This window comes from Massilia luteola (assembly GCF_034420155.1).
Lineage (GTDB): Bacteria > Pseudomonadota > Gammaproteobacteria > Burkholderiales > Burkholderiaceae_D > Telluria > Telluria luteola.
Map to the genome: position 1 here is coordinate 230685 of NZ_JAXOFN010000003.1, position 57671 is coordinate 288355.

The following is a 57671-nucleotide window of genomic DNA, read 5'->3' on the forward strand; positions in this document are numbered from 1 at the left end:
CGCCGTCGCCGTCACGAAGTATGGCTTGTCCATGAACATGACGGCCTCGCCGAAGCTCTTGCCCGGCCCGAGGATCTCGATGACTTTTTCCTGGCCCTGCGGCGAGATGAACGCCAGCTTGACCTGGCCGTACAGGATCGAGTGAAAGCCCAGGCACGGGTCGCCGCGCTCGACGATCGTGCGTCCGCGCTCGACGTGGCGCTCGCGCGCGAAGGTGCCGACGGCGCGTAGTTCGTCCTCGCCGAGGTCGGAGAACAGCGGCAGGCGGCGCAGGAAGGTGCAGGGATCGATGGCGCGCACGGAGATCTCCAGGATGACGACGAACGATGGGATGACGCCATTGTCGCAAGCGCCGGTCGCGGATGGGATACGCCGGAATGACTAGGCGGCGTACGCCATCGTGCCGACTGGCGCGCGCCCCGCCGCTCCCTACAATGGAGCCTGCCCACCTACCCTACGGATTGCCCATGCAACTCACCGACTTCGCCGATTTCCTCGCCGCCGCGCGCGCCCAGCCCGACGCGCAGCGCCTGTTGTTCGTGTTCGCCGTGGCCGAACTGCCGCAGGCGCACACCCCGGGCCAGGCCCGCCGCTTCGAGGAAGGCCGCGGCGGCGCGCTGGCGCCCGTGATGTGCGTCGACAAAGGGGTCGACGAGCTGGATGGCTTCGCCGCGCTGGCGGAGGAGTCGCGCGCGACCGGCCAGCCGTGGGACATGGTGTTCGTCGCCGCGCTCGCCGCCGGACAGGGCGTGGCGCCGCAGCCGGCCGGCGTCGACCGCGGCCTCAGGATGATGGTCGACGCCGTGCACCGCGGCGCGATCGAGCGCTTCCTCGCCTTCGATCCCGCGGGCGGCGTCGTGCGGTTTGCTTGAACCGGTTCAAGGCCGCGCGCCGGGCAAACCGGTTAATCTCGTTGCAAAGGAGAGTGCAATGAGCAAGGACCGCTCCGTCTTCCCCCTCGTGTATTCCTGTTCCGGCTGTTCGAGCGCGGCGCAGATGGCGAACCACATCGCGCTCGACCTGGACCGGCGCGGCGCCGCCGAGATGTCGTGCATCGCCGGCGTGGGCGGCGACGTGCCGTCGCTCGTCAAGCTGGCGAAATCGGGGCGGCCGGTCCCGGTCATCGACGGCTGTCCGCTGGAATGCGCCCGCCACTGCCTCGCGCGCCACGGCGTGGCGCCCGACCTGCACTGGCAGCTGGGCGAGCACGGCGTGCGCAAGCGCTACCACATGCAGTTCGACGCGTTCGAGGCGGCCGGCCTCGCCGACGCGGTGACGGCGGAGGTGGAGCGGCTGGCGCGGGATCGCGCAATGCTTCAACCAGTTTAAGGCGCGCCCGGCGCCGCCCGGTGATAGTGGACGCCTCACTATCACCGAGGACGACATGAACGCCAAAGATTCCCTGTTCGCCACCATCCTGCCGCCCCAGGAGGTATCGGCCGACGTATTGCGCGAAAAATACGCCAGGGGCGACGAGACCACCGTCGCCGAGGTGCGCGCCCGCGTGGCGCGCGCGCTGGCCGCCCACGACACCGAGCCGCTCCGGCTCGAGATGGAACAGCGCTTCCTGTGGGCCCAGGACCACGGCTTCGTGCCCGCCGGCCGCATCAACTCGGCCGCCGGCCTGGGCATGAAGGCCACCCTGATGAACTGCTTCGTGCAGCCGGTCGGCGACGCCATCAGCGGCCGCGACGGCGCCGTGCCCGGCATCTACGGCGCCGTCGCCGAAGCCGCCGAAACGATGCGGCGCGGCGGCGGCGTCGGCTACGACTTCAGCGCAATCCGTCCCGCCGGCAGCGCCGTGAAGGGCACGCAGTCGCGCGCGTCCGGTCCGGTGTCGTACATGGCGGTGTTCGACGCCTCGTGCCGCACGGTCGAATCGGCCGGCGCGCGCCGCGGCGCCCAGATGGGCGTGCTGCGCATCGACCACCCTGACATCGACGCCTTCGTCGCCGCCAAGGACAACGGCGCATTCAGCAATTTCAACCTGTCGGTCGGCGTCACGGACGCGTTCATGCGCGCCGTCCTCGACGACGCCGAGGTCGACCTGACCCATGCGGCCGAACCCGGGCCGGTCGCCGCCGACGCGCGCCGGCGCCCGGACGGCCTGTGGGTGTACCGCACCGTGCGCGCACGCGACCTGTGGGACCGCGTGATCCGCTCGACGTACGACCACGCGGAACCCGGCGTGCTGTTCCTCGACCGCATCAACGGCGAGAACAACCTGTACTACGCCGAGACGCTCGCCGCCACCAATCCCTGCGGCGAACAGCCGTTGCCGCCGTACGGCTGCTGCGACCTCGGCTCGCTCGACCTCACCCGCTTCGTGCACGAGCCGTTCACGGCGCGCTCGCGTTTCGACTTCGGTCTGCTGCGCGAGGTGGCGGCCGTCGCCGTGCGCATGCTCGACCTGGCGCTGGACGCCACCGAATGGCCGCTGCCGCAGCAGGCCGAGGAGGCCCGCAACAAGCGCCGCATCGGCCTCGGGTTCATGGGCCTGGGCAGCGCCCTGGTGATGCTGGGCCTGCGCTACGACGCCGACGAAGGCCGCGACTTCGCGGCCGCGGTGGCGCGCGAACTGCGCAACGCGGCGTACGCGGCGTCGGTGGAGCTGGCGCGCGAAAAAGGCGTCTTCCCGCTGTTCGACGCCGGGCGCTACCTGGACGGCGCCTTCGCACACCGCCTGCCCGACGAGTTGCGCGAACGGATCGCGCGCCACGGCATCCGCAACTCGCACCTGTTGTCGATCGCGCCCACCGGCACCATCGCGCTCGCGTTCGCCGACAACGCGTCGAACGGCATCGAACCCGCATTCTCCTGGACGTACCAGCGCAAGAAGCGCATGCCGGACGACAGCACGCGCGTGTACGAGGTCGCGGACCATGCCTGGCGCCTGTACCGCCACCTGGGCCACGACGTGTCCGATCCCGCCGCGCTGCCGCCGCAATTCGTGTCGGCGCTCGAGATGGCCGCGCACGACCACCTGCACATGATGGCGGCCGTCCAGCCCTACGTGGACGGCGCCATCTCGAAGACCGTGAACGTCCCGGCCGACTATCCGTTCGACGCGTTCCGCGACCTGTACACGGACGCGTGGCGCGCCGGGCTGAAGGGCCTCGCCACGTACCGGCCCAACGACGTCACGGGCAGCGTGCTCAGTGTCGCGCCCGATCCGGCGCCGGCCGCCGGTGCGCCGGCCGCCGGAGCGCCGGCCGCCGTGCTGCCCGACCACGACGACCCGCTGCGCCGGCGCTTCGAGAGCCGCCCGCCGGGCGAGCTGGAATCCGTCACGTCGAAGGTCGAATACACGACCCAGGAGGGCAAGAAGACGGTCTACCTGACGATCAGCTTCATGCGCGTGGAGGGCAGCCTGGACGGCCGTGCGATCGCGATCGAGCGCCCGCTCGAATTCTTCATGCCCGCGAACCAGCGCAGCGACGGGCACCAGTGGATCACGTCGACCATGCGCCTGCTGTCGCTGGCCGCGCGCGCCGGCAGCTCCATCGCCAGGGCGCTGGCGGACATGCGCGCTGTCGTGTGGGAAAAAGGCCCGGTGCGCTGCGGCCACCTGACGCGCGCGGACGGCGTGCAGGTGCCCGTATTCCACGATTCCGAAGTGGCGGCCATCGCGTTCATGCTGCAGCGGATCCTCATCCGGCGCAGCTTCCTGGACGCGCACGGCAACCAGGTCGGCGCCGCGGCGCTCGACCGCGCGCTGGCCCGGCGCGGCGCCGCGCAGGCGCCAACGCCGGCCGCAGCGCAGGCAAGCGCGCCGGAGCCCGGCGGCACGGGCGCCAAATGCCCGGAATGCGGGGCGCGCGCGCTGCACAAGGTCGACGGCTGCACGCGCTGCACCGCATGCCACTACCTGGGCGGCTGCGCCTGACGTCGTGAAACCTGAAACCGGTTCAAGGACAGGGGATGCCGCAACGCCTAGTCTGGCGGCATATCAACCGCACAACGCGAAAGGAGCACCATGCAACACGACTTCCAGTTCTCGGCACCCCTCGCCTTCGCCGACATCGAACGCCTGACCAGCGCCCTGTGCGCCGTGCCGGGCGTGCGTGGCGTCGATCTCGAACCGGGCGGCCGCCGGCTGCAGGTGGAGTTCGACGCAGGCGCCACGTCGATGCACGCCATCACCGCCGCGCTGGCCGGCGCCGGCTACGCGGAGGCGCGCGGCGAACGTGGCGGCTGCTGCGGCGGGTGCTGCGGTGGCTGAGATCACCACCGCCACGCCGCGCGCCCGCGCCTGGCTGGCCGCCGCGATGACGGCGCCGATGGCCATGATGCCGGCCGCGCTGGCGTGGCAGGAATGGGCGGCCGGCGACCGGCTCGCCACATGGGCCGGCGCGGGCGTCGCGGCGCTGGCCATGGCCGGCACCGTGGCCGGCGTCGACGCGCTGCTGCGGCGCGGCGCCTAGTCCGAAAGAACTAGGCGCCGTCCCCCATCAGGCCGACAGCCAGCGCGGCGCGCGCGCCCTACAATCGGTACTGACCACTCAATGGAGAACCGCATGTTGCGCGACCGCTACGGCCGAACGATCGAATACCTGCGCCTGTCCGTGACCGACCGCTGCGACCTGCGCTGCACCTACTGCATGCCGACGGGCTTCAAGGGCTTCGAGGAACCGGACCACTGGCTCACCTTCGACGAGATCGAGCGCCTGCTGCGCGCGTTCGCCCGCCTGGGCACGCGCCGCATCCGCCTCACCGGCGGCGAGCCGCTGCTGCGCCGCCACGTGACGGACCTGGCCGCGCGCATCGCCGCCATTCCCGGCGTCGCCGACCTGTCGCTGTCGACCAACGCCACGCAGCTGCGGCGCCACGCGGCCGCGCTGCGGCGGGCCGGCGTGGCCCGCATCAACGTCAGCCTGGACACGCTGGACCGCGCCTGCATGCAATCCATCACGGGCCGCGACAGCCATGCGCAGATCCTGGACGGCATCATGGCCGGCAAGGATGCCGGCTTCGATCCCATCAAGATCAACATGGTCGCGATGCGCGGCGTGAACGACGGCGAGATCGAGCGCATGGCCGAATTCTGCATCGGGCACGGCTTCGTGCTGCGCCTGATCGAGGTGATGCCGATGGGGGCCACGGGCCGCAACACGGCCTACCTCGACCTGCAACCGGTGCAGGCGCGGCTGCGCGCGCGGTTCGACCTCGTGCCGCAGGCGGTGGAACTGGGCGGCGGCCCCGCGCGCTACCTCGTCACCCGCGACGGCCGCAGCAGCATCGGCTTCATCACGCCGCTGTCCCAGCATTTCTGCGCCACGTGCAACCGCGTGCGCCTGTCCGTCGACGGCACGCTGTACCTGTGCCTGGGCCAGGAAGAGAAATTCGAGTTCCGGCCGCTGCTCCGCGGCGGCGCCTCCGATGCCGAGCTGGAAGCGGCGATCCGGCAGGCGATCGAGCGCAAGCCGCACCGCCACGACTTCACGGCCCGGCCGGAAAAAATCGTGCGCTTCATGTCGCAGACCGGGGGATGACGTGGAGGACATCGAGCGCTTCATCCACGGCTTCGCGCGCTTCCACCGGCAGTTCACGAGCGAGCACGCAGTACGCGCCGGCCTGCGCGCCGGCGGGCCCGAACCCGGGCCCGCCACCGGCCGCCGCGACGCCGGCCGCCGCGCGGTGCGCAGCGGCGCGCACCCGGTCCAGCCCTCCTCCGCCGCCACATGACCACCGCACCCGGCGCGCCGGCCTACCCGGCGATTCCCGGCCACCTGCGGCTGTCGACCCGGATCGCCGGCGCGCTCGTCGGCTTCCTGCTGCTGGCACTGACCGCCATCGGCATCACGCTGTGGCTGTCGTGGCAGCTGGAAGGGTCGGCCGCCGCCATCAACGAGACGGGCAGCGTGCGCAAGCAGGAATACCGGCTCGCGCTGCTGCTCGGGCGCGACGTGTACGCGCCCGGCCAGGGCCATGCCGGCGAAGCGCGCGCGCAGGTCGCGTCCATCGACGCGACGCTGGCGCTGATCGCGCGCGGCGATCCGCAGCGCCCCCTCGGCCTGCCCCCGGCGGCGGCCATCCGCACGGGCTTCGACCAGGCCGCGCTGCGCTGGCGGCACGAGCTGCGGCCGCTCGCGCTGCAGGTGCTGCAGGCGCGCGGCGACGACCGGCTGGCGCCGCTGCGCCGCTTCCTCGGCGTCGTGGACGACTATGTCGGGCAGATCGACGCCGTCGTGAGCCTCATCGAGCGCGACAACGAGATGCGCACGTTCTGGCTGCGCTCGTCCCAGCTGGCGCTGGTGGCGCTGGCCATGGGCGGCACCGTCGCGCTGGTGTACCTGATGTTCAGCCTCATCGTCGATCCCGTCGAGCGCCTGCACGCCGGCATGCGCAGCATGGCGGACACGGATTTCGGCGTGCGCCTCTCCGTTCCCGGCGACGACGAATTCGGCCAGCTCGCGACGGGCTTCAACCACATGGCCGACCGGCTGGAGCAGGTCTACGGCAGCCTGGAAGACAAGGTGCGCGCCAAGACGGCCGCGCTGGAAGACCAGAACCGCGAACTGGCGCTGCTGTACGACAGCGCCGCCTTCCTGCAGGTGCGCCGCACGCTGGAACCCATGTGCCAGGGTTTCATCGACCGCATCATGCATTATTTCGGCGCCGACGGCGGCTCCGTGCGCCTGGTCGAAGCGGGCAACGACAAGGTCCACCTCGTCGTCCAGCGCGGCCTGTCCGACGCCATGGTACGCACCGAGCGCTGCATGCCCGTCGGCGACTGCGTGTGCGGCGCGGCCGCCCGCGACCGGCAACCCGTCGTGCGGCTGCTGCGCAAGGGGACCGAGGCCGCATCGTCGCGCTGCGCGCGCGACGGCTTCGCCACCGTCTCGGTCTTCCAGATCTTCGCCCAGGAGCAGCACCTGGGCGTGTTCAGCCTGCATTTCCGCACCGCGAAAACGTTCGACGAACGCGAGACCGCGCTGCTCGAAACCCTGGGCCGCCTGCTGGGCACCGGCATCGAAAACATGCGGCTGGCGGCGCGCGAGCGCGAGATGGCCATTTCGGAGGAACGCAACATGGTGGCGCGCGGGCTGCACGACAGCATCGCGCAAGGCCTGAACTTCCTCAACCTGCAAGTGCAGATGCTGGAAAAATCGCTGCACGAGGGCGCGCAGCAGGAAGCCGCCGAGATCGTCCCGCTGCTGCGCACCGGCGTGCAGGAAAGCTACGAGGACGTGCGCGAACTGTTGCAGAATTTCCGCAGCCGGCTCGAGGAAGAGGATCTCAACGGCGCCCTGCGCAACGCGGTGCGCAAGTTCCGCGACCAGACCGGCGTCGACGCGGCGTTCAGGGCCGACGGCAGCGGCGGTCCGCCGTTCGCGCGCGAGGAGCAGCTGCAGATCCTGTTCATCGTGCAGGAAGCCCTGTCGAACATCCGCAAGCACGCCCGCGCCGACAGCGTGCTCGTACGCGTGCGCGACGACCGAGACTTTTCCCTGTCGATCAGCGATAATGGCGTCGGGTTCGATTCCGCCGCCGCGCCCGCGGGCGACAAGCATGTCGGGTTGCACATCATGCGCGAACGGGCCCGGCACATCAATGCCGACCTGGCCGTCGATTCCGGGGCCGGCGCCGGCACCACCGTCCGCCTGCACGTCGCGAGCGCGCACCGGCGGGCCGCATGAACCGAATGGAGTTGCGCATGGAAGTCCCGTCCAAGCCGATCAGCGTGCTGCTGGTCGACGACCACACGTTGTTCCGCAGCGGCGTACGGTCGCTGTTGCAGCGCAACGCGCGCTTCACCGTCGTCGGCGAAGCGTCGGACGGCGTCGACGGCGTCAAGCGCGCGATGCAGCTCAGGCCCGACGTCATCCTGCTCGACCTGCACATGCCCGGCATGACCGGCGTGGAAACCCTGGAACTGATCCTGCAGGGGTGGCCGGAGGCGGCCGTCATCATGCTGACCGTGTCCGAGGAAGGCGAGGACCTCGCCAACGCCCTGCAGGCCGGCGCGCGCGGCTACCTGATCAAGAACATCGACGCCGACTACCTCCAGCGCGCCATCGAGCGCGCGGCCGCGGGCGAATCCGTGCTGGCCGAATCGATGGCGGCCAAGCTCGTGGCGCAGTTGCAGAAGCAGCGCGAACCCAAGGCGCCCGCGCCGCCGTCCGACCTGGACCGGCTGACGCCGCGCGAACGCGAGATCCTCGCCTGCCTGGCCCGCGGCGAAAGCAACAAGCTGATCGCCCGCGTGCTCGACCTCGCCGAGAGCACGGTCAAGATCCACGTGCAGAACATCCTCAAGAAGCTGGGCTTGTCCAGCCGCGTGCAGGCCGCGGTGTTCGCCGTCGAGCAGGGGCTCGGCAGCGGCAACGACCGGCAAGGTTGAGCGTTCGCCGCCGCGCGACAATGTCACCGTAACGCCAGCAAGGCCTCTCTCGCCTCCTCGTACGCGCGCTCCAGCGCCGCCAGCTGCTCCTGCGCGTCGTCGAACGTCTCCCCCTTGCCCATCAGCTCCAGGTTCGTGCACGGCAGCCGCATCCGGTTCGCGCCCACGAAATCGATGCTCGACAGGAGGTAGTGCGCCGTCGCCGCCAGCAGCGGGCCGTCGTGCTCGCGCAGCGCGTGCTCCAACTTGCGCAACAGCTGCGGCACCTCGTCGGTGAACGCCCGCACGACGTCGTGCAGCAGCGCCGCGTCGTCGTCGATGGCGCGCAGCTGGCCGATGCGGGTCTCGTCGAGCACCGCGGCGGCGCGCCGGTGCGATGCCACGTGGTCGCACGCGGCCGCGAGCGCGCGCTCCAGCACGTCCAGCTCGATCGGCTTGGGCACGTAGTCGTCCATGCCCGCGTCCAGGCAGCGTTCGCGGTCGCCCGGCATGGCGTTCGCCGTCATGGCGACGATCCACGGCGCGTTGGCGCCGCGGAAGCGCTGGCGCAGGCGGCGCGTCGCTTCCAGTCCGTCCATCTCGGGCATCTGCATGTCCATCAGGATGATCGGATAGTGCTGGCGCTCCAGCGCCGCGACCACTTCGAGACCGTTGGCGACGACGTCGGCCTGGTACCCCAGGTGGCGCAGCAGCTGGCGGATCACCTTCTGGTTGATGGTGTTGTCCTCGGCGACGAGGATGGCGCCCTCGGCGCGGGCCGCGCGCGGCGCCGGCGGTGCGGGACGCGCCGCGGCCTGGCGCTCGCCCAGTACCTGCTGCAGCGCCTCGAGCAGCGCCGCCGGCTTGATCGGCTTGCTCAGCCAGGCCGAGAATTCGCGGATCGCGCTCCCCTCCACCCCATGCGGGCGCCGGCCGACCGACGTCAATAACACGAGCGGCAGGGCCGCGCGGTCGCGGTGCTTGCGCAGCTCGGCCGCGAGGCGCGCGCCGTCCATGTCCGGCATCTGCATGTCCAGCACGGCCACGTCGAACGGATGGCCGTCGCGCACGAGGTCGAGCGCCTCGATGGCCGATGCGGCGGCCAGCGGCGTCATGCCCCACGACAGGGCCTGCTTCATGAGGATGCGGCGATTGGTGGCGTTGTCGTCGACGAACAGGATGCGCCGTCCGCGCACCGCGGCCGCGCGCTCGCGCAGTACGTTCTCGGCCAGCTCGTCGTCGAACGCGTCGGCCAGGATCGCGGCGCTGAACGTCGAGCCGACCCCCGGCTCGCTCTCCACCGTGAGGCCGCCGCCCATCATCTCGGCGAGGCGCCGGCTGATCGTCAACCCGAGGCCCGTGCCGCCGTACTTGCGCGTCGTGGACGTGTCGACCTGGGTGAACAGGTGGAAGATGTCGTCCAGGCGGTGCGGCGGGATGCCGATGCCCGTGTCGCGCACGGCGAAGACCAGGCGGCAGCCGCCCTCGGCGCGCGCCGTGGCCGACACCGTCACGACGACTTCGCCGTGGTGCGTGAACTTGATCGCGTTCGACAGCAGGTTCACGAGGATCTGGCGCAGCCGCGTCGCGTCCGCGAGGATCGTGGCCGGCACGCCCGGCCCGATCATGTAGGCGAGGTCGAGGCCCTTTTCGCCGGCGCTCGGCGCCAGCAGGTCGAGCGCCTCCTCGACGCAGCGCCGCACCTCGAACGCGTGGCGCTCCAGGTCGAGGCGCCCCACTTCCAGTTTCGAATAATCCAGCAGGTCGTTGATGATGGCCAGCAGGGCCTCGCTGCTGGAGCGGATCGTCTCGGTGTAGTCGCGCTGTTCGTCGTCGATCGCCGTGTGCAGCAGGAGGCTCGTCATGCCGATCACCGCGTTCAGCGGGGTGCGGATCTCGTGGCTCATATTGGCCAGGAACATGCTCTTGGCCTGCATCGCGGCTTCCGCGCGGTCGCGCGCCAGTTCCAGGTCGCGTTCGTACGCCTGGCGCTCGGAGACGTCCTGCAGGATCGCGGTCAGGACCACGCGGCCGCCCGCCGCCGACTTCGAGATCGTCGCCTCGGCCGGGAACTCGCTGCCGTCCTTGCGCACCGCGTAGATCGTGCCCCGCTCGCCCATGCGCCGGGCCGTGCGCGCGCCGTGCTGGAAACCGTTCACCCGCTCGGCATGGCCGGGACGGAAGCGCTCCGGTATCAGCATCGCCAGGTCGTGGCCGAGCGCCTCCGCCGCCGTCCAGCCGAACAGGCGCTCCGCACCCTGGTTGAACAGGATGATCCGCTGCCGCTCGTCCGTGCAGATGACGGCGTTTTCGGCGATGTCGATGATGTTGCTGAGCTGTTCCGGGTTGAGTGGGTGGGGCATGGTCTGATGTCGAGCGGCGGGACGAGCCGCCATCGTACACCGTCGCGCCCTCCGGCGGCCACATCCCTACTGCTTTGTGACTAGCCGCGCTAGGCCGTCCGGCGCCGCCGCCTAGCTCTCTTGCCGATTCGGAAACACCCCTCCGGCGAATGGCCGGACGCGGCCGCGCCACGTACGCTTGCTACATCTTGCGTGCCACATCGAGGAGAACAATATGCGCACCGACAGACGGCCCCTCGCGGTCCTCGTCAGCAGTACCTTCGCGTTCACGATCTGTTTCGCGATCTGGATGATGTTCGCCGTGCTGGGCATCCCCATCAAGGCCAGGCTGGGCCTGAACGAGACGGCATTCGGCCTGCTCGTCGCCACGCCCGTCCTCAGCGGCGCCCTCGTGCGCGTCCCGCTGGGCATCTGGACCGACCGTTTCGGCGGGCGCATCGTGTTCTTCACGCTGATGCTGGCGTGCGCACTGCCGATCTACCTCATCGGTTACGCGACCCGGTACTGGCACTTCCTCGTGCTCGGCCTGTTCGTCGGCCTGGCCGGCGGTTCGTTCTCGGTCGGCACGCCGTACGTCGCGCGCTGGTTCGGCAAGGAACGGCGCGGCTTCGCGATGGGCGTGTTCGGCGCCGGCAATTCCGGTTCCGCGCTGACCAAGTTCGTGGCGCCCGCCATCATCGCAGCCTTCGGCTGGCAAGCCTTGCCGAAGGTGTACGCGCTCGTGATGGTCGCCACCGCCCTGCTGTTCTGGCTCGGCACGTATTCGGATCCGGCGCACAAGTCGGCGTCCGGGGAAAGCTTCGTGGAGCAGATGCGCGTGCTGAAGGATCCGCGCGTGTGGCGCTACTGCCAGTACTACTCCGTCGTCTTCGGCGGCTACGTGGCGCTCGCCCTGTGGATGACGAAGTATTACGTGGGCGAATACGGTTTCGGCCTGAAACAGGCCGCCCTGCTGGCCGCCTGCTTCTCGCTGCCGGGCGGCGTGCTGCGCGCGCTGGGCGGCTGGATTGCCGACCGCTTCGGCGCCCACAAGGTCACCTGGGCGGTGATGTGGGTGTGCTGGGTGTGCTTCTTCGTCCTGTCGTACCCGCAGACGACCATGAACGTGAAGACCGTCGCGGGCGGCATGGACCTGCACATCGGCCTGGGCCCCGTCGCCTTCACCCTGCTGCTGTTCGTCGTCGGCGTCGCCATGGCGATCGGCAAGGCGTCCGTGTTCCGCTTCATCGCCGACGACTACAGCGACAACATCGGCGCCGTCTCGGGCGTCGTCGGCCTGGCCGGCGGCCTCGGTGGCTTCATCCTGCCGATCATGTTCGGCGCCATCGTCGACCTGACGGGCATCCGCTCCAGCTCTTTCATGCTCCTGTACGGCACCGTGTGCGTGTCGCTCGTATGGATGCACTTCTCGTTCAGGCCGGGCGCCAGGTCGCCCGCCGCCGCACCGGCCGCGCCATTGCGCCAGGCCGCCTGATTTCATTACACCATCACTGGAGAACATCGTGAGCCGTTACTTGATATCGACCTGGGAACCCGAGGTTCCCGCCTTCTGGAACAGCCGCGGCAAGCCCACGGCCAGCCGCAACCTCTGGATCTCGATCCCCGCGCTGATGCTGGCGTTCGCGATCTGGATGGTGTGGAGCGTCGTCGTCGTCAACCTGCCCAGCATCGGCTTCAAGTACAGCACCAACCAGCTGTTCTGGCTCGCCGCGGTGCCGGGCCTCTCCGGCGCCACGCTGCGCATCTTCTATTCGTTCATGGTGCCGATCTTCGGCGGACGCAAATGGACCGCCATCTCGACCGCGTCGCTGCTGGTCCCCGCCCTCGGCATCGGCTTCGCCGTGCAGGACCCGGCCACGAGCTACCCGACCATGCTCGTGCTGTCGCTGCTGTGCGGCTTCGGCGGCGGCAACTTCGCGTCGTCGATGGCCAACATCAGCTTCTTCTACCCGAAGGCGCAGAAGGGTTATGCGCTCGGCATGAACGCGGGCCTCGGCAACCTGGGCGTCTCGGTCGTGCAGTTCGTGGTGCCGCTGGTGATCACGTTCACATTGTTCGGCGGCGAGCCGCAGACCTGGTCGAAAGTCGTGAAAGGCGCGGTCCAGACCAGGCAGATGTGGCTGCAGAACGCCGGCTTCGTGTGGGTGCCGTTCATCCTCGCCAGCACGCTCATCGCCTGGTTCGGCATGAACGACCTCGCGTCGGCGAAGGCGTCGTTCGCCGAGCAGGCCGTGATCTTCAAGCGCAAGCACAACTGGCTGATGTGCTGGCTGTACGTGGGCACCTTCGGTTCCTTCATCGGCTATTCCGCCGGGTTCCCGCTGCTGACCAGCACCCTGTTCCCGCAAGTGAACCCGCTGCAGTACGCCTTCGTCGGCCCGCTCGTCAGCGCCCTCGCCCGCGTGGCCGGCGGCTTCGTGTCGGACAAGCTGGGCGGCGCCCGCGTCACCGTGTGGACGTTCGCCGCGATGATCGGCGCCGTGGTGGGCGTGCTGCACTTCCTGCCGCAGGGCGCCGATCCGGGCAGCTTCGCCGGCTTCTTCGGCATGTTCCTCGTGCTGTTCGCCTGCACCGGCGTGGGCAATGCGTCCACGTTCCGGATGATCCCCGTGATCTTCCTGACGCTGCACCAGCGCGCCGCCAAGGGCCAGTCGGAAGGCGCGCAAGCGCAGGCCGTCGCCAGCGCCAACAAGGAAGCGGCCGCCGTGCTGGGCTTCACCTCGGCCATCGCCGCGTACGGCGCCTTCTTCATCCCCAAGAGCTACGGCACGTCGATCGCCCTGACTGGCAGCGCCGACGCCGCGCTGTGGTGCTTCATCGGCTTCTACGTCACCTGCATCACCGTCACCTGGTGGTTCTACGCCCGCAAGGGCGCGGACATGCCGTGCTAGTTCGAAAGGAGTAGGCCGACTACGCACTAATCCGGCGCGGCACCGACTTCTTGCGAATATTCATGAGGCGGGCCGCTCCGTAGACTGGAACCACGAATCAAAAAGAGCGCACCGCCGGTGCGCCGATGGAGAAACCATGAGTCATTTTTTGGACCGCCTGAAATTTTTCGGCAAAACGGGCGAAACGTTCTCGAACGGCCACGGGGCCGTCGTCAACGAAGACCGCACCTGGGAAAAGGCCTACCGCCAGCGCTGGCAGCACGACAAGATCGTGCGCTCGACCCACGGCGTCAACTGCACGGGGTCGTGCAGCTGGAAGGTCTACGTCAAGAACGGCCTGATCACCTGGGAGACCCAGCAGACCGACTACCCGCGCACGCGCCCCGACCTGCCGAACCATGAACCCCGCGGCTGCCCGCGCGGCGCCAGCTACTCGTGGTACGTGTACTCCGCCCAGCGCGTCAAGCACCCGATGGTGCGCGGCCGCCTGATGCAGCTGTGGCGCGAGGCGCGCGCCACGCGCGACCCGGTCGCGGCCTGGGAACACATCGCCACCGACCCGCGGAAGGCCGCCAGCTACAAGTCGGTGCGCGGCCAGGGCGGCTTCGTGCGCGCCAAGTGGGACGAGGTCAACGAGATCATCGCCGCCGCCAACGCCTGGACCATCGGCAAATACGGCCCGGACCGCATCATCGGCTTCTCGCCGATCCCCGCCATGTCGATGGTCAGCTATGCCGCCGGCACCCGCTACCTGAGCCTCATCGGCGGCGTCGCCATGAGCTTCTACGACTGGTACTGCGACCTGCCGCCATCGAGCCCGCAAGTGTGGGGCGAACAGACCGACGTGCCGGAATCGGCCGACTGGTACAACTCGACGTACCTGATGGTGTGGGGCTCGAACGTGCCGATGACCCGCACGCCCGACGCCCACTTCTACACCGAGGTACGCTACAAGGGCACCAAGACCGTCGCCGTGTCGTCCGACTTCGGCGAGATGGCCAAGTTCGGCGACATCTGGCTCGCCCCCAAGCAGGGCACGGACGCCGCGCTCGCGATGGCCATGGGCCACGTGATCCTGACCGAATTCCACGCCACCGGCAAGTCCACCTACTTCCGCGACTACGCCAAGCAGTACACCGACTTCCCGATGCTCGTGCTGCTGAAGGAACGCGACGGCACGCTCGTGCCGGACTACTTCCTGCGCGCCTCGCACCTCGCCAACCACCTCGACGAGACCAACAACCCGGAATGGAAGACGCTCGTCATCGACGAGAGCACCGGCAGGATCGTCGCGCCGAGCGGCTCGATCGGCTTCCGCTGGGGCGAATCCGGCAAGTGGAACCTGGAACAGAAGGAAGGCGCCACCCGCAACCCGATCGATCCGACGCTGTCGCTGCTCGATGGCCACGACCGCATCGTCCCCGTCGGCTTCCCCTACTTCGGCGGCAAGGACGCGGACGACCTCCTGCTGCGCAACGTGCCCGTCAAGTCGATCACGCTGGCGGACGGCACGACGGCGCTGGTCACGACCGTGTACGACCTGTCGATGGCCAACTACGGCGTCGACCGCGGCATCTGCCCGAACGCAGCGCAGAGCTACGACGACGACGTCCCGTACACGCCGGCCTGGCAGGTGAAGCACACCGGCGTGAAGGCGGCCGACGTGGTCACCGTCGCGCGCGAATTCGCCGACAACGCCGACCGCACCCGCGGCAAGTCGATGGTCATCGTCGGCGCGGCGCTGAACCACTGGTACCACATGGACATGACGTACCGCGGCATCATCAACATCCTCATGATGTGCGGCTGCATCGGCCAGAGCGGCGGCGGCTGGGCGCATTACGTGGGGCAGGAAAAGCTGCGCCCGCAGACCGGCTGGACCCCGCTCGCGTTCGCGCTCGACTGGAACCGCCCGATGCGCCAGATGAACGGCACCTCGTTCTTCTACGCCCACACCAGCCAGTGGCGCCACGAAAAGCTGCGCACCTCGGAGATCCTGTGCCCGACGGCCGACGGCAAGCTGGAGGAGATGGCGCTGATCGACTTCAACGCCAAGGCCGAGCGCATGGGCTGGCTGCCGTCCGCGCCGCAGCTGGAGACGAATCCGCTGGACGTCGTGCGCGCCGCGGAAAGCGCCGGCCAGGACCCGGCCGCGTATGCCGTCGAGCAGATCAAGGCCGGCAAGCTGAATTTCTCGTGCGACGACCCGGACAACCCGGCGAACTTCCCGCGCAATATGTTCGTGTGGCGCTCGAACATCCTGGGCAGCTCGGGCAAGGGCCACGAATACTTCCTGAAATACCTGCTCGGCACCCAGAACGCGCTGATGAGCGACGAAGACGACTGCGTGAAGCCGCGCGACGTCAAGGTGCGCCCCGCGGCCGAGGGCAAGCTGGACCTGCTCGTCGTGCTGGACTTCCGCATGTCGACCACCTGCCTGTACGGCGACATCGTGCTGCCGACGGCGACCTGGTACGAGAAGGACGACCTGAACACGTCCGACATGCACCCGTTCATCCACCCGCTGTCGGAAGCCGTGCAGCCGCTGTGGGAAGCGAAGTCGGACTGGGAAATCTACAAGGGCATCGCCGCCAAGTTCTCGGAAATCGGCGGCGCCCACCTGGGCACGCGCAAGGACCTGATCCTCACCCCGCTGCTGCACGATACCCCGGGCGAACTGGGCCAGCCGTTCGATCCGAAGGACTGGCGCGCCGGCGAGTGCGAGCCCGTCCCCGGCAAGACGATGCCGTCGATGACGGTCGTGGAACGCAACTACCGCGACATCCACAAGAAGTACACCTCGATCGGTCCGCTGCTGGAAAAAGTGGGCAACGGCGGCAAGGGGATCGACTGGAAGACGGCGCATGAAGTGGACGTGCTGCGCGGCCTGAACCGCGTCGTGCTGGACGAAGGCGTGTCGCAGGGCCAGCCGCGCCTGGACACCGCGATCGACGCGGCCGAGATGATCCTCACGCTGGCGCCGGAAACGAACGGCCACGTGGCGGTCAAGGCGTGGGCGGCGCTGTCTAAGATGACGGGCCGCGACCACACGCACCTCGCCCTCCCGCGCGAGCACGACAGCATCCGCTTCCGCGACGTGCAGGCGCAGCCGAGGAAAATCATCTCGTCGCCCACGTGGTCGGGCCTGGAAAGCGAGGAGGTCAGCTACAACGCCGGCTACACGAACGTGCACGAACTGATCCCCTGGCGCACGCTGACGGGCCGCCAGCAGTTCTACCAGGACCACGTCTGGATGCGCGACTTCGGCGAGGGACTGTGCGTGTACAAGGCCGCGATCAACACCAAGACGACGGAGGCGATCATGAACCGCCGCCCGAACGGCAACAAGGAGCTGGCGCTGAACTGGATCACGCCGCACCAGAAATGGGGCATCCACTCGACCTATTCCGACAACCTGCGCATGCTGACCCTGTCGCGCGGCGGCCCGCACGTGTGGCTGTCCGAGACCGACGCGAAAGCCGCGGGCATCGTGGACAACGACTGGATCGAGGTGTTCAACGTGAACGGCACGCTGACGGCCCGCGCGGTGGTCAGCCAGCGCGTCCCGGAAGGCATGACGCTGATGTACCACGCCCAGGAAAAGATCGTCAACGTGCCGGGCGCCGAGATGTCGAAGAAGCGCGGCGGCATCCACAACTCGGTGACGCGCACGGTGACCAAGCCGACCCACATGATCGGCGGTTACGCCCAGCTGTCGTACGGTTTCAATTACTACGGCACGGTGGGTTCGAACCGCGACGAGTTCGTGGTGGTGCGCAAGATGCGCGACGTGAACTGGATGGAAGGCGCGCGCGACGAGTCCCGTCCGAACGGCGAGCTGCGACCGGCGCGCCCCCTCACGGCGCAGGCGGCTGTCGCACCGGCACGCGAGACACAAGAGCGCGAACCCGCGCTGGCGCGCACCCCCGCGCCAAAGGGTGCTTGACGAGACCAGCGAGGACTACAATGAAAATCAGAGCACAAATCGGCATGGTGCTGAACCTGGACAAATGCATCGGCTGCCACACCTGCTCGGTGACCTGCAAGAACGTCTGGACGAGCCGCGACGGCGTCGAATACGCATGGTTCAACAACGTCGAGACCAAGCCCGGCATCGGCTACCCGAAGGAATGGGAAAACCAGGACAAGTGGAACGGCGGCTGGAAGCGCACGGCGTCCGGCAAGATCGAGCCGCGCCAGGGCAGCCGCCTGAAAATCCTGGCGAACATCTTCGCCAACCCGAACCTGCCGCAGATCGACGAGTACTACGAGCCGTTCACCTTCGACTACGAGCGCCTGCAGAACGCGCCGCTGTCGGAGACGCCGCCGACCGCGCGTCCGATCTCGGTCCTGACCGGCAAGAAGATGGACAAGATCGAATGGGGACCGAACTGGGAAGACGACCTGGGCGGCGAATTCGCCAAGCGCAGCAAGGACAAGCTGTTCGACAACGTGCAGAAGGAGATGTACTCGACGTTCGAGAACACCTTCATGATGTACCTGCCGCGCCTGTGCGAGCACTGCCTGAACCCGGCCTGCGTGGCGTCGTGCCCGTCCGGTTCCGTGTACAAGCGCGAGGACGACGGCATCGTGCTGATCGACCAGGACAAGTGCCGCGGCTGGCGCATGTGCATCTCCGGCTGCCCGTACAAGAAGATCTACTACAACTGGTCGTCCGGCAAGGCCGAGAAATGCACGTTCTGCTATCCGCGCATCGAGGCCGGCCAGCCGACCGTGTGCTCGGAAACCTGCGTGGGCCGCATCCGCTACCTCGGCGTGCTGCTGTACGACGCCGACCGCATCGAGCAGGCCGCATCCGTCGCGGACGAGCAGGACCTGTACGAGGCGCAGCTCGGCCTGTTCCTCGATCCGCACGATCCGGAAGTGATCGCGGAAGCGCGCCGCCAGGGCATCCCGGACGCGTGGCTGGAATCGGCCAAGCGCTCGCCCGTGTACAAGATGGCCGTGCAGTGGAAGATCGCCTTCCCGCTGCACCCCGAATACCGGACCTTGCCGATGGTGTGGTACATCCCGCCGCTGTCGCCGATCCAGGCCGCGGCGGAGAGCGGCAAGATGGGCATGAACGGCATCCTGCCGGACACGCAGAGCCTGCGCATCCCCGTGCGCTACCTGGCCAACCTGCTCACGGCGGGCAAGGAGGCGCCGGTCGTGCATGCGCTGGACCGCATGCTGGCGATGCGCGCCTACATGCGCGCCAAGACGGTCGACAGGGTCGAGAACCTCGACGTGCTCAAGCAAGTGGGCCTCACCAAGGCCGTCGTGGAAGACATGTACCACATCATGGCGATCGCGAACTACGAAGACCGCTTCGTCATCCCGAGCAGCCACAAGGAGATGGCCGAGGACAGCTTCAACGACAAGGGCTCGTGCGGCTTCTCGTTCGGGAACGGCTGCTCGGACGGCACCAGCGACGCTTCGCTGTTCGGCAAGAAGAAGCAGGGATCGACGATCTTCGTCGCCATGCCCAAGTCGCGCAAGAAACCAGAAACGGAAGGAGTCTGAACATGCAACACTACCGCATCCTGTCCGCGCTGCTGCTGTATCCGGAGGGCGACCTCGTCGCCGCCCTGCCCGAGCTCGAGGCCGGCCTGATCCCGCAGATGCGCGTCCGCGTGGCGCCGCTGCTGATCCACCTGGCCGAGAACGACCTGATCACGCTGCAGCAGGAATACGTGCAGACGTTCGACCGCACGCCGTCGCACTCGCTGCACCTGTTCGAGCACATCCACGGCGAATCGCGCGACCGCGGCCAGGCCATGGTCGACCTGATGGAAGAGTACAAGAAGCACGGCCTCGAGATGCAGGGCGACGAACTGCCCGACTTCGTGCCGCTGTTCCTCGAATTCCTGTCGCAACTGGACGACGAGGCGGCAGCCGGCCGCCTGCTGGGCGACGCCGTCCACGTGCTCGCCCACCTGGGCCGCAAGCTCGCCGGCAACGGCAGCGTGTACGCCTGCGTGTTCGACGTGCTGGAGGCGTTGTCGCCGGTGCCGGCGGAAGAACTGTCCGAACCGCCCATCAAGGACATGGACGAGGCGCTGGAAACGTTCGGTCCCGGCGCGGACGGCGTCGAGCCCCTGCTCAAGCCGCAGGCGCCCGGCCCGCAGCCGATCAATTTTTATCCGCGCGCCGCGGCGCACCGGGAGGCAGCATGAACTATATAAATCAATTCCTGTTCGGGATCTACCCGTACATCGCGCTGGCGATCTTCCTGCTCGGCAGCCTGATCCGCTTCGACCGCGAACAATACACGTGGCGCTCGGAATCCACGCAAGTGCTGCACACGGGCGGGCTGCGCCTCGGGAGCATCCTGTTCCACGTCGGGATCATCGGCCTCCTGGGCGGCCACGCCGTCGGCCTGCTGACGCCCGTGTGGGTGTGGGACACGCTCGGCGTCACGCACGGCGCCAAGCAGGTGTTCGCGATGGCCGCCGGCGGCGTGATGGGCATCCTGTGCCTGGTCGGCATCCTGCTGTTGCTGGCCCGCCGCCTCGGCAACGCGCGCCTGCGCACCGCCACGAGCCTGAAGGACAAGGTCGTGCTGCTGTGGATCCTCGGCACGCTGCTCCTCGGCCTGTCGTCGATCGTCGTCTCGGCCGGCCACCTGGACGGCCACGTGATGGTGCTCCTGATGACGTGGGCCCAGCACATCGTCACGTTCCGCGGCGACGCCGCCGGCTTCATCGTCGACGCGCCGCTCGTGTTCAAGCTGCACCTGTTCATGGGGATGTCGCTGTTCGTCATCTTCCCGTTCACCCGCCTCGTCCACATCTGGAGCGGATTCGGGGCCGTCACCTACCTGGGCCGCGCGTTCCAGCTGGTCCGCCCGCGCTGAGGAGCAAGATCATGGGAATCTCCGTCAACGGCGTCGAGATCGACGACCGCCTGATCGAACTGGAACTGCCGCACCACAAGGGCGCGCCCAACCCGCTCAAGCAGGCGGTGCACGAAGTCGTGCTGCGCACCGTGCTGCTGCAGGAAGCCGACCGCCTCGGCATCGCCGGCGCCGACGCCGATGCGCGCGTCGAGGCGCTGCTGACGCGCGAAGTGGCGGTGCCGCGGGCCGACGAAGCGGCATGCCGCACGTACTACCGCAACCATCCGCAACAATTCACGCGCGGCGAGATGGTCGAGGCGCGCCACATCCTGTTCCAGGTGACGCCGACCGTGCCGCTCGACCTCGTGCGCGAGACCGCGGAAGACATCCTGGCGGCGCTGCGGGCCGCGCCCGAACGCTTCGACGAACTGGCCGCGCAGTATTCGAACTGCCCGTCCGGCGCCGTGGGCGGCAGCCTCGGCCAGTTGAGCCGCGGCGACTGCGTGCCGGAATTCGAGGACGTGCTGTTCCGGCTGGGCGCGGGCGAACTCGCGGCGCGCCCGGTCGAAACGCGCTTCGGGCTGCATATCGTGCAAGTCGTGCGCCGCATCGACGGCTCGCCGGTTCCGTTCGACACGGTGAAGTCGCAGATCGGCGCCTGTCTCGCGGCGGCGGCGCTGCAGCGGGGCATTCACCAGTACCTGCAGATCCTCGTGGGCCGCGCGCGCATCGAAGGCATCACACTGGAGGGCAGCCAGACGCCGCTCGTGCAGTGAACCGCGGTTTACAATGACGACACGCGGCCCGGTCCGGCCCGCCATGCGTTACCGGCCGGACGGCGATCCCGACAGGAAAATCGTGTTGCATTCCTGGAGAAATCATGCCGAACAAAGTGCCGAACGCCTATTCGCCGGTGGCCAAGGCATATCATTGGCTGATCGTCCTGCTGGTCGCGATCCAGTACGTGACGGCCTTCCTGCTGCCCCATATCGGCCGCGCTACGCCGCCGAGCACCACGATCGACCTGCACTTTTCGTTCGGCGTGCTGATCTTTCTCGTCACGATCCTGCGCTTCGGATACCGGTTGATCCGGCCGGTCGCGCTCGACGCATCCGATGCCGCGCCGTGGGAGCGGCTGCTCGCACGGACGGTTCACCGGCTGATTTATCTGATCCTGCTGGTGTCGCCGCTCCTCGGCTGGGCCTCCGCGTCGTCGCACGGGTTGCGGGTCAGCCTGTTCGGTGTCGTTCCGCTGCCGGCCATCGCCGCGCGCGGCGCGCAATGGGCCAACGAGGCGGGCGACGTCCATTCCACGGCGATGTGGGCGCTGTTGTGGCTGATCGGCCTGCATGCCGCGGCGGCGCTCTATCATCACTTCATCTTGCGGGATGCGACGTTGCGCCGGATGTTGCCCGGCGGCGGTTCGCGGTCGTGACCCGCATCCGGCGCCGGGCAACCAGCATCGCCGGCGCCGGCCGGATCGCCCACCGACTGCACGAGCATCAGCGATCGTCACGCAGGCAACCGAGGCGTGGCCGATCCGGCGCTTCGGCCTCGGCTGACCTGGCCAAACCGGTGCTCGCCATCGCGACAGGAAGCGCGGCGCGCCTTTGCGACCATGGCCAGAGCGCGTCGCCGGGCGCGATATACCGCCAGTTGACCGGCCAGCGCCTGCGGAACACATCCGCATGCATCCGATGGCGCTCGTTCTTCCGGACCAGGTGCGCGATGCGGCCGTGCGTGCCAGGATAGCGGTGCGCCTCTGGCGTTGGGCGGCATCGGCGCGCCCGGCGCGGATTCACATCCAGGCCGATGCCAGGCGCCGCGGGTTGCATATCGGTCGGCGTTGCGTCAAATCGGCGGCAGCACGGTAACCACGCCGCGCGTACCGTCCACGCGGATGCGTTGGCCGTCGCGGATCCGCCGCGTGGCGTCCCGCACGGCGACGACGGCGGGCAATCCGTATTCGCGCGCGATGACGGCGCCGTGGCTCATTTGCCCGCCGGCCTCCGTGACGAGTCCGGCGACCGCCAGGAACAACGGGGTCCAGCTCGGGTCCGTGTACGTGGTCACGAGAATATCCCCGCTCGCGATGCCGGCTGCGCCGATGTCGGTGACGACGCGGGCGCGGCCTTCGACGGTGCCCGCCGAGACCGCCAATCCGGCCAGCGCATCGGCAGGCAGGCCGGGGTGGTCGAGGGTGCCGAACAGCCCTTCTCCGTCCGACGTCAGCACGCGCGGCGGCACCAACCGTTCATGCGCCGCAAATTCGGCGCGGCGGGCGGCGATGAGACCGCGATCGGCCCGGCCGGCCCGCACGACCTCGCGCAGCTCGTCGAAGCGCAGGTAAAAAATGTCGTCGGGACGGTCGAGCACCCCGCGGCGGACCAGGCGCCCGGCCTCGCGCCACAGCGCCTGTTTGTACAGGTCGAAGCGGCACATCCAACCGTACTTCGGGTATTCGCGATAGCCGATGAAGGCGCGCAGGCGATCGATTGCGTCCTTCGCCCGCGCCGCCCTGGCCTCGCCGTGCGGACCCGCGCGAAGCCGCCGCAGGACGTCGCGCTCGACGGCCCCGGCCCGGGCCAGCCCCGCATCGAAGCGCCGCCGCGCTTCGCCGGCCTCGAACCGGTCCACGTCGGCAAGAATCATCGGGACGAGCGCGGCCGGCCGTTCGCGCCAGCGGGTGCGGGTCACGTCGATCTCCCCGGCACAGCGCATGCCGTATTTGTCCAGGTAGCCGTCGATCGCGGCGAGCGCGTCGCGACCGCCCTCGACGTGTTCGAGGCCGGCGAGGCCCGCGCCGGCATCGAGCCGCCGCAGGAACGACACCGCGGCGGGATGCGGCCGGATCGCATCGGCCACGTCGAGCAGGTCGAGGCCCATGCGCGAGGTGACGTTGTTGTCGACCGATTGCGACAACACGTCCGCGAGGCCCCGTTCGCCCAGCCAGTCGGTGAGATGGTCGTCCAGCCACCATAGCGCATCGATGCCCGCCATCAACGCCCGCCTGCTCCGGGGCGAAGCCAGCTGACGCTTGAGTGCCGCCAGGTCCTCGGCAATCGCGTCGACGAGCGCGGTCCCGGATGGCTCCGCGAGCCTGTGCCGCACGGCCGCCACGGCGTGCTCGCTTTCCCTGATCAGCTCGCCGACGAGCGCGGGGTCCGGTGCGTCCGGCGGTGCTGGTGCCGGCGTATCCGGCGGCGACGCCGGAGCGGGTGCGTGTGCGGATGCGGGCGCGGGTGCGGATGCGGGCGCATGTGCGGATGCGGGCGCATGTGCGGATGCGGGCGCGGGCGCGGGCAGCGCACCATCGGCATCAGGCGCGGTCGCAACGAACCCCCGTTCCAGGAGCGTGTTCACCGCGCTCCGGATCAACGGGTCGCGGTTGAGCGCCTTCAGCAGCGCCGTCCGGCTGCCCGCTGAGGCAAGCTGGGCGGTAATGTCGACGAACAGCCGTCCGCCCGCTTCGACCATGGGACGGGCCGCCACCATCTGCCAGAACGACAAGCCGAGCGGCTTCATCGCGTCGGTCATCATCTGCTGGTGGCCGACCGACAGGTAGATGTGGCGTTGCCCGTCCTCCCGTTCAGGGACCGGGAACAACGTCGTGACCGGCCTGCTCTGGACGATCCGGAAACCGTCGTCGACAAGACACCATTCGATGTCCTGCGGGCCGCCGAAATGGGCGTCGGTGCGCCGGCCCAGCGCGGCCAGCGCGCGCGCCTGGCCGTCGCTCAGCAGCGGTCGAGCGCCGCCCGTCCCTGCGACGACCCGGCCAGCGCGCAGCCGGATATTCTCGGGCACGACGGCGCCCGCGGCCAGCGCCTCGCCCGTGCCGGCACAGGCTTCGATCGCGACCACGGTCCTGTCGCCGCTGACGGGGTCGGCGGTGAACATCACGCCGGACACGCTGGCCGGCACCATGCGCTGCACGATGACCGCCATCGCGGTGCCGCGGTGCGCGATGCCGTTCCGCTGCCGGTACGACACGGCACGTTCGGTGAACAGCGAGGCCCAGCAACGGCGCACGGCGGCGACCACGGCGTCGACGCCGCGCAGGTCGAGCCAGGACGCGTGCTGCCCCGCGAACGAGGCGGCGGGCATGTCCTCGGCCGTCGCACTGGAGCGCACGGCCCAGGCCGCGCCCTCCCCGCCCGTGGCCAGGCATGCGCCGATGGCGCGCACGAGCGCGTCCGACACCGGTACCTGCCCGATGAGCGAGCGGATGTCGGCGCACGACCCGGCATCCGGGCCGGCTTGTCCCGGCGGTTGGCGCTCCAACCGGTCCACGGCGGCGGCAATGGCGGGCGCGCCGCCGACATGCGCCGCAAATGCACGGGTCGTGACACAGAATCCGGGCGGTACCGCGACACCGGGGATCCCGGCCAGTTCACCCAGGCTGGCCGCCTTGCCGCCCACCAGCGCGACGTGGCGCCGATCGATTTCGGCAAGAGGAACGACGACGTTCATGGTATCTCCTCAAACGGCTTGACACGTATAAACGGAGGAATATACTCCGCTTATGAAGCATGTCAAGACCGGCCACGGCGGAAAGCAAGAGGCTTCACGACAGGATCGCCACCCCGGTATGCTTCGGATTTGGAAAATGGACGAGTGAACACCATGCGTGCAGATGCACTGAAGAACCGGCAGCGGCTGATCGAGGCCGCGATCGAATTGATCCTCGCCGTGGGCGGCGATCCGGCGCGCGACGCCATCGCGGAACGTGCCGGGGTCGGTATCGGCACGCTGTACCGCCATTTCCCGGATCAGCAGTCCCTGCTGCACGCGGCCGTGCGCCACGTTCTGGAACAGAGCATCGCCGCCGGAGAATCCCTGCTCGCCGACGTGCCGGACGGGGTCGACGCGCTGCGCCGCTACATGCACGCGGCGCTGGAGCATGGCATCGGCGTGGTCAATATCGTCCACCCGCTCCTGGAACGGCGCGACTGGCCCGATCTGCGCGCGCGCGCCGAAGCGCTGATGCAGGGCATGGTGAAAGGCGCCGTGCGGACAGGCCGGGTCCGCGCCGACCTCTCGGAACGGGACGTCGTGTTCGCCATGGTCCGCTTTGCGCGGCCGCTGGCGGTCGGGATGCCGGCCGCCGAGGAACGTGCGCTGGCCCATCGGCACCTCGATGTCTACATCGATGGACTGTGTGCCCTGAATTAACCCGCGACCTGCAGGCGTCATCCCGACACCATCATCGGCCCTACCGTGCCAGCTCAGTCACGTCCACGCCGCTGGATGCCGACTGCGACCCATAGTCTTCCAGACGCGTCCTTTCACGGACTCCCCGTCATCGCCGTTTGCTATTCGCTATCATCACAGGCGAGCCTGTACGCCCGCCGCAATGCATTGACACACGGACCGAAACCGGCGAGACTCAGCAAATATGTTAGCGCTCTTTGTTTGATGGTAGAAAATGTTAGAAACCCGTCGCCCGACTCCAACGCCCACCGTCGCCGCCACTGTCTGTTGGCCGCGCGATCTCGCCAGCGCAATGCCGGTGGGCCGCGCCCGGCGTTCGCGTCAACGGCAACGGCATCGTCGTGTGGGTCGCCGGGTCTGCCTCATCAGCGGCGCCGCGCTCAAGATCGACGAGAACGCCATCCCGATGATCCGCAGCGCCGGCCCGGACGGCGCGCCGTCGGCAACGAGCCTGCCGCCCGGCCAGGCGGCCGGCAGCAGATCCACCGCGCCACCGTCGGGGCGTAACGCAGAATTCGTCGTGCCACAATCAATGAACCGGCGTTCGCCGCAGATGTAATAACAAACCAAGGAGACAGTTATGAACGGCAGTGCCGTCGAGAGCACCAATACCATCCATGCGGCGGAAAACACCCGCCTCATCATCCTGATCAGCTGCGTTGCCACCATCGGGGGCTTCCTGTTCGGCTTTGACAGCGGCGTCATCAACGGCACCGTCGACGGCTTGAAGCAGGCCTTCCATTCGACCTCCGCCGAGCTCGGCTTCGAAGTCGCCTCGATGCTGCTGGGCTGCGCGCTCGGCGCCTTCTGCGCCGGCCGGCTGGGCGACCTGTGGGGACGCCGTACCGTGCTGCTCATCTCGTCGCTGATGTTCCTGACGTCGGCGCTGGGCGCGGGCTTTGCGACGACCTCGGTCGTCTTCATCGCCGCCCGCGTGCTGGGCGGCTTCGCGGTCGGCGCGGCCAGCGTGATGTCGCCGGCGTACATCGCCGAGGTGGCCTCGGCCCGCTACCGGGGCCGGCTGGCGACGGTCCAGCAGATCGCCATCATCAGCGGCCTGTTCTGCGCCTTCCTGAGCAACTATGCCCTGGCGCACGCGGCCGGCGCATCGACCGGTGTGCTGTGGCTGGGCCAGGAGGCATGGCGCTGGATGTTCTGGATGATGGCGATTCCGTCCGTGCTGTTCTTCCTGCTGCTCCTGACGATCCCGGAAAGCCCGCGCTTCCTCGTCGCCAAGAAACGCAAGGACGAAGCGCTGGCCGTGCTGGAACGCCTGTACGGCGCGGCCGCGGCCCGCGTGAAGTTCGCCGCGATCGACGTGTCGCTGGCAGAAGACCACCACCGTCCGCGCCTGTCGGACCTCGTCAACAAGGCGACCGGCAAGCTGCGCCCGATCGTCTGGGTCGGCATCGGCCTGGCGACTTTCCAGCAGCTGGTCGGCATCAACGTGGTGTTCTATTACGGCGCGGTACTGTGGCAGGCCGTGGGCTTTTCCGAGAGCGATGCGTTGCTGATCAACGTGCTGTCGGGTGCCCTGAGCATCGGCGCCTGCATCGTGACGGTGTTCCTGATCGACCGCATCGGCCGCAAGCCCCTGCTGTGGATCGGCTCGGCCGGCATGACGGTAACGCTTGGACTGGTGACGTTCGCCTTCGCCAGCGCCTCGCTCGACGCCGGCGGCAAACTGGCCCTGTCCGGCACGATGGGCGTGGTCGCCCTGGTCGCGGCGAATGCCTACGTGATCTTCTTCAACATTTCCTGGGGTCCGGTGATGTGGGTCATGCTCGGCGAGATGTTCCCCAACCAGATCCGCGGTTCCGGCCTGGCGGTCGCCGGCGCGGCCCAATGGACGGCCAACTTCCTGATCACGGTGACCTTCCCGATCCTGCTCACCAGCATCGGCCTGGCGGGTGCTTACGGCCTGTACACGCTGGCCGCGCTGATCTCGATCTACTTCGTGCTGCGCTACGTGCATGAAACGCGCGGCAAGGAACTGGAGCAGATGGAAGGCTGAGGGCGCGCGACAGCGCCGTAGCCCGCTCGGCCGGTGCGTACCGGCCGGGCCGCCAATCAGAAGGTCGTCGACGATCGCATCCGCATCGTCGACGACCTTTCGTTTTTTAATGGGACCATGTCGCGCCGGCGTTCGCTCAAGTAACGCTTGACCCAGAATATAAGTCACGGCTAATATAAACCATGACTTATAAAACAGCATTTGCCGCCCTTGCGGATCCGATGCGTCGGACCATCCTGGAGCAGATCGTGAAGGCGCCGCGCTCGGTCGGCGAGATCGCACAGGGCCTCCCCATCAGCCAGCCTGCGGTCTCGCAGCACCTCAAGGTACTCAAGGAAGCGGACCTGGTCCAGGAAGAGCGCGTGGGCACGCGGCGCATCTACCACGCCAACAGCGCCGCGCTCGGCGAACTGCGTTCCTATGTCGACGACATGTGGCGCGCGACGCTCACCTCGTTTTCCGATGAGATCGACAAGCAGAAGGACGCGACATGACCGCCGCACTTCACACGCTCCCGATTCCGCCGGTCGTAAAAACGGTCACCGTGGCATGCGCACCGGCCAAGGCCTTTCACGTGTTCACATCCCAGATCGCGCGCTGGTATCCACTCGACCGCTTTTCCGTCAAGCCTGCGGTCGACTGCCGCTTCGAGCCGCATGTCGGCGGTCGGCTGTATGAGATCGACGCGACAGGCGAGGAAACGCTCTGGGGCCACGTGCTCGAATGGAATCCGCCCAACGCGCTGGCACTGGCGTGGCGGGCGCGCGTCGGCGACGACGAGGCGCAGCGCATCGACGTCACGTTCCGCGCGGTGCCCGGCGGCACCGAGGTGCGCTTGGTGCACGCGGGCTGGGAAAACCTCAAGGTCGAGCCGCGCGAATGGCGCGACAGGTATGACGGCGGCTGGGTCGAAGTGTTCGAACGCCGTTTCAAGCGCTTTGCCGACAAGGCGGGCTGAATTCAACTGGAGGAGACGACAACGATGGAAGTGAAGCTATACGGCATGGCCGGCAGCCCGAACGTGCGCGGCGCGATGCTCGGCCTGGCAGAGAAAGGCGTGGACTATGAACTTGTCACCGTGCTCCCGCCGTTCAAGGACCCGGAACACATGAGACGCAACCCGTTCGGCCGTGTGCCGGTACTGGAACACGATGGGTTCCTGCTATATGAAACCCAGGCCATTCTGCGCTATGTGGACCAGGCATTTCCGGGCCCCTCGCTGCAGCCGACGGACGCCCATGAGCTGGCGCGCATGAACCAGATCCTGGGCATCATCGACTGTTACCTGTTCAAGTCGTGGAGCGGCGACATCGGCTTCGAACGACTGATCGCACCCACGTATTTCAAGCGGCCGAGCAACCTGCAAGTGATCGAGGCTGCCCTGCCCCTGGCGCGCTGCGTCGCTGATGCGCTCGATCCCTTGATTGCGTCGCCCTACCTGACCGGCGCCACCTACAGTCTCGCCGACATCCGCCTGGCGCCGCACTTCGCCTGGTTCCGCGAAACGCCGGAAGGCCAAACGCTGTTGGACGGAAAGCACAACCTCCAGCACTGGTTCAACACCGTGGGCGAACGGGAGACCGTCCGTCAGGTGCTGGCGCAATAACGGACGTCCACCGGGGCCGGAGTCCGCGTCGCATCCTCGGCGACCAGCCTGCCTCTTGCGAACTAAAAAGCCGTTGATCGTCCGGACTGGATGATCAACGGCCCGTCATTTCAACTAATTATTTGTGGGTCCATCGCTCCCACTCGATGCGCAGTGACTGAGCTGAGCCTATCAATCGAATAGCAATCTTGCTGCACTTTCGGCGCGGCACCATCCGCGATACCACGCAAAATTCATTGATCCGCACTGGCAATGACACGCATTAGGCGAACGGTATTCCCGATCGTGCTCGCCGTCGACGTTCAGCCCACCGAGAAGCGCAAGCGCATCTCCGTCTCGTACACCTGGCCCGGGCGCAGGATCGTGGTCGGATAGTCCGGACGGTTGGGCGAGTCCGGGAAGTGTTCGGGTTCGATCGCGAAGCCGCCGCGGTACGCGTAGGCGTGGCCCTTGCCGTGGAGCGAACCGTCGAGGAAATTTCCGCTGTAGAACTGAACGCCGGGCTCCCGGGTGAACAACTCCAGTACCCGGCCGGAGTGTGGCTCGCGCACACGCACCGCGCGCGCGAGGCTGCGGTCGCCGGCTGCCCGGTTCAGCACGAAGCAGTGATCGTAGCCTTTGCCGTTGCGCAGTTGCTGATCCGCTTCGCCGATGAATTGACCGATCGGATGCGCCTGGCGGAAGTCGAACGGCGTACCCGCCACGGGCGCGAGCGGGCCGAGCGGAATCAGGCCGGCGTCGACCGGCAGGTAGCGGTCGGCGGCGATCGTCATTTCGTGGCCGAGAATATCCCCGTTGCCCGCGCCGCGCAGGTTGAAGTAGCTGTGCTGAGTCAGGTTGACCGGGGTCGCCTTGTCAGTCACGGCATGGAAGCGCACGACGATCTCGTTGGCGTCCGTCAGGCTGTAGGTCACCGTGGTGTCCAGGTTGCCGGGATAGCCCTCCTCGCCGTCCGGGCTGCGGTAACGCAGCGCCAGGCTGTCGCCCTCGATGACAGCCGTCCACAACCGCTTGTCGAAACCTTGCTTGCCGCCGTGGAGGTGATGATCGCCATCGTTGGTCGCCAGCACGACATCCTTGCCGTCCAGCGCGAAACGTCCATGGGCGATGCGGTTGCCGTAACGTCCGATCAGGGCACCGAAATAGGGGCCTTTGACGAGGTAGGGATCGAGCGTATCGAAGCCGAGCGCCACGTCGGTGAAGCGGCCGGCGCGATCCGGGACGTGGATCTCGGTGATGATGCCGCCAAAATCCAGGATCTTGACCAGCATGCCGCTCTTGTTCTTGAGCGTGTACTGGGTGACATGCCTGCCGTCGGGCAAAATGCCGAACGGCGCCTGCGTGATCCCGGCGAGTGTCCGCGCGGTGCTTAGTGAGGAAATTGCCGCCACGGCGGTGCCGGCGGTCGCGCCCAGGAAGGCGCGGCGAGTGAGGGTCATACTTGTCTCCATTGTTGATTAGTCCGGCACCACCGTCACCGGCTGGCGCGGCATGCCGGCCGAGGCCCAGCTCAGATGCATGCTGGACGGCCCGCTGGCGTGAACGTACTCGACGCGGATCGGATAACGGCGGCCCGCCTTCAGCGCGATGCGCCCGTCGACCGTCGCGCGGCCGGCGGCCGTCTTGTTCAGCACCAGCACCTCGTCGACCCAGACCCGGGCCACGTTGTCACTGTCGACGTAGACGGTGTACTCCCCGCCCGCCGGCGGCGCCAGCGTGCCGCGCCATCGGATCGCGTAATTGGTCTCGCTGACACCGGCCGACGCATCGGGCGAGGCCGTACCGCGCTCCGTGTTCAGGTCGAAATCCACGAGCGGCGTGACCGAGGTTTTTTTCAGCGTGTCGAAATTGCCGTTGTAGTACTCGACCTTAAACACCGGCATCCTGGCGACCGGCCCATTGAGCGCCTCCACGTCGGCGATCGCCCACGGGTGGCCGTCGGGATAGACCAGTCCATGGAAGGGCGTGGCCGGCTCCGGCGCACCGTCCGGATTGTTCCAGGCGAAGCGTGTGTTGCTGCGGCCGATGCCGAACTCCCAGATGACGAAGCCGGTCCTGGTGGCGCCGTAGTGGGCGACGATGCCGGGCACCGTCTGCGTGCCGCGGTTCATGCTCTCCGAATTGAATACCGTCGGGCCGAAAGGTCCCGGATAGGCGGCGTCGTAGGAATGGAAGGAGAAGAAATCGGAAAAATACCAGGGCTCCCACTGCTGCACCGACGGGGAGCCGACCGGTATCGTGCTGCCGGTGTCCTTGATGGCGATGCGTGCGTCGTTCATCAGCACCACGTTCATCGCGCGCTCGCGGTTGGCCGAATTGCAGCCCGCTTCGTTCATCTGCTCCCACGTCAGGATGCGCGGGTCGTCGCGGTGCGCCCGCACGATGTCCTGCACGTAGGCGCGCACCTTGTCCTTGTAGACCTTGTAGTAGTTGTTCTTGACGTAGGCGCCGGGCGACTGCACCCAGCGGCTGTTGTGCCGGCCGGGTATCGGCGCGCCCTGGTCGCCCAGATGCGGATTCGGGTCCCAGCAATCGTCGAAGAAGATCGGCGCCACGCGCATGCCGTGCGCGGCCGCGCTGGCGACCAGGTTCTCGAATTTTGCAAGCAGACCGACGCGGTCGCGCTCCCATTCCAGATAGTGCAGATACACGGCCAGGGTGTTGATGCCGTAGACCTGGGCGTAGCGCAGCTCGCGGTCGACGATGGCGGCGTCGTAGTTCTGCCACCACTCCAGGTAGTTGACCACGTTCGTCGGCACGTACACCGCGCCCTTGACGTGCGAGAAGTCGTAGACGGGCACGGGCACCGTGCCCAGGTCGCGCAACGCGACGTGGCTGAACCTGGCCGCGGCGCCGTCCGCCCGCAGGCCGGCGCCGCCGCGCATATACATGTCGTCGCCGGCGCTGAGCATGTGGTTGCCGTCGACGTACACATCGATGCTCTTGCCCGACGAGACCAGTTTGAGGTGGTAGGACTTGCCGGCCTCAAGGTCCAGCGGATAGGCGATCATCTCGGTCCAGCCCTTGCCCTCCGCCTGCGGGTCGGTCTTGTCCTTGTACTGCCCTTGGCCAAGGCGGGCCAGCACCACGCTTTTGCGCGCCGTGCTCAATCCGACATAGTAGCCGTGGTAGCCAGCCGGATTGGCGTCGCCGCCGTCCGCCTTGCCGCTGGTGCGGAACTCGAAGCCGGCATCGCCGCCGGCGCCGACTTCCACGTCCGCCTCCATGCTCAGGCTCTGGTAGACGGCGCCGTCGAGCTGCGTCCTGGAGACAGCGCCGGCGGCGACGCCGTGGCGGTCGCCTTCATGGGTCCATGGCGCGCCATGGTCGGTCCAGCGCGAGTCCGGCGCGGCGGCGGCAGGGAACGCTCCCGCCAGTAGAAGCAGAGTTGCACTGAGCGCATTCGCGGCGCATCGTTTCATCGTCGATATCATTGGTCAGTTCTTCAAGGTGCGGGCCCGCAAGTGCGGTTGCTAAAACGCCTAGTAACTTGACAATACTGATGGGTTTTCTCGTTTATATCAACATTAATTGTTATAAATAGGTATATGCCTTTGGAATGCCTTGGGGTTCGAACACGTTCAGGCCGCCACAACACAAAATATTCCAACAACTATTGTTGTGACTAACAAATATCTTTGCGTGCGCGTAGCGACCCGATCAATCCGGACTTGGGCTCGAGCTATGGCTGCCCTGCCCCGTTTCGCTCAGAACGCCCCGACGTAGTTTTCCGCCAGCGCCGTGGCCAGCGCGCGCGAGTGCACGACGTTCTCCAGTTCCGCGCGCTGCACCTCGCGCTGGAACGGCGACGCATCGGCAAACGTGTGCAGCATGCTCGTCATCCACCACGAAAAGTATTCGGCGCGCCAGATGCGTTTCAGGGCGTCGTCCGTATAGCGATCCAGGCGCCCGGTCTTGCCCTGGCGGTAGAACTGGTCCAGGCCCGCCGCCAGCAGGCGCACGTCCGACACGGCGAGGTTCATGCCCTTGGCGCCCGTCGGGGGCACGATGTGGGCGGCGTCGCCCGCGAGGAACAGGCGGCCCGACTGCATCGGCGTGGAGACGAAACTGCGCATCGCGACGATGTTCTTCTGGAAGATCTTCCCTTCCGTGACCTTCCAGCCATCGCGGGTTTCCAGGCGCGCGTGGAGCTCGGCCCAGATGCGGTCGTCGGACCAGTTGTCCACGCTGTCCTTCGGGTCGCACTGGAAGTACATGCGCTGCACGGTGGGCGAACGCGTGCTGACGAGGGCAAAGCCCCGTTCGTGGCGCGCGTAGATCAGTTCGGGCGCCGACGGTGGCGCGTCGACGAGGATGCCGAACCAGCCGAACGGATACACGCGCTGGTAGTCGTTGCGGCCGGCCTGCGGCAGCGCGGGACGCGTCACGCCGTGGAAACCGTCGCACCCGGCGATGAAGTCGGCGTCGATGCGCCGCGGCGCGCCGTCGTGCGCAAACGTCACGTACGGACGGTCCGTGTCGACGCCGTGCGGCACCACGTCGCGCACGCCGAACAGCATCCGCGCGCCGGCCGCCATGCGCGCCGCGACGAGGTCCTTGATGACTTCATGCTGGGCGTACACGGTAATCGCCTTGCCCGTCAGTGCCGTGAGGTCGATGCGATGGCGGCGGCCATCGAACGCGAGCTCGAAGCCATGGTGCAGCGCGCCTTCCGCGCGCATGCGGGCGCCGACGCCCGTCTCGTTGAGGATGTCCATCGTGCCCTGCTCCAGCACGCCGGCACGGATCGTCGATTCGATCTCGTCGCGGGTACGGGTTTCGAGCACGACGGATTCGATGCCCTGCAGGTGCAGCAGGTGGGACAGCAACAAACCGGCCGGGCCGGCGCCGATGATGGCGACCTGGGTACGCATTTCGTCTCCTTGAAAATTATTCGTTGACGCTCATGCTAGTGGCGCGCCGCCCCGTTTAGAATGGATGAAGTTGTCGATTCCTTGTACTTTTTTTACATGACCACTTCACCTCGAAACGCCACCGACATCCCCCGCTTCGCCCTGTACGGCGAGCACATACCGGCCGAGGCGGTGCACGTCGAACTGATCGAGACGCGCAGCCGCCTGCACGACTGGCACATCGCGCGGCACACGCACCCGGGCCTGTTCCAGGTACTTTTTCTCTTGCGCGGCAGCGTGCGCGCGGCGATCGAGGAAGCCGTGTGGGAGCGCAAGGGACCGGTCGCGATCACCGTGCACCCGTCCGTGGTGCACGGGTTCGACTTCGCGGAAGGGGCGCAGGGTTATGTACTGACGGTGGACCAGAACGTGCTGTTCGCCACGCACGACCATCACGACGACCTGTTCGCGCCGCTGTTCGTGGAACCGCTGTCGCTCGCGCTGGCGCGCCAGCCGCGCGCCCGCATCGAGGCGCTGCTGCGCAACATGGTGGAGGAAGCGGCATGGCCGCAGCAGGGCAATGCGCTGATGCTGGAATGGCTGGCGCGCAGCGTGCTGTTGCTGCTCGCGCGCGTGCACGCGGAACACAGCGCCGCCACCCGGTCCGGCCAGGGCGAATTCCGCCTGTTCGCGGCATTCCGCGCGGCCGTCGAGCAGCGTTACAAGGATGGCGCGCCGGTCGCGCATTACGCCGACCTGCTGCGCGTGACGCCCGTGCGCCTGAACCGGCTCTGCCTCAAGATGGCGGGCAAGTCCGCGTTCGACATCGTGCAGGACCGCCTGATGCTGGAAGCGTGCCGCAAGCTGACCTACGCCCCGTCGAGCGTGGCCAGCATCGCCTACGAGCTCGGGTTCCAGGACCCCGCGTACTTCAGCCGCGCATTCAAGCGGCACGCGGGAATCACGCCGAAGGAATACCGCGCGCGGCGCGCCGCCTAGAGCAGCGCATTCAGCTCGACCTGATGCTTGATGAGGGTCGGCAGGCAGCGCTCGATCATCTGGTCGACGGTCATGCGGCCGGCGTGCACGCTGATGTTCATCGCGGCGACGACGTCGCCGCGGAAGTTCTTGACGGGCACCGCGATCGTGCGCAGGCCCAGCTCCAGCTCCTGGTCGACAACGGCGTAGCCGCGCTCGCGGGCCCGCGCGATCTCCTCGCCGAGCCGCGCCCTGTCGACGATCGTGTGCGACGTGATGGGCTCGGGCGCCGCGCGCGCGAGGAAGCGGTCGGCCTGGTCCGGCGGCAGGCTCGCGAGCAGCATGCGTCCGTTCGCCGTGCAGTACGCGGGCACGCGCGTGCCCGGCTGCAGCGTCGCCGAGATGAGCTGCCCCGCGCTGACGGCCGCCACGCATACGAGATCGTCGTGGTCCAGCACCCCGACAGATGCCGCCTCGCCCAGCGCATACGCGAGCCGGTACAGCAGCGGCTGGGCGATGCGGGGCAGCCGCGCCGAATGCAGGTACGACTGCCCGAGGCGCAGGATCTTCGGCGTCAAGGTGAACTGCTTGTTCTCGTGGCGCATGTAGCCGAGCGCCGTCAGCGTCAGCAGATAGCGCCGCGCGGCCGCGCGCGTGAGGCCCGTGCGCTCCGCCACGTCGGCGATCGTCAGCCGCGAGCGCTCCTGGTCGAACGCCTCGATGACCTGCAGGCCTTTGTCGAGGCCCGCGACCATGTCGCGTTTTGCCGGTGTCAGCGTGTCGTCCTGGTCCATCGCTCAGAAAAATGTCAATTTGTGCGAGTATCGCACAAAGCGTGCGAATAGCGGAAGTTGCGCGACGCGGCCGGCTTGTCGGGGCACGGCCGATTTTCTACGATGACCCGGTTCGCACCACCCTTCCGACACCAGGAGACAACGTGAAATTCGACGAAGTGGACACCGGCGTGTGGCCGGAGCTCATCTACCCCGCCTATAAATCGACCGCGAAGCGCGGCCCGCTGCGGCCGGCGCTGCGCATCGAGGCGCCAGTCCCAGTCAGCCGCAACATCGACCCCGCCCCGCGCATCCTGCTGCCGCACGACACGGACCTGACGCGCCGTGGCGCGGCCGCGCCGCTGGGCGAAAAGATCGTCGTGACCGGCCGCGTCGTCGACGAGGACGGCAAGCCGGTGCGCAACTCGCTGATCGAGGTCTGGCAGGCCAATTCGGCCGGCCGCTACTGGCACCAGCGCGACAACCACGACGCGCCGCTCGACCCGAACTTCTTCGGCTTCGGCAAGATGATGACGGACGACGATGGCCGCTACCGCTTCGTCTCCATCAAGCCGGGCCCGTACCCGTGGAAGAACCACGACAAGGCGTGGCGCCCCGCGCACATCCACTTCTCGCTGTTCGGGAACGTGTACGCGCAGCGCCTCGTCACGCAGATGTATTTTCCGAACGACCCGCTGTTCGCGTACGACCCGATCTTCAACAGCGTCCCGGACGAAGCGGCGCGCAATCGCCTGGTCGCGCGCTTCTCGCTCGACCACACGGTGGGCGACGAAATGCTCGGGTATGAATTCGACATCGTCCTGCGCGGCCGCGGCGCCACGCCGTTCGGACTCTGAAAGGAACGACTATGAGCAAGATTACGACCTCGCAGACCATCGGCCCGTTCTCGCACGAAGGCTGGCAATGGGCCGTCGACTTCTGCGCCGCCGGCCGCCTGGAAACGAGCGCCCCGACGATAGCCGTCCACGGCGTGCTGTACGACGGCGACGGCAATCCCATCGACGACGCCCAGATCGAAGCCTGGCTGCCGGAAGCGGCGGCCTGTGAAGCATCGCGGGAAATCCCCGGCTTTCGCCGCACGCCGACGGGCAAGGCCGGCGAATTCGGCCTGCGCCTGTCCGTGCCGCCACGCCCCGCGGGCGAACCGGTGGCCTATGTGACCGTGTTCGCGCGCGGCCTCACGAAGCATCAGTTCACGGCCGTGTTCCTCGAGGACGATGCGACCCTCGCGGAATCGGCTATCCTGGCGCAGGTGCCGGCGGCGCGGCGCGACACGCTCATCGCGCACAAGGAGAGCGACGGCACATATCGCTGGGATATCTGGATGCAGACGGAAAAGGAAACCGTCTTCTTCGATTACCGCTGACACGGGAACACATTGTGGCGATCTCTCTGTTTGACACCCTGCTCAGCACCCCGGACATGATCGCCGCGTTCGACGACGCGGCGCTCGTCCAGGCGATGCTGGACTTCGAGGCCGCGCTGGCCGCCGCGCAGGCCGACGAAGGCCTGCTGCCCCGTCCCGCCGCGCAGGCCATCGCGGCCGCCTGCCGCGCCGACCGCTTCGACATCCCCGCCCTCGTCGCGGCGGGACGGCGCTCCGGCACGCTGGCCGTGCCGCTCGTGAAGGAACTGACGCGCCTCGTGGCGGCGACGGACAAGGAAGCGTCTTCGCTCGTCCACTGGGGCAGCACGAGCCAGGACGTGCAGGACAGCGCCATGGTGCTCGTCACGCGCGCCGCGCTGCGCCTGCTCGACGCGGACCTGGCCACGCTGTGCGATTGGCTGCTGCGGCTCGGCGAGGATCACCTGGCCACGCCCGTGCTGGCGCGCACCCTTCTGCAACCGGCGCAGGTGACGGGCTTCGGCTTCAAGGTCGCCGGCTGGCTCGCGCCGCTCGTGCGCGCCCGCACGCGCCTGCGCGCCGCGGCTGCCGCTGCGCTGCAGGTGCAACTGGGCGGCGCCGTCGGCACGCTGGCCGTGATGGACGAACGCGGCCCGGCCGTCGTCCGCCGCGTGGCGCAGGCACTCGGTCTCGAGACGCCCGCCGCCGCGTGGCACACGCAGCGCGACGAGTGGGTGCGTCTCGGCCTGGAAGTCGCGCTGCTGACGGGCAGCCTGGGCAAGATCGCCGCCGATCTCGCGCTGATGGCGCAGGGCGAGGTGGGCGAACTGGCGGAACCGTCAGGCGGCGGCCGGGGCGGCTCGTCCGCGATGCCGCACAAGCGCAATCCGGTCTCGGCGATGATCGCCCTCGCCGCCGCCACGCGCACGCCCCAGCACGCGGCGACGCTGCTCGCCGCGATGGGCCAGCAGCACGAGCGGGGCCTCGGCAACTGGCAGGCGGAGCTGGCCGAGTGGCCCACGCTGTTCCTGTCCGCCCACGGCGCGGTGCGCGCGCTGGACGAGGCGTTCGCCGGCCTGACCGTGGACACGGCGCGCATGCGCGCCAACATCGACGCGCTGAACGGCCTGGTCGCGGCGGAAGCGCTGTCGATCCGGATCGCCGGCGCCATCGGCCGTCCCGCCGCCCACGCCGCCGTCGAGGCGATGACGCAGACGGCCGTGGCCGGGCGGCGCCACCTGCACGACGTCGCACGCGCGGCCGTCGCCGCAGATCCATCGCTGCGCGCGCTCGACGTGCGGCAACTGGACGCGCTCTTCGACCCCGCCGCCGCGACCGCACCCGCGCAGCGCCTCGCGCGCCGGCGCTTCGACGAACTGCGCGCCGACCTGGCCGCGCTCAACCGGCAAGCATCATGAGCTTCGATCCTCTGGACCACGACCTGCTGCGCGGCCTCGACCAGCGCCGCGCCGTCCTCGGCGACGCCTGGGTCGAGCGTTCGCTCGCGAACGCCAACACCTTCACCGCGGACTTCCAGAACTTCATCACGCGCTACGCGTGGCACGACATCTGGGACCGTCCCGGCCTGCCGCGCAAGACGCGCCGCACGATCGTCCTCGCCATCACTATCGCCCTCGGCCGCTGGGAAGAATACGAGCTGCACGTGCGCGCCGCGCTGCTCGGCGACGCCGACAGCCGCCTCACACCGGACGAACTCAAGGAAGTGCTGATGCAGTCCGCGATCTACGCCGGCGTGCCTGCCGCGAACACGGCGTTCGCCCATGCGGCGGCGATCCTGCGCGACGTCGGCCCGCAGATCGGCTACGAACTCGCGCCCGCGTCGCCGCTCGACAGCACGCATCCCGGCGTGGGCCGCGAAGGCCGCACCGCGAGCCTCCCCGCCCTGCATTACAGCGTGCGCGCGCCGGGAAGCGGGAAGCGCCCGCGCCACACGGTCGTCCTGAGCCATGCGCTCGGCTGCGACCTGACGATGTGGGATGGCCTTGCGAACCTGCTGGCCGCGGACTGCCGCGTCATCGCCTACGACCATCGGGGCCACGGCAGCTCGGACGCGCCGGCCGGGCCGTATGCGATGGCCGACCTGGCGGACGACGCCGCGCGCCTGCTGCGCGAACTCGACACGGGTCCGGTCGTGTGGATCGGCCTGTCGATGGGTGGCATGGTGGGCCAGGAACTCGCGCTGCGCCACCCGGCGCTCGTCGGCGCGCTGGTGCTTGCGCACACGACGTCCGGTTATCCCGAGGCGGCGCGCGACGTCTGGCGCCGGCGCATCGTCACGGTGGGCGAACAGGGCATCGAGGCGATCGCGGACGCCGTCATGGCCCGCTACTTCCACGAGCCGTTCCGCGCCGCGCATCCCGCGACGGTCGCCCGGTTCCGCCGCCGGCTGGTGACGACGGACGCGCAAGGCTATGTCGGCTGCTGCGCGGCCGTGGGCGGCATGGACACGACGGCGCGCCTGCCGCGGATCGCGGTGCCGACACTCGTGCTGGCGGGTGAACTGGATGAGGGTACGCCGGTCGCAATGGCGCGGACGCTGGCGGAAGGGATCCCGGATGCCCGGCTGGCGGTGCTGGCGAATGCGTCGCACCTGGGCGCCGTCGAGCAGCCGCAGGCATTCGCGGCCGCGGTGACGGCATTCGTCGACAGCTTGTGACGAAAAAAAGCCGATGCGGGCGCTGCTGCGCCGGCATCGGCAAGAAGGGACACTGCCAGTCGTCAGACGTCGATGATTTCAATGCATTTACGGAGGCTCGCGACCTTGTCGTTGCCGGCTGCCGGCGTCCATTCATGGCTGATGAAGCCGTCGAAGCCGAGGTCCGCGATGGTCCGTGCGATGAAGCGATAGTTCAGTTCCTGGGACTCGTCGATCTCGTTGCGGCCCGGCACCCCGCCCGTGTGAAAATGGCCGATCCACCGCATGTTCTTGCGCAGGAAGTTCGTGATATTGCCATCCATGAGTTGGGCGTGGTAGAGGTCGACGAGCAGTTTCACTCGCGGCGAATCGACTCTCGTCACCACGTCGAGCCCCCACGCCAGATGGTCGAACATGCTGCCGGGCGGGTCCGGCGGACCGCCGGGATGACCGCTGTTGATATTCTCCAGCACCAGCGTGACGCCGCGCGCCTCCGCATGGGCGCGCACGCGTTCGAGGAAATGGATGGCGTTGACCTGCCCCTCCCGGTATCCGATCCGGTCGCGTTCACCGCAGGTCAGGATAATCGAAGGGAACCCGTTCAGCGCGGCCGCGTCGATGCGGTCCCGCAACGCGGCTTCGAACTGGCCGTGCAAATCCGGCGTGCCGATCGCGTTCCAGCCCGGCGGACCTGCCGGCGGTCGTCCGGGCTTCGACGTCCCGCCCCCGAAGTCGACGCGCAGCAGCGAGACGATCAGTCCGTATTTTTTCAACACGGGCCAGTCGGCCGGATTGCTGGCGAAATCCAGGCCACGGATGCCGAGTGCGGCAGCCATCCGGCACGTGTCTTCGATCGCCGGCTCGAACAAGTGCGGTGTCAATCCCTGCTTCAGGCGCCCCCGCAAGGGCGGAAAGGACGGATACTCGGCGGCTAGTGCCCGTGCTGAAACCGGCAGCCGCACCGTCGCCGCCGCGACCGCGGCCACCGATGCGACAAAGCCGCGCCGCGTCAATCTTCCGTTCATTGCACGTCCTTGTCATTGCCCGGGTGCCGCACCACGGCCTGCGCGATTTCGCCGAACGGCACCTCGCCATCCGCCCCGCGCGCGCGCATGCGCACGTGGTCGCCGAAGCGCATGAACCCCGTCCGCGGCTCCCCATGGTCGATGATCTCGATGACGCGACGTTCGGCGATGCATGCCGAGCCGGCCGCGCGGTCCGCGTTCGACACCGTGCCGGAGCCGACGATCGTGCCGGCCCCGAGCCTGCGCGTACGGGCCGCGTGCGCGACCAGCTGGCCGAACCCGAAATTCATCTCGCGGCCGTTGGGACGTCCGAACGGCGCGCCATTCCACTCCACTTCCAGGTCGAGGTGGACGCGGCCCTCGCGCCACGCGTCGCCGAGTTCGTCCGGCGTCACGGCGACGGGCGCGAAACTCGTCGACGGCTTCGCCTGCAGGAAACCGAACCCGCTCTTCATTTCGCGCGGCCCCAGCGCACGCAGGCTCCAGTCGTTCAGCTGCACGACCAGGCGCACGGCCGCCAGCGCCTGCTCGGGTGTCGCGCCCATCGGGACGCGGTCGACGACGACACCGAACTCACCCTCGAAGTCGATGCCGAGCGACTCGTCCGGCAGCGGCACGGCGTCGTGCGGCCCGAGGAAATCATCGGATGCGCCCTGGTACATGACAGGAATCGTGTCGAAGTCGGGAATCGGCGGCGTGTTGAACGCGCGCTCCATCAGGCGACCGTGATTCAGGAACGCGGACGCGTCGCACCATTGGAACGTGCGGGGCAGCGGGGCCATGCAGCGGGCCGGTTCGAAATCGAACGCGCCCGGCGCCCGGCCCTCGTTCAGCATGTCGGACAGCTGTTGCAACGCCGTCGCCGTGCTGCCCCAGCGGTCGAGCGCCATCAGCAGGTTGGGCGAGATCGTGCCGGCATCGACGGCGCGGCGCAGGTCGCGCGACACCACCATCAGCCGGCCATCCGGCGATCCGTCGCGGTAGGTGGCAAGCTTCATCGCGCCCGCCTCATTTGCGCGGCAACGCCAGCAGGGCGTCGTCGACGATGGCCACCGCGCGCGTCCAGCCGGCCGATCCCGCGCGGACCTTGTGCGGGAAGCACGACACGTAAAAGCCATGGCCCGGCAGCGCTTCCAGGTTGTGCAGCTTCTCCAGGTGGCAGTAGCCGATGTCGCGGCCCGCCTTGTGGCCTTCCCAGATCAGCGACATGTCGCCCGTCTCGGCGATCTTCTTCGCCGTGTACGAGAACGGGGCGTCCCAGCTCCACGCGTCGGTCCCGGTGAGCCGCACGCCGCGCTCCAGCAGGTACATCGTAGCCTCGTAGCCCATCCCGCATCCGGCCGACACGTAGTCGTTGTGGCCATAGCGGCTGCCGGCGCGCGTGTTGACCATCACGATGTCCAGCGGCTGCAGATCGTGGCCGATCCGCTGCAATTCCGCTTCCACGTCGGCGGCAGTCGCCACGTAGCCGTCCGGGAAATGGCGAAAGTCCAGCTTGACGCCCGGCTGGAAGCACCATTCGAGCGGCACCTCGTCGATCGTGATCGAGCGCTTCTTCTCGCCCGTCTTCGCATCCATCGTCGAGTGGAAGTGATACGGTGCGTCCAGATGGGTGCCGCTGTGCGTGGTCATCGTGACCCACTCCGCAGCGGCGGCTTCGCCGTCCGGATAATCGGCCGGCGACGTGCCGGGGATCATTGCCATGAATTCGTGCAGCGTGTCCTGATGCTTCTGGTAGGTGATCTTCGGCGCCAGCGGCGGCGGATCGGACAGCACTTCGTTCTCGAGATAGATCGACAGGTCGATGAATTGGCGGGTCATGGTGTCTCCTCAGATGGGCGCCGCGAGCGCGGCCAGCGTCGCGCGCATGATGCGGGCATGTTCTTCCTTGTCGCCGCCGGCGATCTCGATCTCGCCCAGGCGGCTTGAATTCTGCACGACCATGCGGCAGCGCTCCCAGCGCCGCGTCAGGTAACGGTCCAGCGCCTGGTCGACGCTGCCGGCGCGCGCCAGCTCGTCGGCCAGCACGAGCGCGTCCTCGATGCCGATGCAGGCGCCGGACGCCATGTGCGGCGTCGTCGCGTGCACCGCGTCGCCGATCAGCGCGACCCTGCCCTTGTACCAGGGGCTGGGCATCAAGAGGCTTTCCAGCGGGCGGAAGATGATCTGCGAGCCCTCGTTCAGCTGGGCGCGCACGCGCTGCAGGCGTGGATCGGGGAACGGCGCCAGCAGCGCCTTCACGCGCGCCAGGAATTCGGACGGATCGATGAAGTCGTTCGTTGCACGGTCTTCCGTCACGAACAGATACATCGCGTCGTTCGACACGGGATTCAGGCCGGGCTTGACCTTCGGCCCCAGCCACATCATCGTGCCGTTGATGTCCGCCGGCAGCGGCAGCACGGCGCGCCAGACGCCCTGGCCGCTGTACCGCGGCTTCGGCGCGTCCGGAAAGACCGCTTCGCGCACCGTCGAATACAGGCCGTCGGCGCCGATCACGAGGTCGTAGCGGGACGTGGAACCGTCCGTGAACGTCACGTCCACGCCGCCGGAGTCCTGCGCGATCGCCCTAAACGTGCAGCCGAGGCGCACGTTCGCGCCGGACGCGCGCGTCGCATCGGCCAGGATACGCGCCAGCACGGGGCGCAGGATGGCGCCGTTGCCGGGAATGTCGGGGCCGGCCAGGCGCGGCGTCGGCAATTCCGCGACCTTCTGCCCCGTCGGGACGAACACCTCGACGCCATCGGATGCCGCGCCTTCGGCGAGGAACGCATCGATCACGCCGAGCTGGGCGAGCGCGCGCATCGTCGCGCCGCCCAGGCTGATGCCGGCGCCGTACGAACGCCAGCCGGGGTCGATCTCGACCAGATCGACGTCGATGTCCCGCTTGCGCAGCGCGATCGCCGCGGCCATGCCGGAAAAACCGCCGCCGACGATGAGTACTCTGGTGACTGGGGCTGCCATGTCATGTCTCCTGAAGATGAATGTGGTCGCCGCGGACGACGATGAGGACGGGCTGCAGACGCTGTCCCAGGCACGGCCCGAGCGTGCACACCCCTGTTTCGATGTCGAACTGGGCACCGTGTGCCGCGCACACGATGCGGTCGCCCGCGGCGTTCAGATAGGCGTCCTTGCGCCATGCCAGCGGCGTGCCGCCGTGGTGCGGGCAGGCGTCGCGCCAGCCGTGTACTCGTGCGCCGCGGCGCACCAGGAGCACGGTGTCCTGGCCGGTCCGGCGCGGATCGAAGCCGCGCGACCGACCGTCCGCCAGGTCGTCGAGGCGGCACAGGAACACGTCAGTGCCTTTCGCCCGCGCCCGCCGCACCCGGCGGCGGTCCGCCCGGCGCCCATTTATCGCGCTGCTGGAACAGGAACAGCTGCGACGCGTCGGCGCTCATCGGCGCGGCGCGTGCGGTCCACGCGTCGTCGTGCAGGTCCATGTCGGCGTCGTACTCGACGTGGCAGCCCAGCGGGCTGTTGAAGTACCAGAACCAGTTCGATCCCATTTTATGGCGGCCCGGCCCCCAGAACGACTGATAGCCCTTGTTCACGAAACGCGTCCCGGCCTGGAGGACTTCCGTCGGACCGCCCATGTGGAACGTGAAGTGCTCGCACCCCTTCATGAACGGCGGCGTCTGGATGAGGAACAGCGTGTGATGGTCGTCCGTCCCCGCCGGCTTCAGGAACGGCCCCGCGCCCAGCAGGCGGTCGGTGCACGCGAAACCGAGGCGCTCGACGTAGAACGCCTCCGCCTTCGCGGCGTCGGGCACGAAGTACACGACGTGCGACAGCGTGCGCGGCAGCGCCGGCGCGTGCTCGTCGACGGCCGTGTGGTTCAGCGGCCGGTTCGGCGCGCCCGGCGCGTTGACGGCTTCCGCCGGCAGGTCGAGCTGACGGCGCACCGTCACCTGGAAACCGAGCACGAAGCCCATGTCGTCGACGGCTTCGATGCTGCCGTCGTCCAGCCTGCGCACGGCGCGGTCGCGCGCCAGCTCGGCCGCAATCGCCTCCAGCGCCTGGGCGTCGGCCACGCCATAGATGGTCTTGCGCAGCATGCTGGCCGTGCCGAGACCCGCGGGCAGCGATGCGTCATCCTGGTGCTTCACGACGATCGCCGTGCCGTCGAGCGCTTCGAAACGCCCGCCGTCGACCGGCCGCAGGCCGTAGTCGGCCAGGTATTGGGCGCAGGCGGCGACGTCGTCGACGCCGAAGACCAGCGCATCGGGTCCAATGATGTTCATGTGATTCTCTCTGTCGATGATGGCGGAATTACAGGGCGGTGCGGCCGCCCAGGTGTTCGGCAACCCAGTCGGCGATGTACGCGCCCGCGTTGGCCGAGTTGTCGAAACTCGAGTGCTGCACACCGCCCTCGCGCTCGGTGAACACCTTCAGCTCGCGCCCTGGGCTGTTCACCAGTTGTTCGTAGGTGCGCTCGGCCCAGTGCAGCGGGATCTGCGAATCCTTTTCGCCGTGGGTGACGAGGAAGGGCACCTTGATGCGGTCGAGGATGCCGTCGAGGTGCACGTTCTCCGCGATGCGCATGAAGTCGTCCATGTCCTTCGCGCCCCACACCCAGCGCACGTGTTCCCAGTAATGCGGCACGGGGAAGCTGCCCTCCTTCGCGAGGCGCTTCTTCTGGACGTCGCGCCAGTCGTGGTTCGCGCCCCACACGACGCCGAGCGCAAAGCGCGGTTCGAACGCGACGGCGCGCGGGCAATAGTAGCCGCCCAGCGACACACCTTCGAGCCCGATGCGCTCTGCATCGACGTCGCCCCGCGTCTCGAGCCAGTCGACCACCCTGCTCGCCCAGCGCTCGCTGTCGTGGACCGCATGCATGCCGTGCAGGCGCAGCGCCTCGCCGGTGCCCGGCTGGTCGATCACGAGGGACGCGACGCCGCGCTTCGCGAGCCAGGCCGGCAGGCCGACGCGGTATTTCATCTCCTTCGTCGAATCGAGGCCGTTGACCTGGACGAGGATCGGCGTGCGACCCTCGACGTTGTCGGCGCGGACGAACAAGCCCGAGATATGGGCGTCGCCGTACGGGATCTCGACACGCTCGCAGTGTTCGCCCGACAGCCTGACGCCGCGTGCGAACACCTCGAGAAACCGTTTATACAGTTCGGTCCGGCCAGGTGCCCCATGCGCCTGCAGCCGCTCCGCGGTCAGCAGGTAAATGGCGGCGCGGTTGTACTTGTCGCCGGCGGAAATCAGGCGGCCGCGTGCCTCGTCTTCCTCGGCCAGGCCGCACAGCTTGTCGGCCATGCGCGCCCAGGTTTCGCGAAACGCCTTCGTGCCGGCGGCGTCGGGCTGCTTCGCCGCGTCCTGCAACGGTGCGCACATCGCTTCGATCTCGCCGATGCGGGCACCCATCTCGATCGCCAGGTCGACGGAGAGGTTCCAGACGTAATTGGTGGGGAAATACTTGAACATGGGAGTCTCGTTGACGAATTCAGACAATCAGAAGTTGTAGCCGACGCGGACACCGTAGGTGCGTGGATCGCTGATGAAGAAGCCGCCCGGCACGCGGCTCTCGATCTTGATCGTGTCCTCGATGTTGCGCACGTAGGCCTGTACGGTCCAGTGGCCGCCGCCGTCCGTGTACACGACGGATGCGTCGGACTTGTGCGTGGCCGGCTGGCGGTAGCGCACGTTCGCGGCCAGGTCGCTGATCAGGTAGGCGCTCATGAAGTGCGTGCCGATCGTCGCTGCGACGTCGCCGCCGTTGGCGACGGCAAAATGGTGCGTGTAGCCGATGTTGGCGGTCGTCGTCGGGGCACGGTCGAGATGCTGGCCGGAATAGTCCACGGTCGCCGACGGCTTGTAGTTCTTGAACTGGGCGTCCGTGAACGACAGCGAACCCCGCAACTCCCCGTCATCGCCGATGCGGACCTTGCCTTCCAGCTCGATGCCGTCGACCTTCGAGTTCGCGGCGTTCACCGTGTACGAATCGCAGGTGCTGGGGTCGTTCGTTCGGCATGACGTGGTCGTCAGCTGCTGGTCCTTGTAGTCGTAGTGGAATGCACTCGCCGCCAGCTGGAGCATGTTGTCGAGGAAGCGGCCCTTGACGCCCGCCTCGTAGGCGCGCAGCGTCTCCGGCTTGTAGGCGCCCGCGGCCTTGGCGCTGTTGAAGCCGCCCGCCTTGTACCCGGTCGACACGTTCGCGTACACCATGACGTTGCGCATCAGGTCATGATCCAGGCCGACTTTCCAGCTGGTGTTCCGGAACCTCACATCCGCCGTATAGGCCTGCGCGCTCTGGGTCTCCCCCGGCGCAGCCGCGGCGCCGCCCAGCGGATCGTCGCCCGTCTTGCGGTCGCGCGTGCCGCGCAGGCCCAGCGTCAGACGGGTGTCCGGACGCAGGTCGTACGTGAGCTGCCCGAACGCCGCGTTGGACTTGTTCGTGATGACGGAGTTGAACGGCTGGGTGACGGTGAAGCTGCCGAACGGCGCCGTGATGAAGGTGTTGAACGTCGAGTCGCGGTGGATCGTCTCGTTGAAATAGTACAGGCCCGCCACCCAACGCAACGGCCCGGTCCCGGTCGAATTGAAACGCAGCTCGTGCGACAGCGCGCGGCTGTCGCCCGACAGCGGATTGGTGAACGGGAAGCCGAAATAGATACCATTGTTCACCTGGTCCAGGTACAGGCGCATGCTGGCCAGCTGGTAGGTCATGTCGACGGCACCGATGCGCGTCTTGAACTCGCCGCGGAAGGAATCGGCGCGGTTGTCGCGATGGGCGTTGGCGTCCTGCTTGAAGAGCGCGCCGGCCGTGCGCTGCGCGTCCGAGCCGCGGTCGACGTAGACCGGATTCTGGATGTTGTTGCCGGTGCCGGCCGGCGAGAACGGCAGGTTTTCGACCAGGGTGCCGGTGAAGAAATTCGTGTTCGGCACCGGCGACGGGGGACCGCCCTGGATCTTGCTCGATTCCGCCGTCAGCAACAGGCTCGTGTCGGCATCGAATTTGCCGAGCAGGTGGACGCGGGCCGACTTGTCGTCCTGGCTCTCCAGTTGCACATGGTTCGGGCCAGGCTTCAGGTAGGTGTCGTGCTTGTTCGTGTTGACGGCCGCGCGCAGTGCCCACATGCCGTTGATCGGGACGTTGATCACGCCGTCGAGGCGACGCGTGTTGTAGTTGCCGACGTCCACGCCCACGCTGCCTTCCAGCTTGTTGGTCGGCTTGTTCGTGATCAGGTTGATCGCGCCGGCCGTCGCATTGCGGCCGTACAGCGTGCCTTGCGGACCGCGCAGCACCTCGATGCGGTCCAGGTCGAAGAAGGCGGCGGCCTGCGCCTCGTAGCGCGGCACGTAGGCGCCGTCGATGTGAAAGGCGGCGGACGGGTCGCCCTTCTCCGTCATGTCCAGGCTCGTCACGCCGCGGATGGCCACCTGCAGCATGCCGCTCTCTTTCGAAATTTCCACGTTCGGCAGGAGCTCGGCCATCGAACGGGCATCGGTGACGCCGGCGTCCTTCAGGTCTTCCCCGGACATCACGGACAGCGCCACCGGGGTCTTGCTGGCGGGTTGCGCGATCTTTTGCGCGGTAATGATCACTTCGGCGATGCCCTTCGACTTCACGGGGACGGCGGCCGGGGTGGCGGCGTCACCGGCCTGGGCGAACGCGGTGCCTGCCGCCGAGAGGTAACCGATTGCGAACAGGGATTGCGCGACGGCGGACAGCGTGGGGCTCTTCATGGTTTGTCTCCTGATTGTCCGGCAGTTCTGTGGGCTGCCGTGGGCTGATGTCTTGCGAAAATATTAGGCGTGTTGTCCGGTTTTCCAAAACTCAAAATATCGATTCGAGCTATCGATGCGGTGGATACGCGTGCCGCGACGTATCGACTGCGCCACCGAAGACGGATCCCGTCGGGACGTGTGGAAGCACCGGGCACCCATGTGTCCGGGCTTCCGTCCGACAGGTTGAAATCAGCTCTGCAGCAGCGCCAGCCAGGCTCCGCCTTCGCAGGACGACGCCTGCACCGTCTCGATGAACAGGACGCCACGCAGGCCGTCGTCGATGGTCGGGAACCATGCCTCGTCCATGCCTGCGCCGCCGATCCCCGCGCGCCGCGCCAGCAGGTGATGCGCGACGTCGCCGTACAAGGCGGCGAAGGCCTCGATATAGCCTTCCGTGTGGCCGGCCGGCACGCGGCTCATGCGCCGCGCGGCCGCATGCGTACCGGGGCCGCCCCGTTCGACGATCCGGGTGGGTTCGCCCAGCGGCGTCCACAGCAATTCGTTGGGTTGCTGCTGGCGCCATTCGAGGCCGCCCTTGCTGCCGAACACGCGGATGCGCAGATCGTTCGCGTGGCCGGGCGCGACCTGGCTCGCCCACAGCATGCCGCGCGCACCGCCGGCGTAGCGCAGCAGCACCTGCACATCGTCGTCGATGGCGCGGCCCGGTACGAACGTATTCAGCTGCGCGCACAGCGATTCGACCGGCCGTCCGACGATCGTGTCGGCCAGCTGCCACGCGTGCGAACCGATGTCGCCGATGGCGCCGCCGCCCGCGCGCGCGGGGTCGGTCCGCCACTCGGCCTGTTTCTGGCCCGTCTGTTCCAGCGGTTCCGCCAGCCAGTCCTGGGCGTATTCGACCTGCACGACGCGGATGTCGCCAAGCGCCCCTTCGCGCACCATCGCGCGCGCCTGGCGCACCATCGGATACGCCGAGTAGTTGTGCGTGACGGCGAACAGGAGTCCGCGTTCGCGCGCCAGCGCCTGCAGCGCACGCGCATCGTCGCTGGTGGTGGTCACCGGCTTGTCGCAGATGACGTGCATGTCCGCTTCCAGGAACGCGCGGGCTACCGGCGCATGCATGTGGTTCGGCGTGACGATGACGACGGCTTCGATGCCGTCGTCGCGTGCGGCTTCCGCGCGCGCCATGTGCGCATAGTCGGCATAGACGCGCGCCGGATCCAGGTCCAGCGCCTGGCCGGAGCGGCGCGAGGTCTCGGCGTTCGACGAGAACGCGCCGGCCACGAGCTCGTAGCGGTTGTCCAGCCACGCGGCGTGGCGATGCACGGCGCCGATGAACGCGCCCTCACCGCCGCCGACCATCCCGAGGCGGATGCGCCCGGCGCTCATGCCGCGTCTCCCGCGATGCCCAGCATGCGCGCGATGCGCGACGCGTCGGCGGCGGCGCCCGCGAAATCGTCGAACGCCTTGTCCGTCACACGGATGATGTGATCGCGGATGAAACGCGCGCCCTCCTCCGCACCCTGCTCCGGATGCTTCAGGCAGCACTCCCATTCGAGCACGGCCCAGCCGGGAAAGTCATACTGCGCGAGCTTGCCGAAGATGGCTTTGAAATCGACCTGGCCGTCGCCCAGCGAACGGAAACGTCCGGCGCGGTCGACCCACGGCTGGTAGCCCGAGTAGACGCCCTGGCGTGCATCCGGCCGGAACTCGGCGTCCTTCACGTGCACCACCTTGATGCGCTCGTGGTAGCGGTCGATGAAGCCGAGGTAATCCAGTTGCTGCAGCAGGAAATGCGACGGATCGTAGGCGATGTTCAGGCGCGGGTGGTGATCGACGCGCTCCAGCAGCATCTCGAACGTGGCGCCGTCGAACAGGTCTTCGCCCGGATGCAGCTCGAACGCGAGGTCCACGCCGGCGTCGTCGTAGGCGTCGAGGATCGGGCGCCAACGCCGCGCCAGTTCGTCGAACGCGGTCTCGATCAGGCCCGCCGGGCGCTGCGGCCACGGGTACAGGAACGGCCAGGCCAGGGATCCGGAAAAGCTGATCGACGCCGACAGGCCGAGGTTCCTCGATGCATTGGCGGCGAGGTGCATCTGCTCGACAGCCCATTGCTGGCGCGCCGCCGGCTTGCCGCGCAATGCGGGCGGCGCGAAGCCGTCGAACGCCTCGTCGTACGCCGGATGCACGGCCACGAGCTGCCCCTGCAGGTGCGTGCTGAGCTCCGTGATCGCAACGCCGCTTTCCGCCGCGATGCCGGCGATCTCGTCGCAATAGGTCTTGCTCCCGGCCGCGCGCGCCAGGTCGAACAGGCGGCGGTCGTTCGACGGGACCTGCACGCCCTTGTAACCGAGGCTGCCGGCCCAGCGCGTGATCGCCTTCCAGTCGTCGAACGGCGCCGCGTCGGCGGCGAATTGGGCGAGGAAGATGGCGGGTCCCTTGATCGTCGTGGCCATGCCGCCTCCTACGCGCCGAGCGCGAGTTCGGTGGTGCAGGATGTCACCGGGCTCCACGGCAGGTACGAAATCCGCAGCTGCACCGCCGCCGTGACGGTGTGCCGGCCCGGCGCAAGGCCGCCCGGACGGCGCACGGAGAGCTCGGCCACTTCGCCGAATTCCCAGCGCTCGTCGTAGGTCGTCTCCAGTTCGTCCAGCGTCCACGTCTTGCCGCGTACCGTGAAGCGCAAGTCGGCGCGCGCGACCTGTTCGCCGTCCACCGTCAGCGCGATGTCCTCCACGGCCGAGAGTACCTGGCCGCGGTAGTAAGGCAGGCGCACGCCGACGCGCCAGCCGGCGCTCCCGTCGTTGCGCAGCGAATCCGGATAGATGATGTGTTTGTCGTACATGCCGCTCTCCTCAAACCGTTTCGCCAAGAAGGCGCTTGAACATCTCTTGCTGCCGCCGCACCTGCTCGCGCCCATCCACCTCGAACGCATCCTCGATGTGGCGCTGGCCCTCGTATTCGCTGGACAGGTGGCCGTCGTAGCCGCCTTCGATCAGCACGGGGATGATCTCGTCGTACGGGATCGCCGGCTCCTTGCCCGTCTCGTCGATTTCGTAGAACTTGGCGTGGATATTGAAAATCCACGGCATGAATTCGAGCATACGGCGCGGATTGCTCCAGATGTTGTGACGCAGGGTCTCGGCCATCTGCAGGTCGACGGGGTTGCCGCCCATCTTGCGCACGTCCATGATGACGTAGTCCGGCAGCACGCGCGCCTCGTGGGCCTGCAGGATGAATTCGACGATCCTGGGCGTTGCGCCCATGCGCAGGAAGCGGTCGCGGAAGATCGGCGGATAGTGCTTGATGTACATGCCCATGTCCGGGACATAGCCGACGTGGCTCGAGCCGGTGGCGCGCGTCAGTTCCGTGTAGCGCAGGATCCACGGGTGGTCGAAGTGGAACGGCGAATGCACTTCGATGCCCATGCGGATGTCGAGCTTCTCCGCCAGCGGCACGCACGCGACGACCACTTCCGGCGGCGTGTTGACGATCAGGCGCAGCGTCCTGCAGCCGATGCGCTTGGCGAAATGCAGGTCGCGCTCCAGCGATGCGACCATCTCTTCGAGATTCAGGCGGCGGTCCTTGTACAGCTTGATGTCCATGAACATGTCGTGGCATTGGGCGTACGCGCCGTGACGTTCGAGCGACGCGAACCAGGCGTCGATCTCGGTCTGCGGAACGTTCGGAAAGCGGGTAAACGATTGCTCGCTGACGACTTCGATGCCGCGCGCGCCGAGGCCGGCGGCGTGGGCGATGCAATCGTCGAGCGTCATCTTGCGCAGGAAGGTCTCGTACTGGTAACTGTACAGCGAGACGCCTCGCTTGATGCGATGCTTGGTGGTCATGGGGTCCTCGGTGTGGATCGAAAGGAAATGGACGGTTCAAACGCCCGGTTGTGGACCGGCCGAACGCGTGGCCCGGACATGCAGCAGGCAGGCGCCGACGGCGCACGCCGCCGCGACGAGGCCGAACGCCAGGAACGCGCCCTGCAGGTTGCCGACGGACGCGCGCATCACGTTGACGACGGCCGGCGACAGGAATTGCGCGACGAAGAACGAGCTGGCCCACCAGCCCATGCCGCGGCCCCGGTGCTCGAACGAGAATTTGCTCTGGGCCCAGGCGATCAGTGCCGGCACGATGATGCCGTTGGCCAGCTGCTGGACGAAGGCGAACGCCAGCGCGACCTTGTAGTCGGGCGCCAGGCCGATGCCCGACAGGCCGATCGCATAGCCCAGGAACACGAGGAAGATCTGGCTGCCGGCACCGAAGCGGGTCGTCAGCTTGAACACGATGGCGCCCAGCGGCACGCCGATGCTCGGCAGCGCCATCGACAGGCCGATCGATTTCGGATCGCTGACGCCGAGGTCCTTCAGCAGGACGGAAAAATTGATGACCTGAACATAATAGATCGTCGACAGCAGCACGGTCACGCCGGCCACCATGAGGGCGACGGCATAGGGGAACGGCGTCGCGGTGGCGGCCGGCTGGGCGGCGCCGCCCTTCCGGCGCGGCGCCGGCTCGAACAGGAAGGCGATGCCGGCCAGCAGGATGGGAATCGCGACGGCGTACACGAGGAACGGATATTGCCAGCCCTGCGCCGCCAGGAAGCCGGAGCAGGCGATCGTCACGGTGCCGAGCACGGATCCAACCACGCCCTGGATCATCAGCCAGCGGTGGCGGGCCTTTTCTTCGAAGTAGTCGGCGAGCAGCGTGTTGACGACGGTGAGCACGCCCGCCTCGCCGAAGCCGATCACGAAGCGGCCGGCGACGACGGCCCAGAAGTTGTCGATGAAGAACGGGACGAGTCCGCCGGCGCCGTAAAACGCCATCGACCACAGCAACAGCGGACGGCGGCCGAAGCGGTCGGCGATCACGCCCGCACCGGGCGCGAACAGTGCGATACATGCGCTGGGCGCCGTGATCAGCAGGGGCACCATCAAGCCCGGGTTGGGCACGTCGCGGAAGTGGCCCAGCAGCGTCGGCAGCGTCGGCGCCAGCGCGATGATGGCCATCACCGGCAGGAAACCGGAGATCACGAGGATCCAGCCCTGGCGCCAGTCGGCCTGTCGTGGTTGGGAAAGGGAATTGCTGCTCATTGCGTGTCTCCTTGTCATTGCCGCGGCTGGCTTGCCGCACCTGTCTTACGCAGGAATTAGAACCAGAATTATGATATCGACTTCCACAGGTTTTCCAAAGCAAAAGTTTCTGCGATTGTTTGGATAGCAGCTATCCACCTGCTGGATAGGCAGATGCCCTGCCCAGGCGCACCGCGCCGAGCGTGCCCATGAACAACAAACTCAGCAGCAGCGGCAGCACAAACAGGTATGCGTGCTGGTACGCCGCGGCGCTGGCGCCGTCGAGCCCGCGGAAGAACACGAGACCCGCCAGCGCGACGCCGACCGCCGCGGCGACCTGCTGCACCGTCGTCAGCAGGCCGGCGGCGACGCCGGCATCGGAGACGGGCACGTCGCGCAGCGTGGCGTTGGACAACTGCGGTCCGCACAAGCCCAGACCGATGCCCATGCCGAACTGGGCGAGCACGAGCAGCGGCCACGACAGCCCGCCACGCAGCGCCAACGCGGACATGCACAGGCTCGCCGCCGAGGCCGCGATCCCGACCGGCAGCGTGCGCAGGCCGATGCGGCGGTTGAGCCGGGGCCCCAGCAAGGTAATCCCCGCCATCGCCCCCATCGCGATCGGCGCGCAGGCGTATGCCATCTGCGCGGCGGAGAGTCCCCGCCCCGTCTGCAGCACGAAGGTCAGCACGAGCAGGTAGCCGGGCATGACCGGATTGATGCACAGGGTGCACAGCAGACCGAGCGCGACCTTGCGCCGCCGAAACAGCGCCGGATCGACGAGCGCGTCGCCATGGCGGGCCTGGCGCGCGCGCAGGTAGCGCCACGTCGCCCAGCCCAGCGGCACCGTACCGGCCAGCATCAGCACGAGTCCCGGCGGCCAGCCGCGCGACGGCCCTTCGATCAGGGGCGTCAGCAAGGCGAACAACGACAGGACCGACAGCGCGGCGCCACGCAGGTCGACGGCGACGGCGTTGACGCCCCGCCCCGGCGGCAGGAGCACGGCGCCGGCCGCCAGGCTCAGGAGGCCGATCGGCAGGTTGATGAGGAACGTGAGGCGCCAGCCCAGGCCGAGCCAGTTCGCGTCGATCAACAGCCCGCCCACGATGGGCCCCAGCGCGGCCGAGAAGCCGCCCAGGAAACCGAACACGGTATAGACCTTGTAGCGCTCGTCCGGCGGATACATCACCTGCACCAGCGCCATCACCTGCGGCACCATCAGCGCGGCGCCCGCACCTTGCAGCAAGCGCGCGACCTGCAGGCTCGGCGTGTCGGGCGCCAGGCCGCAGGCGACGGACGTCGCCGTGAACGCCGCGATCCCGATCAGGAACATGCGCCGGTAGCCATGGCTGTCGCCAAGCCGGCCACCGACGATCAGCAGGACCGCGAACGACGTGGCGTAGCCGGCGACGATCCATTCGAGGGCGGCCCTGGATGCATGCAGGGTCGAGCCGATGGACGGCACGGCGACGTTGACGATGGTCGTATCGAGCAGGTCGATCACGAACGCGAGGGCGACAGCCACCAGCGCCAGCGTGCGGCGCCGGTGGCTATAGGACGCGGCGGCATGGTGAGCGCTGCCCTCCGCGCTCGAAACGGCTTCATTCATTCTTGGTCTCGCAGGATGTCGGCGCGCGCGGCGCCGTGGGTTCAAACGTGGCGGGCGACGTCGACGACGACGTCGCGCAGCCAGCGGATGGCGGGGTCGTTGTTGCGGTGCCGGTGCCATTGCAGCGACTGCACGAGGCGCGGGATGCGCGGCGGCGGTTCCCACAGCTTGATGGGCAGGGTCGCCTGCGCACGCTGCGCGATGCGGCGGTGGACCGTCGCGATGCGGTCCGTGCCCACGACGAGCGACGGCAGTCCGGTCATCGTCGGCGCCGTGACCTCCACGCGGCGCTTGACGTCGTAGCTCTCGATGAACCAGCCGTCCAGGGTCGGCAGCGGATTCGGGCTGGAGAACGTCGGGATCACGTGGCCGCACGACAGGTAGTCGTCGAACGTCAGCCCGTCGCGGATACGGCTGTGCCCCTCCCACGTCACGCACAGGTAGTCTTCCTCGAACAGCACGGCGGACGGATGTTCCTTCGCCAGGTATTGCGACGGGATCACGAGGAAGTCGGCGTCGCCCTGCTCCAGCACCTCGGCCGGCTGGCGGTCGTACTGGTGGCGCAGGCTCACCCGTACGCCGGGCGCCTGGCGGTACAGGGCTTCCAGCAGCGGCGGCACCAGCACGGCCATCGTGTAGTCCGACACGATGATCGTGAACGTGCGCGTCTCGGTGGTCGGGTCGAACTGCGGCTGCGTCGCGATCGTGCTGTCGATGCGCATCAGCACCTCGCGCACCGGCTCGACGAGTTCCTTCGCGCGCGGGGTCAGCACGAGCTGGCGCCCCGAGCTGACGAGCAGTTCGTCGTTGAAGTAGTCGCGCAGGCGGGCGAGCGCGCTGCTCGTGGCCGACTGGCTCAGGAAGATCTTCTCCGCCGCGCGGCTGATGTTGCACTCGGTGAGGAGCGCGTTCAGCACGACCAGCAGGTTCAGGTCCAGTTTATTGAATCGCATCGCGCACCGCCGTCCCTCGTTATGCCAGGCCCAGCGCGCGCCGGGTCAGCGCCAGCGACGCCGCGTCGTCCACGCCGGGGAAATATTCCAGGCCGATCGCGCCGGCGTAGCCATGTGCGCGCAGTACGTCCATCACGCCGCGCCAGTCGATGGTGCCGGTGCCCGGCTCGTGCCGGCCCGGCGTGTCGGCCACCTGGACGTGCGCGACGTAGCGCATGCGGTCGCCGATGGCGCCGGCCAGGTCTTCGTTCGTCTGCGCCGCGTGGTACACGTCCGCCAGCAGGCGCAGGCCCGGGCTGTCCACCGCGGCGACGATGTCGAGTCCGCGCGCGACAGTGTCGACGAACATGCGCTGGCCGTTCAGCAGCATGTACACGGGTTCCAGCCACAGCACGGTGCCGGCGGCGTGCGCCATGTCCGCCGCGCGGCGCAACACGCGCACGGCGGCGTCGAACTGGTCCTGCTCCGGCACGTCCGGCCGCGTGAAGCCGGACGCCACCACCATGCCGGCGCCGGGGAAGCGCTGCGCGACGGGGATCGCATCGGCCACGGCGGCAAGCACCGCGTCGTGGTCGCCCGGGTCGACGAGGCTGCGGCGTGGCTCGACGCAAAAGCTCACGAGGCGCACGCCGGTGTCGTCGAGCGCCGCTTCGATCGCGTCGAGGTCCTTCTCGCGCCACAGGTGGAACTCGACGCCGGGGACGCCGGCCGCATGCGCGGCGCGGATGCGCGACGCGAGGTCGTCGCCCGCGCTGGTGAACATCCATTCGATACAGGCTGCAAATTGCATGGTCATCTTTCTGGTCGATTCATGGTTGGATACGCGGCCGCGCCAGCGCGGACGCGGCGAGCAGCGCGGCGGCGACGAGACACACCACGCCGATGGCGGCCACGCTCGCGAGGAAGGTGCCGGCCGCCGCGCCGATCAGGGTCAGCAGCGGCGCACTGAGGAACTGCCCGAGGAAGAACGAACCGCCCCACAGGCCCATGCCGCGGCCGCGGTGCTCGAAGCGGTAGTGCGTGAGTGCCCACGCGATCAGCGCCGGCAGCAGCAGGCCGCCGCCGACCTGGCCCAGCGCGTCGAGCGGCAGGCCGACCGACGCGCCCGGCGCCCACGCCACGCCGACGTAGCACACGCCGTACAAGGCCATGCTGGCCGCCAGCCGCAGCGCGATGGGCACGCCGGACAGGCGCTTGAACAGATAGCCGCCGGCGACCGTGCCCAGGCTCGCGATGGTCACGAGCACGCTGATGCGCTCCGGCGACGCGACGCCCATGTCGGCGAAAATGCGCCCGTGCTGCACGGCCTGCACGAAGAACACCATCGAGAACAGCACGGTGACACCGCACACGAACAGCGTCGGGCGCCAGGGGAAGCCGGCGGCGCCCGCCGCGCCGGCCGCGGCGGCCGCATGGTCGCGTTGCGGCTCCCAGCAGGCGTA

At 68.1% G+C, this 57671-nt stretch carries 52 protein-coding genes (2 of these 52 cut by a window edge); 28 read left to right on the forward strand and 24 right to left on the reverse strand.

What is annotated here, in order from left to right; genetic code table 11:
• Window positions 1–306, reverse strand: the 5' portion of a protein-coding gene (locus U9J41_RS06405) for a Crp/Fnr family transcriptional regulator (RefSeq protein ID WP_425260085.1). The gene continues 372 nt to the left of window position 1, outside the view; only the first 306 of its 678 coding nucleotides appear in the window; it begins with the start codon at window positions 304–306; the stop codon falls past the left edge of the window.
• Between the two features lie 161 nt (window positions 307–467).
• Between U9J41_RS06405 and U9J41_RS06410 the strand changes: the two genes are divergently transcribed.
• From U9J41_RS06410 to U9J41_RS06450, 9 genes are all read left to right on the forward strand, one after another.
• Window positions 468–872, forward strand: a complete 405-nt coding sequence (locus U9J41_RS06410; RefSeq protein WP_322400986.1) for a ribonucleotide reductase subunit alpha — start codon at window positions 468–470, stop codon at window positions 870–872.
• A 58-nt stretch (window positions 873–930) separates the two neighbouring features.
• Window positions 931–1329: a putative zinc-binding protein gene (locus U9J41_RS06415; RefSeq protein WP_322400987.1), complete on the forward strand. Its 399-nt coding sequence runs from the start codon at window positions 931–933 to the stop codon at window positions 1327–1329.
• Window positions 1330–1384: 55 nt separating this feature from the next.
• Entirely contained in the window at window positions 1385–3886 is a 2502-nt protein-coding gene (locus U9J41_RS06420; protein ID WP_322400989.1) for an adenosylcobalamin-dependent ribonucleoside-diphosphate reductase, read from the forward strand.
• A 90-nt stretch (window positions 3887–3976) separates the two neighbouring features.
• Window positions 3977–4222: a heavy-metal-associated domain-containing protein gene (locus tag U9J41_RS06425; RefSeq protein ID WP_322400991.1), complete on the forward strand. Its 246-nt coding sequence runs from the start codon at window positions 3977–3979 to the stop codon at window positions 4220–4222.
• Window positions 4215–4424, forward strand: coding sequence for a hypothetical protein (locus tag U9J41_RS06430; protein WP_322400992.1), 210 nt, complete (start codon window positions 4215–4217; stop codon window positions 4422–4424). Before U9J41_RS06425 ends, U9J41_RS06430 begins: the two co-directional genes overlap by 8 nt.
• A 93-nt stretch (window positions 4425–4517) precedes the next feature.
• Window positions 4518–5492 (forward strand): GTP 3',8-cyclase MoaA, encoded by a 975-nt coding sequence (gene moaA / locus U9J41_RS06435; protein WP_322400994.1) that lies wholly within the window; start codon window positions 4518–4520, stop codon window positions 5490–5492.
• A 1-nt stretch (window position 5493) separates the two neighbouring features.
• Entirely contained in the window at window positions 5494–5685 is a 192-nt protein-coding gene (locus tag U9J41_RS06440) for a hypothetical protein (protein WP_322400995.1), read from the forward strand.
• On the forward strand, window positions 5682–7640 hold the full coding sequence (locus U9J41_RS06445; protein WP_322400997.1) for a type IV pili methyl-accepting chemotaxis transducer N-terminal domain-containing protein: 1959 nt from the start codon (window positions 5682–5684) through the stop codon (window positions 7638–7640). Before U9J41_RS06440 ends, U9J41_RS06445 begins: the two co-directional genes overlap by 4 nt.
• Before the next feature lie 17 nt (window positions 7641–7657).
• Window positions 7658–8344 carry a response regulator gene (locus U9J41_RS06450; protein WP_322400999.1) on the forward strand — a complete coding sequence of 229 codons (687 nt, stop codon included), beginning with the start codon at window positions 7658–7660 and terminating at the stop codon, window positions 8342–8344.
• A gap of 23 nt (window positions 8345–8367) precedes the next feature.
• On the opposite strand, the gene U9J41_RS06455 is transcribed toward U9J41_RS06450, so the two are convergent.
• Window positions 8368–10686 (reverse strand): response regulator, encoded by a 2319-nt coding sequence (locus U9J41_RS06455; RefSeq protein ID WP_322401001.1) that lies wholly within the window; start codon window positions 10684–10686, stop codon window positions 8368–8370.
• Window positions 10687–10900: 214 nt separating this feature from the next.
• On the opposite strand from U9J41_RS06455, the gene U9J41_RS06460 reads away from it, so the two are divergent.
• From U9J41_RS06460 to U9J41_RS06495, 8 genes are all read left to right on the forward strand, one after another.
• Window positions 10901–12160, forward strand: coding sequence for an MFS transporter (locus tag U9J41_RS06460; protein ID WP_322401003.1), 1260 nt, complete (start codon window positions 10901–10903; stop codon window positions 12158–12160).
• A 28-nt stretch (window positions 12161–12188) separates the two neighbouring features.
• Window positions 12189–13577 carry a NarK family nitrate/nitrite MFS transporter gene (locus U9J41_RS06465; protein ID WP_322401005.1) on the forward strand — a complete coding sequence of 463 codons (1389 nt, stop codon included), beginning with the start codon at window positions 12189–12191 and terminating at the stop codon, window positions 13575–13577.
• A gap of 136 nt (window positions 13578–13713) precedes the next feature.
• Window positions 13714–17523: a nitrate reductase subunit alpha gene (locus tag U9J41_RS06470; protein WP_322401007.1), complete on the forward strand. Its 3810-nt coding sequence runs from the start codon at window positions 13714–13716 to the stop codon at window positions 17521–17523.
• Window positions 17524–17543: 20 nt separating this feature from the next.
• Window positions 17544–19100 (forward strand): nitrate reductase subunit beta, encoded by a 1557-nt coding sequence (narH, locus tag U9J41_RS06475; RefSeq protein ID WP_322401009.1) that lies wholly within the window; start codon window positions 17544–17546, stop codon window positions 19098–19100.
• A gap of 2 nt (window positions 19101–19102) precedes the next feature.
• Complete coding sequence (gene narJ, locus U9J41_RS06480) at window positions 19103–19753, forward strand: nitrate reductase molybdenum cofactor assembly chaperone (RefSeq protein ID WP_322401011.1); 651 nt, start codon at window positions 19103–19105, stop codon at window positions 19751–19753.
• Window positions 19750–20433, forward strand: coding sequence for a respiratory nitrate reductase subunit gamma (gene narI / locus U9J41_RS06485; RefSeq protein WP_322401012.1), 684 nt, complete (start codon window positions 19750–19752; stop codon window positions 20431–20433). Before narJ ends, narI begins: the two co-directional genes overlap by 4 nt.
• An 11-nt stretch (window positions 20434–20444) precedes the next feature.
• Window positions 20445–21191 carry a peptidylprolyl isomerase gene (locus tag U9J41_RS06490; RefSeq protein ID WP_322401014.1) on the forward strand — a complete coding sequence of 249 codons (747 nt, stop codon included), beginning with the start codon at window positions 20445–20447 and terminating at the stop codon, window positions 21189–21191.
• A 104-nt stretch (window positions 21192–21295) separates the two neighbouring features.
• Window positions 21296–21850, forward strand: a complete 555-nt coding sequence (locus U9J41_RS06495; RefSeq protein WP_322401016.1) for a cytochrome b — start codon at window positions 21296–21298, stop codon at window positions 21848–21850.
• A 416-nt stretch (window positions 21851–22266) separates the two neighbouring features.
• Here the strand turns inward: U9J41_RS06495 and U9J41_RS06500 are convergent, their stop codons facing one another.
• Entirely contained in the window at window positions 22267–24888 is a 2622-nt protein-coding gene (locus U9J41_RS06500) for a phosphoenolpyruvate synthase (protein ID WP_322401018.1), read from the reverse strand.
• A 153-nt stretch (window positions 24889–25041) separates the two neighbouring features.
• Between U9J41_RS06500 and U9J41_RS06505 the strand changes: the two genes are divergently transcribed.
• From U9J41_RS06505 to U9J41_RS06530, 6 genes are all read left to right on the forward strand, one after another.
• A complete protein-coding gene (locus tag U9J41_RS06505; protein WP_322401107.1) occupies window positions 25042–25590 on the forward strand; it encodes a TetR/AcrR family transcriptional regulator in 549 nt (182 codons plus the stop codon).
• A 382-nt stretch (window positions 25591–25972) separates the two neighbouring features.
• Window positions 25973–26188 carry a hypothetical protein gene (locus U9J41_RS06510; protein WP_322401020.1) on the forward strand — a complete coding sequence of 72 codons (216 nt, stop codon included), beginning with the start codon at window positions 25973–25975 and terminating at the stop codon, window positions 26186–26188.
• Between the two features lie 21 nt (window positions 26189–26209).
• Window positions 26210–27643, forward strand: a complete 1434-nt coding sequence (locus U9J41_RS06515; RefSeq protein ID WP_322401022.1) for a sugar porter family MFS transporter — start codon at window positions 26210–26212, stop codon at window positions 27641–27643.
• 182 nt (window positions 27644–27825) lie between these two features.
• Window positions 27826–28137, forward strand: a complete 312-nt coding sequence (locus U9J41_RS06520; protein WP_322401024.1) for an ArsR/SmtB family transcription factor — start codon at window positions 27826–27828, stop codon at window positions 28135–28137.
• Window positions 28134–28601 carry an SRPBCC domain-containing protein gene (locus U9J41_RS06525; protein WP_322401026.1) on the forward strand — a complete coding sequence of 156 codons (468 nt, stop codon included), beginning with the start codon at window positions 28134–28136 and terminating at the stop codon, window positions 28599–28601. The genes U9J41_RS06520 and U9J41_RS06525 overlap by 4 nt, the downstream gene beginning before the upstream one ends.
• Before the next feature lie 24 nt (window positions 28602–28625).
• The gene (locus U9J41_RS06530) at window positions 28626–29249 is read left to right on the forward strand and encodes a glutathione S-transferase family protein (protein WP_322401028.1); all 624 of its coding nucleotides are present in this window, start codon (window positions 28626–28628) and stop codon (window positions 29247–29249) included.
• Window positions 29250–29551: 302 nt separating this feature from the next.
• Here U9J41_RS06530 and U9J41_RS06535 read toward each other — a convergent pair whose 3' ends face one another.
• The 3 genes from U9J41_RS06535 to U9J41_RS06545 form a co-directional block, all read right to left on the reverse strand.
• Window positions 29552–30688, reverse strand: a complete 1137-nt coding sequence (locus U9J41_RS06535) for an aldose epimerase family protein (RefSeq protein ID WP_322401029.1) — start codon at window positions 30686–30688, stop codon at window positions 29552–29554.
• 18 nt (window positions 30689–30706) lie between these two features.
• Window positions 30707–32671 (reverse strand): PA14 domain-containing protein, encoded by a 1965-nt coding sequence (locus U9J41_RS06540; protein ID WP_322401031.1) that lies wholly within the window; start codon window positions 32669–32671, stop codon window positions 30707–30709.
• Window positions 32672–32956: 285 nt separating this feature from the next.
• Window positions 32957–34123 (reverse strand): 4-hydroxybenzoate 3-monooxygenase, encoded by a 1167-nt coding sequence (locus tag U9J41_RS06545; RefSeq protein WP_322401033.1) that lies wholly within the window; start codon window positions 34121–34123, stop codon window positions 32957–32959.
• Window positions 34124–34219: 96 nt separating this feature from the next.
• Here U9J41_RS06545 and U9J41_RS06550 point away from each other — a divergent pair, with 96 nt between their 5' ends.
• Window positions 34220–35101 carry a helix-turn-helix domain-containing protein gene (locus tag U9J41_RS06550; protein ID WP_322401034.1) on the forward strand — a complete coding sequence of 294 codons (882 nt, stop codon included), beginning with the start codon at window positions 34220–34222 and terminating at the stop codon, window positions 35099–35101.
• On the opposite strand, the gene U9J41_RS06555 is transcribed toward U9J41_RS06550, so the two are convergent.
• The gene (locus U9J41_RS06555; protein WP_322401036.1) at window positions 35098–35874 is read right to left on the reverse strand and encodes an IclR family transcriptional regulator domain-containing protein; all 777 of its coding nucleotides are present in this window, start codon (window positions 35872–35874) and stop codon (window positions 35098–35100) included. The two genes, U9J41_RS06550 and U9J41_RS06555, sit on opposite strands and share 4 nt — an antisense overlap.
• Window positions 35875–36017: 143 nt before the next feature.
• Here U9J41_RS06555 and pcaH point away from each other — a divergent pair, with 143 nt between their 5' ends.
• Genes pcaH through pcaCD form a run of 4 tightly spaced genes read left to right on the forward strand, consistent with a single transcriptional unit; the run spans window position 36018 to window position 39896 of the window.
• Window positions 36018–36710 (forward strand): protocatechuate 3,4-dioxygenase subunit beta, encoded by a 693-nt coding sequence (pcaH, locus tag U9J41_RS06560; protein WP_322401038.1) that lies wholly within the window; start codon window positions 36018–36020, stop codon window positions 36708–36710.
• Window positions 36711–36721: 11 nt separating this feature from the next.
• A complete protein-coding gene (locus U9J41_RS06565) occupies window positions 36722–37240 on the forward strand; it encodes a peptidase associated/transthyretin-like domain-containing protein (RefSeq protein WP_322401040.1) in 519 nt (172 codons plus the stop codon).
• A 14-nt stretch (window positions 37241–37254) separates the two neighbouring features.
• Window positions 37255–38637: a 3-carboxy-cis,cis-muconate cycloisomerase gene (gene pcaB, locus U9J41_RS06570; RefSeq protein WP_322401042.1), complete on the forward strand. Its 1383-nt coding sequence runs from the start codon at window positions 37255–37257 to the stop codon at window positions 38635–38637.
• On the forward strand, window positions 38634–39896 hold the full coding sequence (gene pcaCD / locus U9J41_RS06575; RefSeq protein ID WP_322401044.1) for a bifunctional 4-carboxymuconolactone decarboxylase/3-oxoadipate enol-lactonase PcaCD: 1263 nt from the start codon (window positions 38634–38636) through the stop codon (window positions 39894–39896). Before pcaB ends, pcaCD begins: the two co-directional genes overlap by 4 nt.
• Before the next feature lie 62 nt (window positions 39897–39958).
• On the opposite strand, the gene U9J41_RS06580 is transcribed toward pcaCD, so the two are convergent.
• The 17 genes from U9J41_RS06580 to U9J41_RS06660 form a co-directional block, all read right to left on the reverse strand.
• A complete protein-coding gene (locus U9J41_RS06580) occupies window positions 39959–40900 on the reverse strand; it encodes a TIM barrel protein (protein WP_322401045.1) in 942 nt (313 codons plus the stop codon).
• Window positions 40897–41898: a fumarylacetoacetate hydrolase family protein gene (locus tag U9J41_RS06585; protein ID WP_322401046.1), complete on the reverse strand. Its 1002-nt coding sequence runs from the start codon at window positions 41896–41898 to the stop codon at window positions 40897–40899. Before U9J41_RS06585 ends, U9J41_RS06580 begins: the two co-directional genes overlap by 4 nt.
• A gap of 10 nt (window positions 41899–41908) precedes the next feature.
• Window positions 41909–42721, reverse strand: coding sequence for a cyclase family protein (locus tag U9J41_RS06590; RefSeq protein ID WP_322401048.1), 813 nt, complete (start codon window positions 42719–42721; stop codon window positions 41909–41911).
• A gap of 9 nt (window positions 42722–42730) precedes the next feature.
• Window positions 42731–43861, reverse strand: coding sequence for an FAD-dependent oxidoreductase (locus U9J41_RS06595; RefSeq protein ID WP_322401050.1), 1131 nt, complete (start codon window positions 43859–43861; stop codon window positions 42731–42733).
• A 1-nt stretch (window position 43862) separates the two neighbouring features.
• Window positions 43863–44192 (reverse strand): Rieske (2Fe-2S) protein, encoded by a 330-nt coding sequence (locus U9J41_RS06600; RefSeq protein ID WP_322401052.1) that lies wholly within the window; start codon window positions 44190–44192, stop codon window positions 43863–43865.
• Window position 44193: 1 nt separating this feature from the next.
• Complete coding sequence (locus U9J41_RS06605) at window positions 44194–45138, reverse strand: VOC family protein (protein ID WP_322401054.1); 945 nt, start codon at window positions 45136–45138, stop codon at window positions 44194–44196.
• Between the two features lie 28 nt (window positions 45139–45166).
• Window positions 45167–46327 carry an alpha/beta hydrolase family protein gene (locus U9J41_RS06610; RefSeq protein ID WP_322401056.1) on the reverse strand — a complete coding sequence of 387 codons (1161 nt, stop codon included), beginning with the start codon at window positions 46325–46327 and terminating at the stop codon, window positions 45167–45169.
• A gap of 27 nt (window positions 46328–46354) precedes the next feature.
• A complete protein-coding gene (locus U9J41_RS06615; protein WP_322401058.1) occupies window positions 46355–48589 on the reverse strand; it encodes a TonB-dependent receptor in 2235 nt (744 codons plus the stop codon).
• Between the two features lie 231 nt (window positions 48590–48820).
• Entirely contained in the window at window positions 48821–49978 is a 1158-nt protein-coding gene (locus tag U9J41_RS06620; RefSeq protein WP_322401059.1) for a Gfo/Idh/MocA family protein, read from the reverse strand.
• Complete coding sequence (locus U9J41_RS06625) at window positions 49975–51045, reverse strand: sugar phosphate isomerase/epimerase family protein (RefSeq protein ID WP_322401061.1); 1071 nt, start codon at window positions 51043–51045, stop codon at window positions 49975–49977. Before U9J41_RS06625 ends, U9J41_RS06620 begins: the two co-directional genes overlap by 4 nt.
• 8 nt (window positions 51046–51053) lie before the next feature.
• The gene (locus U9J41_RS06630) at window positions 51054–51434 is read right to left on the reverse strand and encodes a C-glycoside deglycosidase beta subunit domain-containing protein (RefSeq protein WP_322401062.1); all 381 of its coding nucleotides are present in this window, start codon (window positions 51432–51434) and stop codon (window positions 51054–51056) included.
• Between the two features lie 10 nt (window positions 51435–51444).
• Window positions 51445–52437: a sugar phosphate isomerase/epimerase family protein gene (locus U9J41_RS06635; protein WP_322401064.1), complete on the reverse strand. Its 993-nt coding sequence runs from the start codon at window positions 52435–52437 to the stop codon at window positions 51445–51447.
• A 36-nt stretch (window positions 52438–52473) separates the two neighbouring features.
• A complete protein-coding gene (locus U9J41_RS06640; protein WP_322401066.1) occupies window positions 52474–53688 on the reverse strand; it encodes an MFS transporter in 1215 nt (404 codons plus the stop codon).
• A 130-nt stretch (window positions 53689–53818) separates the two neighbouring features.
• Window positions 53819–55276, reverse strand: coding sequence for an MFS transporter (locus U9J41_RS06645; RefSeq protein ID WP_322401067.1), 1458 nt, complete (start codon window positions 55274–55276; stop codon window positions 53819–53821).
• A 41-nt stretch (window positions 55277–55317) separates the two neighbouring features.
• Window positions 55318–56229 (reverse strand): LysR family transcriptional regulator, encoded by a 912-nt coding sequence (locus U9J41_RS06650; protein ID WP_322401069.1) that lies wholly within the window; start codon window positions 56227–56229, stop codon window positions 55318–55320.
• Between the two features lie 19 nt (window positions 56230–56248).
• Window positions 56249–57019: a TIM barrel protein gene (locus tag U9J41_RS06655; RefSeq protein WP_322401071.1), complete on the reverse strand. Its 771-nt coding sequence runs from the start codon at window positions 57017–57019 to the stop codon at window positions 56249–56251.
• Window positions 57020–57038: 19 nt separating this feature from the next.
• A protein-coding gene (locus U9J41_RS06660) for an MFS transporter (protein ID WP_322401073.1) crosses the window boundary here: on the reverse strand, window positions 57039–57671 show its 3' portion. Its footprint extends 582 nt past the window's final position; 633 of the gene's 1215 nt are visible here — the last part of the coding sequence; its start codon lies off the right edge, out of view; the stop codon is at window positions 57039–57041.

Coding starts and splice junctions, on each gene's coding strand:
- U9J41_RS06410 (WP_322400986.1), top strand. CDS start 468: ATGCAACTCACCGACTTCGCCGATTTCCTCGCCGCCGCGCGCGCCCAG.
- U9J41_RS06415 (WP_322400987.1), top strand. CDS start 931: ATGAGCAAGGACCGCTCCGTCTTCCCCCTCGTGTATTCCTGTTCCGGC.
- U9J41_RS06420 (WP_322400989.1), top strand. CDS start 1,385: ATGAACGCCAAAGATTCCCTGTTCGCCACCATCCTGCCGCCCCAGGAG.
- U9J41_RS06425 (WP_322400991.1), top strand. CDS start 3,977: ATGCAACACGACTTCCAGTTCTCGGCACCCCTCGCCTTCGCCGACATC.
- moaA (WP_322400994.1), top strand. CDS start 4,518: ATGTTGCGCGACCGCTACGGCCGAACGATCGAATACCTGCGCCTGTCC.
- U9J41_RS06445 (WP_322400997.1), top strand. CDS start 5,682: ATGACCACCGCACCCGGCGCGCCGGCCTACCCGGCGATTCCCGGCCAC.
- U9J41_RS06450 (WP_322400999.1), top strand. CDS start 7,658: ATGGAAGTCCCGTCCAAGCCGATCAGCGTGCTGCTGGTCGACGACCAC.
- U9J41_RS06455 (WP_322401001.1), bottom strand. CDS start 10,686: ATGCCCCACCCACTCAACCCGGAACAGCTCAGCAACATCATCGACATC.
- U9J41_RS06460 (WP_322401003.1), top strand. CDS start 10,901: ATGCGCACCGACAGACGGCCCCTCGCGGTCCTCGTCAGCAGTACCTTC.
- U9J41_RS06470 (WP_322401007.1), top strand. CDS start 13,714: ATGAGTCATTTTTTGGACCGCCTGAAATTTTTCGGCAAAACGGGCGAA.
- narH (WP_322401009.1), top strand. CDS start 17,544: ATGAAAATCAGAGCACAAATCGGCATGGTGCTGAACCTGGACAAATGC.
- narJ (WP_322401011.1), top strand. CDS start 19,103: ATGCAACACTACCGCATCCTGTCCGCGCTGCTGCTGTATCCGGAGGGC.
- narI (WP_322401012.1), top strand. CDS start 19,750: ATGAACTATATAAATCAATTCCTGTTCGGGATCTACCCGTACATCGCG.
- U9J41_RS06490 (WP_322401014.1), top strand. CDS start 20,445: ATGGGAATCTCCGTCAACGGCGTCGAGATCGACGACCGCCTGATCGAA.
- U9J41_RS06495 (WP_322401016.1), top strand. CDS start 21,296: ATGCCGAACAAAGTGCCGAACGCCTATTCGCCGGTGGCCAAGGCATAT.
- U9J41_RS06500 (WP_322401018.1), bottom strand. CDS start 24,888: ATGAACGTCGTCGTTCCTCTTGCCGAAATCGATCGGCGCCACGTCGCG.
- U9J41_RS06505 (WP_322401107.1), top strand. CDS start 25,042: ATGCGTGCAGATGCACTGAAGAACCGGCAGCGGCTGATCGAGGCCGCG.
- U9J41_RS06515 (WP_322401022.1), top strand. CDS start 26,210: ATGAACGGCAGTGCCGTCGAGAGCACCAATACCATCCATGCGGCGGAA.
- U9J41_RS06520 (WP_322401024.1), top strand. CDS start 27,826: ATGACTTATAAAACAGCATTTGCCGCCCTTGCGGATCCGATGCGTCGG.
- U9J41_RS06525 (WP_322401026.1), top strand. CDS start 28,134: ATGACCGCCGCACTTCACACGCTCCCGATTCCGCCGGTCGTAAAAACG.
- U9J41_RS06530 (WP_322401028.1), top strand. CDS start 28,626: ATGGAAGTGAAGCTATACGGCATGGCCGGCAGCCCGAACGTGCGCGGC.
- U9J41_RS06535 (WP_322401029.1), bottom strand. CDS start 30,688: ATGACCCTCACTCGCCGCGCCTTCCTGGGCGCGACCGCCGGCACCGCC.
- U9J41_RS06540 (WP_322401031.1), bottom strand. CDS start 32,671: ATGAAACGATGCGCCGCGAATGCGCTCAGTGCAACTCTGCTTCTACTG.
- U9J41_RS06545 (WP_322401033.1), bottom strand. CDS start 34,123: ATGCGTACCCAGGTCGCCATCATCGGCGCCGGCCCGGCCGGTTTGTTG.
- U9J41_RS06550 (WP_322401034.1), top strand. CDS start 34,220: ATGACCACTTCACCTCGAAACGCCACCGACATCCCCCGCTTCGCCCTG.
- U9J41_RS06555 (WP_322401036.1), bottom strand. CDS start 35,874: ATGGACCAGGACGACACGCTGACACCGGCAAAACGCGACATGGTCGCG.
- U9J41_RS06565 (WP_322401040.1), top strand. CDS start 36,722: ATGAGCAAGATTACGACCTCGCAGACCATCGGCCCGTTCTCGCACGAA.
- pcaCD (WP_322401044.1), top strand. CDS start 38,634: ATGAGCTTCGATCCTCTGGACCACGACCTGCTGCGCGGCCTCGACCAG.
- U9J41_RS06580 (WP_322401045.1), bottom strand. CDS start 40,900: ATGAACGGAAGATTGACGCGGCGCGGCTTTGTCGCATCGGTGGCCGCG.
- U9J41_RS06585 (WP_322401046.1), bottom strand. CDS start 41,898: ATGAAGCTTGCCACCTACCGCGACGGATCGCCGGATGGCCGGCTGATG.
- U9J41_RS06590 (WP_322401048.1), bottom strand. CDS start 42,721: ATGACCCGCCAATTCATCGACCTGTCGATCTATCTCGAGAACGAAGTG.
- U9J41_RS06595 (WP_322401050.1), bottom strand. CDS start 43,861: ATGGCAGCCCCAGTCACCAGAGTACTCATCGTCGGCGGCGGTTTTTCC.
- U9J41_RS06605 (WP_322401054.1), bottom strand. CDS start 45,138: ATGAACATCATTGGACCCGATGCGCTGGTCTTCGGCGTCGACGACGTC.
- U9J41_RS06610 (WP_322401056.1), bottom strand. CDS start 46,327: ATGTTCAAGTATTTCCCCACCAATTACGTCTGGAACCTCTCCGTCGAC.
- U9J41_RS06615 (WP_322401058.1), bottom strand. CDS start 48,589: ATGAAGAGCCCCACGCTGTCCGCCGTCGCGCAATCCCTGTTCGCAATC.
- U9J41_RS06620 (WP_322401059.1), bottom strand. CDS start 49,978: ATGAGCGCCGGGCGCATCCGCCTCGGGATGGTCGGCGGCGGTGAGGGC.
- U9J41_RS06625 (WP_322401061.1), bottom strand. CDS start 51,045: ATGGCCACGACGATCAAGGGACCCGCCATCTTCCTCGCCCAATTCGCC.
- U9J41_RS06630 (WP_322401062.1), bottom strand. CDS start 51,434: ATGTACGACAAACACATCATCTATCCGGATTCGCTGCGCAACGACGGG.
- U9J41_RS06635 (WP_322401064.1), bottom strand. CDS start 52,437: ATGACCACCAAGCATCGCATCAAGCGAGGCGTCTCGCTGTACAGTTAC.
- U9J41_RS06640 (WP_322401066.1), bottom strand. CDS start 53,688: ATGAGCAGCAATTCCCTTTCCCAACCACGACAGGCCGACTGGCGCCAG.
- U9J41_RS06645 (WP_322401067.1), bottom strand. CDS start 55,276: ATGAATGAAGCCGTTTCGAGCGCGGAGGGCAGCGCTCACCATGCCGCC.
- U9J41_RS06650 (WP_322401069.1), bottom strand. CDS start 56,229: ATGCGATTCAATAAACTGGACCTGAACCTGCTGGTCGTGCTGAACGCG.
- U9J41_RS06655 (WP_322401071.1), bottom strand. CDS start 57,019: ATGCAATTTGCAGCCTGTATCGAATGGATGTTCACCAGCGCGGGCGAC.